Annotated in this window: 58 protein-coding genes (1 of these 58 cut by a window edge); 39 read left to right on the forward strand and 19 right to left on the reverse strand. The window is 71.4% G+C overall.

The genetic code is table 11. The annotated features are described in order from the left end of the window. From KUA19_RS38130 to KUA19_RS38140, 3 genes are all read right to left on the reverse strand, one after another. On the reverse strand, window positions 1-2041 hold a 2041-nt coding region (locus KUA19_RS38130; protein ID WP_217404170.1), incomplete at its 3' end, for a DUF4832 domain-containing protein. A gap of 51 nt (window positions 2042-2092) precedes the next feature. Then, window positions 2093-3457 (reverse strand): DUF4832 domain-containing protein, encoded by a 1365-nt coding sequence (locus tag KUA19_RS38135; RefSeq protein WP_217404172.1) that lies wholly within the window; start codon window positions 3455-3457, stop codon window positions 2093-2095. A 71-nt stretch (window positions 3458-3528) separates the two neighbouring features. Beyond that, window positions 3529-6135 (reverse strand): fibronectin type III domain-containing protein, encoded by a 2607-nt coding sequence (locus KUA19_RS38140; protein WP_217404174.1) that lies wholly within the window; start codon window positions 6133-6135, stop codon window positions 3529-3531. A gap of 259 nt (window positions 6136-6394) precedes the next feature. On the opposite strand from KUA19_RS38140, the gene KUA19_RS38145 reads away from it, so the two are divergent. The 8 genes from KUA19_RS38145 (at window position 6395) to KUA19_RS38180 (ending at window position 15269) form a co-directional block, all read left to right on the forward strand. After that, the gene (locus tag KUA19_RS38145; RefSeq protein ID WP_217404176.1) at window positions 6395-7276 is read left to right on the forward strand and encodes a carbohydrate ABC transporter permease; all 882 of its coding nucleotides are present in this window, start codon (window positions 6395-6397) and stop codon (window positions 7274-7276) included. Window positions 7277-7290: 14 nt separating this feature from the next. Next, a complete protein-coding gene (locus tag KUA19_RS38150; protein WP_254550778.1) occupies window positions 7291-8175 on the forward strand; it encodes a carbohydrate ABC transporter permease in 885 nt (294 codons plus the stop codon). Window positions 8176-8206: 31 nt separating this feature from the next. Next, window positions 8207-9550 carry an ABC transporter substrate-binding protein gene (locus KUA19_RS38155; RefSeq protein ID WP_217404178.1) on the forward strand — a complete coding sequence of 448 codons (1344 nt, stop codon included), beginning with the start codon at window positions 8207-8209 and terminating at the stop codon, window positions 9548-9550. Between the two features lie 89 nt (window positions 9551-9639). Continuing rightward, window positions 9640-11136: a glycoside hydrolase family 36 protein gene (locus KUA19_RS38160; RefSeq protein WP_217404180.1), complete on the forward strand. Its 1497-nt coding sequence runs from the start codon at window positions 9640-9642 to the stop codon at window positions 11134-11136. Window positions 11137-11271: 135 nt separating this feature from the next. Continuing rightward, complete coding sequence (locus KUA19_RS38165; protein WP_217404182.1) at window positions 11272-12441, forward strand: ROK family transcriptional regulator; 1170 nt, start codon at window positions 11272-11274, stop codon at window positions 12439-12441. An 82-nt stretch (window positions 12442-12523) separates the two neighbouring features. Further along, a complete protein-coding gene (locus tag KUA19_RS38170; RefSeq protein ID WP_217404184.1) occupies window positions 12524-13702 on the forward strand; it encodes a Gfo/Idh/MocA family protein in 1179 nt (392 codons plus the stop codon). 296 nt (window positions 13703-13998) lie between these two features. Beyond that, complete coding sequence (locus tag KUA19_RS38175; RefSeq protein ID WP_217404186.1) at window positions 13999-14202, forward strand: cold-shock protein; 204 nt, start codon at window positions 13999-14001, stop codon at window positions 14200-14202. Window positions 14203-14297: 95 nt separating this feature from the next. Continuing rightward, window positions 14298-15269, forward strand: a complete 972-nt coding sequence (locus KUA19_RS38180) for an acyl-CoA desaturase (RefSeq protein WP_217404188.1) — start codon at window positions 14298-14300, stop codon at window positions 15267-15269. 41 nt (window positions 15270-15310) lie between these two features. Here KUA19_RS38180 and KUA19_RS38185 read toward each other — a convergent pair whose 3' ends face one another. Further along, a complete protein-coding gene (locus KUA19_RS38185; protein ID WP_217404190.1) occupies window positions 15311-16699 on the reverse strand; it encodes an FAD-dependent monooxygenase in 1389 nt (462 codons plus the stop codon). A 159-nt stretch (window positions 16700-16858) separates the two neighbouring features. After that, complete coding sequence (locus tag KUA19_RS38190; RefSeq protein ID WP_217404192.1) at window positions 16859-18547, reverse strand: PQQ-dependent sugar dehydrogenase; 1689 nt, start codon at window positions 18545-18547, stop codon at window positions 16859-16861. Between the two features lie 165 nt (window positions 18548-18712). On the opposite strand from KUA19_RS38190, the gene KUA19_RS38195 reads away from it, so the two are divergent. Then, complete coding sequence (locus KUA19_RS38195; RefSeq protein ID WP_217404194.1) at window positions 18713-19339, forward strand: SIMPL domain-containing protein; 627 nt, start codon at window positions 18713-18715, stop codon at window positions 19337-19339. A gap of 6 nt (window positions 19340-19345) precedes the next feature. Here the strand turns inward: KUA19_RS38195 and KUA19_RS38200 are convergent, their stop codons facing one another. Then, window positions 19346-20317 (reverse strand): hypothetical protein, encoded by a 972-nt coding sequence (locus tag KUA19_RS38200; protein ID WP_308167882.1) that lies wholly within the window; start codon window positions 20315-20317, stop codon window positions 19346-19348. A 3-nt stretch (window positions 20318-20320) separates the two neighbouring features. Here KUA19_RS38200 and KUA19_RS38205 point away from each other — a divergent pair, with 3 nt between their 5' ends. Beyond that, window positions 20321-20662, forward strand: coding sequence for a hypothetical protein (locus KUA19_RS38205; protein ID WP_217404196.1), 342 nt, complete (start codon window positions 20321-20323; stop codon window positions 20660-20662). Here the strand turns inward: KUA19_RS38205 and KUA19_RS44310 are convergent. After that, entirely contained in the window at window positions 20646-20774 is a 129-nt protein-coding gene (locus tag KUA19_RS44310) for a hypothetical protein (protein ID WP_302563678.1), read from the reverse strand. The two genes, KUA19_RS38205 and KUA19_RS44310, sit on opposite strands and share 17 nt — an antisense overlap. Window positions 20775-20864: 90 nt before the next feature. Between KUA19_RS44310 and KUA19_RS38210 the strand changes: the two genes are divergently transcribed. The 4 genes from KUA19_RS38210 to KUA19_RS38225 all read left to right on the forward strand — a co-directional run bounded on the left by KUA19_RS38210 (window position 20865) and on the right by KUA19_RS38225 (window position 24743). Next, the gene (locus tag KUA19_RS38210) at window positions 20865-21641 is read left to right on the forward strand and encodes a hypothetical protein (RefSeq protein WP_217404198.1); all 777 of its coding nucleotides are present in this window, start codon (window positions 20865-20867) and stop codon (window positions 21639-21641) included. Window positions 21642-21811: 170 nt separating this feature from the next. Then, entirely contained in the window at window positions 21812-23035 is a 1224-nt protein-coding gene (locus tag KUA19_RS38215) for a hypothetical protein (protein ID WP_217404200.1), read from the forward strand. A gap of 29 nt (window positions 23036-23064) precedes the next feature. Next, the gene (locus tag KUA19_RS38220; protein WP_217404202.1) at window positions 23065-23853 is read left to right on the forward strand and encodes a class I SAM-dependent methyltransferase; all 789 of its coding nucleotides are present in this window, start codon (window positions 23065-23067) and stop codon (window positions 23851-23853) included. Window positions 23854-23996: 143 nt separating this feature from the next. Next, on the forward strand, window positions 23997-24743 hold the full coding sequence (locus KUA19_RS38225) for an SAM-dependent methyltransferase (RefSeq protein ID WP_217404204.1): 747 nt from the start codon (window positions 23997-23999) through the stop codon (window positions 24741-24743). 46 nt (window positions 24744-24789) lie between these two features. Here KUA19_RS38225 and KUA19_RS38230 read toward each other — a convergent pair whose 3' ends face one another. After that, window positions 24790-25893, reverse strand: coding sequence for a GerMN domain-containing protein (locus tag KUA19_RS38230; RefSeq protein ID WP_217404206.1), 1104 nt, complete (start codon window positions 25891-25893; stop codon window positions 24790-24792). Next, on the reverse strand, window positions 25890-26462 hold the full coding sequence (locus tag KUA19_RS38235) for a SigE family RNA polymerase sigma factor (RefSeq protein WP_217404208.1): 573 nt from the start codon (window positions 26460-26462) through the stop codon (window positions 25890-25892). Before KUA19_RS38235 ends, KUA19_RS38230 begins: the two co-directional genes overlap by 4 nt. Before the next feature lie 278 nt (window positions 26463-26740). On the opposite strand from KUA19_RS38235, the gene dnaK reads away from it, so the two are divergent. The 6 genes from dnaK to trxA are packed head-to-tail and all read left to right on the forward strand — an operon-like array spanning window position 26741 to window position 33556. Continuing rightward, a complete protein-coding gene (gene dnaK / locus KUA19_RS38240; protein ID WP_217404210.1) occupies window positions 26741-28666 on the forward strand; it encodes a molecular chaperone DnaK in 1926 nt (641 codons plus the stop codon). A 2-nt stretch (window positions 28667-28668) separates the two neighbouring features. Then, window positions 28669-29190 carry a nucleotide exchange factor GrpE gene (locus KUA19_RS38245; protein WP_217404212.1) on the forward strand — a complete coding sequence of 174 codons (522 nt, stop codon included), beginning with the start codon at window positions 28669-28671 and terminating at the stop codon, window positions 29188-29190. Continuing rightward, the gene (locus KUA19_RS38250; RefSeq protein WP_217404214.1) at window positions 29190-30176 is read left to right on the forward strand and encodes a DnaJ C-terminal domain-containing protein; all 987 of its coding nucleotides are present in this window, start codon (window positions 29190-29192) and stop codon (window positions 30174-30176) included. The genes KUA19_RS38245 and KUA19_RS38250 overlap by 1 nt, the downstream gene beginning before the upstream one ends. Then, a complete protein-coding gene (locus KUA19_RS38255; RefSeq protein ID WP_254550779.1) occupies window positions 30173-30508 on the forward strand; it encodes a chaperone modulator CbpM in 336 nt (111 codons plus the stop codon). Before KUA19_RS38250 ends, KUA19_RS38255 begins: the two co-directional genes overlap by 4 nt. Next, window positions 30462-33107, forward strand: coding sequence for an ATP-dependent chaperone ClpB (gene clpB / locus KUA19_RS38260; protein ID WP_217404216.1), 2646 nt, complete (start codon window positions 30462-30464; stop codon window positions 33105-33107). Before KUA19_RS38255 ends, clpB begins: the two co-directional genes overlap by 47 nt. Next, on the forward strand, window positions 33104-33556 hold the full coding sequence (gene trxA / locus KUA19_RS38265; protein WP_254550780.1) for a thioredoxin: 453 nt from the start codon (window positions 33104-33106) through the stop codon (window positions 33554-33556). The genes clpB and trxA overlap by 4 nt, the downstream gene beginning before the upstream one ends. Before the next feature lie 166 nt (window positions 33557-33722). Here the strand turns inward: trxA and KUA19_RS38270 are convergent, their stop codons facing one another. The 4 genes from KUA19_RS38270 to KUA19_RS38285 all read right to left on the reverse strand — a co-directional run bounded on the left by KUA19_RS38270 (window position 33723) and on the right by KUA19_RS38285 (window position 35989). After that, window positions 33723-33956, reverse strand: a complete 234-nt coding sequence (locus KUA19_RS38270; protein WP_217404218.1) for a hypothetical protein — start codon at window positions 33954-33956, stop codon at window positions 33723-33725. 341 nt (window positions 33957-34297) lie between these two features. Next, entirely contained in the window at window positions 34298-34585 is a 288-nt protein-coding gene (locus tag KUA19_RS38275; RefSeq protein ID WP_217404220.1) for a hypothetical protein, read from the reverse strand. A gap of 26 nt (window positions 34586-34611) precedes the next feature. Beyond that, a complete protein-coding gene (locus KUA19_RS44315; RefSeq protein WP_217404222.1) occupies window positions 34612-35334 on the reverse strand; it encodes a DinB family protein in 723 nt (240 codons plus the stop codon). A gap of 58 nt (window positions 35335-35392) precedes the next feature. After that, the gene (locus tag KUA19_RS38285) at window positions 35393-35989 is read right to left on the reverse strand and encodes a hypothetical protein (RefSeq protein WP_217404224.1); all 597 of its coding nucleotides are present in this window, start codon (window positions 35987-35989) and stop codon (window positions 35393-35395) included. A gap of 138 nt (window positions 35990-36127) precedes the next feature. Here KUA19_RS38285 and KUA19_RS38290 point away from each other — a divergent pair, with 138 nt between their 5' ends. Together KUA19_RS38290 and KUA19_RS38295 are read left to right on the forward strand one after the other, a co-directional pair. After that, window positions 36128-37117, forward strand: coding sequence for a zinc-dependent alcohol dehydrogenase family protein (locus KUA19_RS38290; RefSeq protein WP_254550789.1), 990 nt, complete (start codon window positions 36128-36130; stop codon window positions 37115-37117). 74 nt (window positions 37118-37191) lie between these two features. Next, window positions 37192-37518 carry a hypothetical protein gene (locus KUA19_RS38295; RefSeq protein ID WP_217404228.1) on the forward strand — a complete coding sequence of 109 codons (327 nt, stop codon included), beginning with the start codon at window positions 37192-37194 and terminating at the stop codon, window positions 37516-37518. A 37-nt stretch (window positions 37519-37555) separates the two neighbouring features. On the opposite strand, the gene KUA19_RS38300 is transcribed toward KUA19_RS38295, so the two are convergent. Next, entirely contained in the window at window positions 37556-38077 is a 522-nt protein-coding gene (locus tag KUA19_RS38300; RefSeq protein WP_254550781.1) for a DUF5997 family protein, read from the reverse strand. Window positions 38078-38244: 167 nt separating this feature from the next. On the opposite strand from KUA19_RS38300, the gene KUA19_RS38305 reads away from it, so the two are divergent. Next, window positions 38245-38991: a LysR family substrate-binding domain-containing protein gene (locus KUA19_RS38305; protein WP_308167885.1), complete on the forward strand. Its 747-nt coding sequence runs from the start codon at window positions 38245-38247 to the stop codon at window positions 38989-38991. Here KUA19_RS38305 and KUA19_RS38310 read toward each other — a convergent pair. Together KUA19_RS38310 and KUA19_RS38315 are read right to left on the reverse strand one after the other, a co-directional pair. Further along, complete coding sequence (locus KUA19_RS38310) at window positions 38923-39918, reverse strand: radical SAM protein (RefSeq protein WP_217404229.1); 996 nt, start codon at window positions 39916-39918, stop codon at window positions 38923-38925. The genes KUA19_RS38305 and KUA19_RS38310 overlap by 69 nt on opposite strands. Window positions 39919-40041: 123 nt before the next feature. Further along, entirely contained in the window at window positions 40042-40506 is a 465-nt protein-coding gene (locus KUA19_RS38315) for a MarR family winged helix-turn-helix transcriptional regulator (RefSeq protein ID WP_254550782.1), read from the reverse strand. 102 nt (window positions 40507-40608) lie between these two features. Between KUA19_RS38315 and KUA19_RS38320 the strand changes: the two genes are divergently transcribed. Further along, window positions 40609-41064, forward strand: a complete 456-nt coding sequence (locus tag KUA19_RS38320) for an SgcJ/EcaC family oxidoreductase (protein WP_217404231.1) — start codon at window positions 40609-40611, stop codon at window positions 41062-41064. Window positions 41065-41076: 12 nt separating this feature from the next. On the opposite strand, the gene KUA19_RS44825 is transcribed toward KUA19_RS38320, so the two are convergent. Beyond that, window positions 41077-42333 (reverse strand): vanadium-dependent haloperoxidase, encoded by a 1257-nt coding sequence (locus KUA19_RS44825; protein WP_217404234.1) that lies wholly within the window; start codon window positions 42331-42333, stop codon window positions 41077-41079. Between the two features lie 192 nt (window positions 42334-42525). Here KUA19_RS44825 and KUA19_RS38330 point away from each other — a divergent pair, with 192 nt between their 5' ends. Next, window positions 42526-42978, forward strand: coding sequence for a hypothetical protein (locus KUA19_RS38330; protein ID WP_217404236.1), 453 nt, complete (start codon window positions 42526-42528; stop codon window positions 42976-42978). 11 nt (window positions 42979-42989) lie between these two features. Here the strand turns inward: KUA19_RS38330 and KUA19_RS38335 are convergent, their stop codons facing one another. Beyond that, on the reverse strand, window positions 42990-43934 hold the full coding sequence (locus tag KUA19_RS38335) for an HAAS signaling domain-containing protein (protein ID WP_217404238.1): 945 nt from the start codon (window positions 43932-43934) through the stop codon (window positions 42990-42992). Further along, window positions 43924-44274, reverse strand: coding sequence for a PadR family transcriptional regulator (locus KUA19_RS38340; RefSeq protein WP_217404240.1), 351 nt, complete (start codon window positions 44272-44274; stop codon window positions 43924-43926). The genes KUA19_RS38335 and KUA19_RS38340 overlap by 11 nt, the downstream gene beginning before the upstream one ends. A gap of 448 nt (window positions 44275-44722) precedes the next feature. Between KUA19_RS38340 and urtA the strand changes: the two genes are divergently transcribed. The 14 genes from urtA to KUA19_RS38410 form a co-directional block, all read left to right on the forward strand. After that, window positions 44723-45967 carry an urea ABC transporter substrate-binding protein gene (gene urtA / locus KUA19_RS38345; RefSeq protein WP_217404242.1) on the forward strand — a complete coding sequence of 415 codons (1245 nt, stop codon included), beginning with the start codon at window positions 44723-44725 and terminating at the stop codon, window positions 45965-45967. 76 nt (window positions 45968-46043) lie between these two features. Further along, complete coding sequence (urtB, locus tag KUA19_RS38350; RefSeq protein ID WP_217404244.1) at window positions 46044-46943, forward strand: urea ABC transporter permease subunit UrtB; 900 nt, start codon at window positions 46044-46046, stop codon at window positions 46941-46943. Next, entirely contained in the window at window positions 46940-48067 is a 1128-nt protein-coding gene (urtC, locus tag KUA19_RS38355; RefSeq protein ID WP_217404246.1) for an urea ABC transporter permease subunit UrtC, read from the forward strand. Before urtB ends, urtC begins: the two co-directional genes overlap by 4 nt. Before the next feature lie 37 nt (window positions 48068-48104). Next, complete coding sequence (gene urtD / locus KUA19_RS38360) at window positions 48105-48851, forward strand: urea ABC transporter ATP-binding protein UrtD (RefSeq protein ID WP_217404248.1); 747 nt, start codon at window positions 48105-48107, stop codon at window positions 48849-48851. Beyond that, window positions 48851-49540: an urea ABC transporter ATP-binding subunit UrtE gene (urtE, locus tag KUA19_RS38365; RefSeq protein ID WP_217404250.1), complete on the forward strand. Its 690-nt coding sequence runs from the start codon at window positions 48851-48853 to the stop codon at window positions 49538-49540. The genes urtD and urtE overlap by 1 nt, the downstream gene beginning before the upstream one ends. A 15-nt stretch (window positions 49541-49555) precedes the next feature. Then, window positions 49556-49858, forward strand: coding sequence for an urease subunit gamma (locus KUA19_RS38370; RefSeq protein ID WP_217404252.1), 303 nt, complete (start codon window positions 49556-49558; stop codon window positions 49856-49858). Further along, window positions 49855-50160, forward strand: coding sequence for an urease subunit beta (locus tag KUA19_RS38375; protein WP_217404254.1), 306 nt, complete (start codon window positions 49855-49857; stop codon window positions 50158-50160). Before KUA19_RS38370 ends, KUA19_RS38375 begins: the two co-directional genes overlap by 4 nt. A gap of 52 nt (window positions 50161-50212) precedes the next feature. Next, window positions 50213-51916 (forward strand): urease subunit alpha, encoded by a 1704-nt coding sequence (locus KUA19_RS38380; protein ID WP_217404256.1) that lies wholly within the window; start codon window positions 50213-50215, stop codon window positions 51914-51916. A 2-nt stretch (window positions 51917-51918) separates the two neighbouring features. After that, a complete protein-coding gene (locus tag KUA19_RS38385) occupies window positions 51919-52638 on the forward strand; it encodes an urease accessory protein UreF (RefSeq protein WP_217404258.1) in 720 nt (239 codons plus the stop codon). Continuing rightward, complete coding sequence (gene ureG / locus KUA19_RS38390; protein ID WP_217404260.1) at window positions 52628-53338, forward strand: urease accessory protein UreG; 711 nt, start codon at window positions 52628-52630, stop codon at window positions 53336-53338. The genes KUA19_RS38385 and ureG overlap by 11 nt, the downstream gene beginning before the upstream one ends. Before the next feature lie 12 nt (window positions 53339-53350). Further along, entirely contained in the window at window positions 53351-54070 is a 720-nt protein-coding gene (locus KUA19_RS38395) for an urease accessory protein UreD (protein ID WP_217404262.1), read from the forward strand. Between the two features lie 200 nt (window positions 54071-54270). Continuing rightward, window positions 54271-55410: an AAA family ATPase gene (locus KUA19_RS38400; protein WP_217404264.1), complete on the forward strand. Its 1140-nt coding sequence runs from the start codon at window positions 54271-54273 to the stop codon at window positions 55408-55410. Further along, entirely contained in the window at window positions 55407-55814 is a 408-nt protein-coding gene (locus tag KUA19_RS38405; protein ID WP_217404266.1) for a bpX5 domain-containing protein, read from the forward strand. The genes KUA19_RS38400 and KUA19_RS38405 overlap by 4 nt, the downstream gene beginning before the upstream one ends. Continuing rightward, window positions 55811-55990, forward strand: the beginning of a protein-coding gene (locus tag KUA19_RS38410; protein ID WP_217404268.1) for a hypothetical protein. 1485 nt of this gene lie beyond the right edge of the window; the window shows 180 of its 1665 coding nt (coding positions 1-180); it begins with the start codon at window positions 55811-55813; its stop codon lies beyond the right edge, outside the window. The genes KUA19_RS38405 and KUA19_RS38410 overlap by 4 nt, the downstream gene beginning before the upstream one ends.

Here is a 55990-nt window from a genome sequence, read left to right on the forward strand (position 1 = left end):
CCTCATACCCGGTCACCCCGACGTTGTCCGTCGACGCCGTCCAGGAGAGGCTGACCGTGGTGTCGGACTTGCCGGTCGAGGACAGCACCGGGGCGCTCGGCGCGGTGCAGTCGCCCGAGCAGCCGGTGGTCGTCGCCGACACCGCCGCGGACTGGCCGGACACGTTGCCCGCGGCGTCCAGCGCGCGGACCGTGTACTGGTAGGTGTTGCCCGGACTGCGGCCGGTGTCGGTGAAGGTCGTGCCCGTGGGTGAGCCCGCCACGACGCCATCGCGCAGCACCTGGTAGCCGGTCACGCCGACGTTGTCGGTCGAGGCCGACCAGGACAGCGACACGCTGGTGTCGGTCCGGGCGGTCACCGCCAGGCCGGTCGGCACCGACGGTGCCGCGCAGTCACCGGTGCAGGCGTTGGTGCTGACCCCGCCGAGGTTGACCCAGCCGTCGGTGCCCTGGTTGGTGTTGGCGAACGACAGCGGCAGGCGCGGCCGCCACTGGTCGATGATCCAGTCGGTGAGCCTGCTGGCGGCCGGACGGGCGCGCAGCACGTCGGCGGTGACCGTCTCCAGCGGGTTGCGCACCTTCAGCACCAGGCTGTAGTTGCCCGCGGGCACACCCGCGGTGCTGACCGTGGTGGAGAAGTTCACCGGGCGGCCGAAGTCGAGGTACTTCGGGTCGGCGCCCACGTTCCAGTCGGGGAAGGCCCGGATCTGCAGGGGCTGCACGGTACGCAGGTCCCAGCTGGTGTCCCAGGTCTTGACGACGTTGCCCGCGCTGTCGCGCAGGCCGAGCTGGACCGTCCACGGGTAGTAGAACGGTGCCACGCCGTTGTTCTGCACGGTCACGCCGACCTTGAAGTTGCCCGACGCGACGGCGTTGAAGTTGGCCTGCGGGATGTGCAGGTTGTAGCCCATCTTGCGGACCCCGGCCGACACCTTCGGGTCGGTGGCGCTGTACCCGCCCGCGCCGGTCTGGTTGATCATCCAGCTGATGTGGGTGAGCTCGGTCGCGGCCAGCACGTTGTCGACCTGGCCCGAGCCGTTGGGCCAGTCGGTGTAGAGGCTGCCCTGGATCTCGGGGCGGGCCTCGCCGCCGATGGACTGGGTGATCCACCGGTTCTCGGTGCCGGTGTTGAGCTGCAGCTGCAGGAACGCGTCGTCCCAGCCGTTCATGGACATCGGCAGGGTCATGCCCTTGAGCTGCCCGTTGCGGATCTCCTTGTACGGCCAGGAGTCGTCGTGGAACCCGATGTTGGCCGTGCCCTCGGTGCCCGCCAGCGGGTAGCGGACCTCGACCTGGATGTTGGAGAACGCCGTGTCGGCCGCGCCGATGATGGTGCGGATCGTCGCGTCGGTCGGCATCAGGTTCGGGTAGCCGTCGGCGGTGTCGCGGTCGTAGGGCCAGGTGTGCCACTCGCCCCACAGCCCGACCAGGCCCAGCGTCATGAACCCGATGCGCGGGTCGGCGGTGCCGCCGGGACCGGCGTGGTCGTACTTGGCCGCGAACGCGTTGATGAACGTGGTCAGCGCGGCGATCACGTCGGGGTCGTCGTAGTCGGGGCTGACCGTGCCCCAGAACCCGTTGGTACGCAGCGCCATCTTGCCGTTCAGGCACGGCGGGATGCCGTTGCCCGGGTGGGTGCCGCTGCCGCCGGGGTATTCGAGGTAGAACCGGAACGCGACCTGGCGGCTCCAGACGGCCGCCTCGTCGAGGGCCTTCTCGAACACGCTCCAGTCGATGTTGGCGCAGTTGGCCGGGTCCTTCATCACCTCGTTGAGCGCGAAGTAACTCCAGACCAGGCCGCCGGGGTACTTGGTGGACAGGTTGTCCCCGGGGAACAGGTACGGGGCGAACCCCTTCAGCGGCTGGCCGACAGGGGCGTCGGCGTAGGCGTAGGTGTGGGTGCTGAGGCTGGTGTCCGGGCCGGGTCCGGCCGCCGGGCGTGGCGGCGGGCCCGCCGGTGCCGCCGCCGCCGGGGCGGCGGCGGGCAGCGTGAGCGTCAGCGCTGCCGCGGTGACCGCGAGCAGTCTGCGTAGCTGGGGCATGTGCTGGTGTTCCTTTCGTGGACGGAGTGGCAGGAACAGGTCGCGGGCCGGTCAGCGGGTGGTGACGGTGCCCAGGTGCAGCCAGCCGGAGTGGGTGTCCTGGCTGGTGTTGGCGAAGCGCAGCGGGATGCCCTGGGGCAGCGGGTTGGCCATGCGCAGGACGATGTCGTAGCTGCCGCGCCGCAGGCCGTGGGTGTTGATCACGGTGGACAGCTCGGTGGGGTCCGCGCCGGGCTGAATGCCGGTCACGGTCCAGCCGGTCTGCCAGCGGGCGACGACGCGGCCCTGGTCGTCGAGCGCGGCCAGTTCGGCCGTCCAGGGGTAGTAGAACGGCGCGGTGCCGCGGTTGGCGATGCGTACCGACACGCGCTGGGCGCTGACGGCGGCCTCGGTGACGGTCAGCTCGTAGCCGAGCGACTTGGCGGCCTGCACGGCGCGGAAGTACTCGTCACCGGGGTAGCCGGTCGGCGCGAACGCGGCGTGGTTGATCAGCCAGGAGGCGTGGGTCTGGTCGACCGAGGCGGTGTAGTCCTCGTACTGGCCGCAGCTGACCGGCTCCTCGAACACGCAGGACTGGATCTCCGGGCGCAGCTCGCCGCCGACGGGCTCGGTGCGCCACTTGTCGGTGACACCCTCGTCGATGAGGCGCTGCACGAAGTGCCACGAGGTCGGCGGCAGGGTCTCGAACGCGAACGAGTCGTCGTGGTAGCCGATGGCCAGGTCTTTGTTCTGCGGGCTCGGGTAGCGGGCCAGCAGCCGGGTCCGGTCGAACGCGTCGTCGTACTCGGTCAGGATGCGGGTGAGGATGGCGGTGTCGGGCATCCAGTTCTCGGGGTTGGTCCAGCCGTCGTACGGCCAGGTGTGCCACTCACCCCAGAAGCCGATCAAACCCAGGGTGATGAACCCGATGCGCGGGTCGCCGTCGTAGCGGCGGCCGAACGCGGTGATGAAGTCCTCGAGGGCCGAGACCAGGCGCGGGTCGCTGTAGTCGGGGGCGACGCTGACGCCGTTGTTGCCGAAGTCGTCGTAGGCGTGCGTGGCCAGGCCCTGGTCCAGCAGGTACTGCGGGACCCCGGTGGGCTTGCCCGGGTAGTCGAGGTAGAAGCGGAAGACGGCCTGGTGGCCGCGCGAGGCGATGTCGTTGAGCTGCTTCTCCAGGGCGTTCCAGCGGAACTGGTGCGGGCCGGTCATCACGTCGCGCAGCGGCAGGTAGAACCATTCCATGCTGTACGGGAAGGTCTCGTAACTGCCCGCGTACGGGATGAAGCCCTTGAGGGGGTTGTCGGCGGGGGCGGACGAGTAGGTCAGCGGGGCCCACTGCGGGGTGCTCGGGGCGGGTCCGGCCACGGCGGGTGCCCCGGCGGCGAGGGTGAACGTCACCAGGAGGGCGACGGTGATTCGTACCGTTCGTCTCATTTAAGCCTTCTTCAGGGCAGGGTGGATGACCGGCCGGGCAGTTCGCCCGGCCGGGGTTCAGTGGGGATGGATCAGCCGACCGTGATGCGGTCGAGGTCGGGTGCCCAACCGCTGGGGTTGGTCACCGTGATGGTGTTGGTTCCGGCGGAGAGGTTCAGCGTGAAGCTGGTGGAGCCGACGGTGTCCCAGTTGGCGGTGGCCGGGAAGCTGACGCTCTGCCCGTTGAACAGGGCCGTCCGGGCCACAGCCGAGGCGTAGTACACGGTGATCGTCTTCGCCCCGCCGGTGCCACCGGCGACGCCGGTGAAGGCGAGCGTGCCGCTGTTGTTGCCGACATAGCCGACCTTCGCCCCGCCCGAGCACGCGGCGCAGGACGACACCGCCGCCCCGCCGGACAGCGTGTTGCCGGATGCCTCGGCCTCGTAGCCGGTCGGTCCGGTGCCGCCGCCGGAGGTGGCGACGGTGATGCGGTCGAGGTCCGGCGCCCAGCCGCCGGGGTTGGTGACGTTGATGGTGTTGGTTCCGGCGGCCAGGTTGAGGGTGAAGGAGACGGAACCGAGGGTGTCCCAGTTGGCGGTGGCCGGGAAGCTGACGGACTGCCCGTTGAACAGGGCCGTCCGGGCCACAGCCGAGGCGTAGTACACGGTGATCGTCTTCGCCCCGCCCGTGCCACCGGCGACCGCGGCGATCGCCAGCGTGCCGCTGTTGTTGCCGACATAGCCGACCTTCGCCCCGCCCGAGCACGCGGCGCAGGACGACACCACCGCCCCGCCGGACAGCGTGTTGCCGGATGCCTCGGCCTCGTAGCTGGCGGTCCCACCGCCACCCGCCGAGGTGGAGACGTTGAGCTGCGCCGACGCCGCCGAGTAGTTGCCCGCGGCGTCGTAGGCCTTGACCGTGTACGAGTACGCCGTCGACGCGGTCAGGCCGGTGTCGGTGAACGACGTGCCGGTCGAGGTGCCGACCGGGCTGCCGCCGCGCAGGATCTGGTACCCGGTCACCCCGACGTTGTCGGTGGCGGCGGTCCAGGTCAGCGACACCGACGACGAGGTCTGCCCGGTGGAGGCCAGCCCGGTCGGGGTGCTCGGCGCGGTGGTGTCGCCGCCGCTGGTGCCGACGGTCGCCGCGCCGAGGTGCAGCCAGCCGTCGGCCTGCTGGGTGGCGTTGGCGAAGCGCAGCTTCTTGGCGTTGGCGTTCACGCTCTCCAGCGGGTTCTTCACCCGCAGCACCCACTGGTAGCCGCCCTGCGCCAGCCCGCTGAGGTCGACGGAGGTCTGGAAGTACTGCGCGTAGCCGTAGTCGCGGTAGCTCGGGTCGGCGCCGGTGTTCCAGTCGGGGAAGTTGCGGATCGTCCTCGGTTGCACGGTCCGCAGGTCCCACGGGGTGTCCCAGGTCCGCACCACGTTGCCGGAGCCGTCCTTCAGGCCGAGGGTCATCGTCCACCGGTAGTAGAACGGGGCCACGCCGGTGTTGCTGACCTGCACGCCCACGTTGGTGGTGCCGCTGGCGGTGTTCTTGAAGTACGCGTTGTCGACGGTCAGGTTGTAGCCCATCAGCCGCACCGCGGCGGCGACATTCGCGTCGCCTGCGGCGTAGCCACCGCTCTGCTCGTTGATCATCCAGGTGGCATGGTCGAGTTCGATGCACGCCTTGAGGTTGTCGACCGCGCCGGAGCCGTTCGGCCAGTACTGGAACGCGGTGGACTGGATCTCGGGGCGCAGCTCGCCGCCCATCGAGCTGGTGATCCACTTGTTCTCGGTGCCGACGTTGAGCTTGCGCTGCAGCTGGGCGTATGACGCGCCGCCCATGGAGGCGGGCAGCGTGACGCCCTGCAGCGGCGAGCCCTCGCGGAAGCAGAACGAGTCGTCGTGGTAGCCGATGTCGCGGCCGTTGGCCGCGCCGCCCGCGGCGTCGGGATAGCGGATCTCCACCTTGGTGGTGTTGAACGCGCTGTCGTATGCCGCCACCAGCTGCGCGCCGTTGGCGTCGGTGGGCATGTAGTTGGGGCGACCGTCGGCGGTGTCGGTGTCGTAGGGCCAGGTGTGCCACTCGCCCCACAGCCCGACCAGGCCGAGGTGGATGAACCCGATGCGCGGGTCGCCGTCGTAGCGGGCGCCGAACGCCGCGATGAAGTTCTTCAGCGCGTTGATCAGGAACGGGCTGTCGTAGTCGGGGTGCGTGACGTTCCAGTACGTGTCGGAGCGGTAGGTGACGTTGCCGTTGAAGCAGGCCGGGATGGCGTTGGCCGGGTGGCTGCCGGTGCCGCCGGGGTAGGTCAGGTAGACGCGCAGGGCGGCCTGGTTGCCGTACGTCGCGGTCTCGGCCAGCATGCTGTCGATGATCGACCAGTTGTAGCCGGCGCAGTTCGAGGCATTGGTCATGATCTCGGAGAGGCCGAAGTAACCCCAGGTCAGCGCGTGTGGGTAGCCGGTGTTCTGGTTGCCGCCGGGTGAGTAGAACTTCGCCCAGCCCTTCAGCGGGTTGTCCACCGGCCCGGGTGCCGCGGTCAGCGGATGGACCTGCAGCGCCGGGTCGGGACTGGCCGGTGCGGCGGGACGGGCGGGCGGCCCGGCCGGCGCCGCCTGGGCGCCCGCCGGGACGGTCAGGATCAGGGCGGCGCCGAGCACGGCGGTGCCCAGTGCGGCCAGCAGCGTCCGGCCGCGGTTACGTGAATTCATGTCGCTCTCCGGTGCGGGAGTCGGGCAGATCTCCTGGCGGTGCGCCGCTCGCGCAGCGGTCCGCGCGGCGGTGGTGCGAGTGGTGCGACGTTCGATGCGCTGGTCAAGGCGTGGGTATGGTGCTCCACGCCCTCACCTCCTCGGCCTGCGTTACCGAAGCAATACGAAGAGGTGTTGACAAAATTTCGAAGGTCTACATCATTATTCGAGAGCGGGGCGGCTGGCAAGAGCCGACCGAGAGACGGATCTGAGGACGTGGATGAGCTCGACAAAACAGCGCGATGACCGGCGGGCGGCATGGTGGTTCCTGCTGCCGGTGCTGGTCGGATTCGCCGTCTTCTACGGCTACCCCGCCGCCCGGGGCATCTGGTACTCGGTCACCGACTACACGATGCTCAACACCCCGTCCTACGTCGGCGCGGAGAACTACGCCAAGCTCATGGCCGACGACCAGTTCTGGAACTCACTGCTGGTCACCGCCTGGTACGTGGTGCTCAACATCGGCTCGCAGACGCTGCTGGCGCTGGGCATCGCGACACTGATGCACCGCCTGACCCGCTCGGTCGCGCTGCGGGCGATGCTGCTGCTGCCGTGGCTGGTCCCCAACGTCACCGTCGGCCTGCTGTGGATGTGGCTGCTGGACACCAACCTCGGGTTCGTCAACCACCTGCTCGACACCTTCGGCCTCGGCCCGGTCGGCTTCTTCACCGACGAGACCTGGGCGATGCCATCGGTGGCCGCCGTCAACACCTGGGCCTACACCGGGTACACCGCGCTGCTGCTCTACGCCGGAATGCTGCAGATCCCGCAGTACCTGTACGAGAGCGCGGCGATCGACGGCGCCGCCGAGTGGCGGATGTTCCGCCGGATCACGCTGCCGCTGCTGCGCCCCGTCCTGGCCCTGGTGCTGGTGGTGTCCCTGATCGGCTCGTTCCAGATCTTCGACACCATCGCGGTCACCACCAAGGGCGGCCCGGTCGCGGCCACCCGGGTCATCTACTACTTCATCTACCAGCAGGCATTCAAGTTCTTCCACCTGAGTTACGCCGCGGCCGCGGCCGTCTGCCTGGCCCTGATCCTCGGCGTGCTCACCGCGATACAGATGCGCCTGCTGCGCGCGTCCCGCTCGGACCTGGCGTGAAGGGGCGCACAGACATGAAGCGAAAGACTTTCAGCCCCGGCCGCGCGCTGGCCTGGACGGCGATGGCCCTGGTCATCCTGGTGACCCTGTTCCCCTTCTGGTGGATGGTCCGCACCGCGCTGACCCCGGCCGCCGACCTGTTCGGCGACAACTCCTCCCTGCTCCCCCACCACCCGACCCTGATCAACTTCATCCGGGTGCTGGGGCTGACCACCGAGGCCGAGGCCCGCGCCGCCGGGGGCTCCGGCGCCCAGATCAACTTCGCGGCGTACCTGCTGAACTCGATCATCTACTGCGGACTGATCGCGGCGCTGCAGACCCTGTTCTGCGCGATGGCCGGATACGCCTTCGCCCGGCTGCGCTTCCCCGGCCGCGACCTGGTGTTCGCGATCGTGATCGCGGCGCTGATGGTGCCGCCGATCTTCACGCTGCTGCCCAACTTCATCCTGGTCAAGGACCTCGGCCTGATGAACACGATGGCCGGCATGGTCGCCCCGACCATCCTGATGACGCCGTTCGCGGTGTTCTTCCTGCGCCAGTTCTTCCTGTCGCCGCCACGCGACGTGGAGGAGGCGGCCATCCTCGACGGCAACGGCGCCTGGGGCATCTTCTGGCGCATCGCGCTGCCGATGAGCCGCGGCCCGCTGATCACCATCGGGATGACCACCACCGTGTGGGCCTGGAAGGACTTCCTGTGGCCGCTGCTGGTCGGCCGCGACGAGGACAACCGTCTGGTCACCGTCGCGCTCGGCGTCTTCCTGCAGCAGTCCCCCAACACCCAACCCGACTGGACCGGCCTGATGGCCGCCTCGACGCTGTCGGTCCTGCCCGTCCTGGTGCTGCTGATCCTCATGGGCAAGCGGCTGGTCCAGTCCCTGAACTTCACCGGCAGCAAGTAGCAACACCCAACCCTCGAGAAAGAAGGAACCGATGAACCGCAGATCACGGGCCGGGGCGGCACTGCTGTCCCTGGCTGTGGCGGCGAGCCTGGCCGCGTGCACCAAGGCCGACGACGAGGCCGGCGGCCCCGTCACGCTGAACTACTGGCTGTGGGACGACAACCAGAAGGCGTCGTACCAGCAGTGCGCCGACGCGTTCCACACCGCCAACCCGGACATCACCATCAAGATCAGCCAGTCCGCGTGGAATGAGTACTGGCAGAACCTCACCACCCAGATCGCCGCGGGTGACGCCCCGGACGTGTGGACCAACCAGGGCTCGTACTACCCCCAGTTCGTCAGCTCCGGGCAGATCCTCGACATCCAGCCGTACGTCACCGCCGACAAGATCGACCTGACCCAGTACTCGGGCGGCCTGGCCGACCTGTTCACCAAGGGCGACCAGCGCTTCGGCCTGCCCAAGGACTGGGACACCATGGCGCTGGTCTACAACACCGAGCACTTCACCAAGCAGGGCATCGACCCGGCGAGCCTGCAGAACCTCACCTGGAACCCGACCGACGGCGGCACGTTCGAGCAGGTGATCGCCAAGGCGACCGTCGACGCGAACGGCAAGAACGGCCTCGACCCGGCCTTCGACAAGACCAAGGTCAAGGTCTTCGGCTTTCTGCCGGAGTGGGCCGACGGTTCCCAGGGCCAGAACGGCTGGGGCGACCTGGCCGCCAGCAACGGGTTCACCTACCTGGACAAGAACCCGTGGGGCACCCAGTACAAGTACGACGACCCGAAGCTGGCCGAGACCATCGACTGGTTCAAGCACCTGATCGCCAAGGGCTACAGCCCCGCGCTGGACAAGGCGTCCACGCTCAGCCGAGACGCGCTGCTCAACGCGGGCACCGGTGCCCTGACCGTCTCCGGTTCCTGGATGATCAACAGCTACCTCGGTGAGGGCGCGAAGCTCAAGTTCGCGTTCGCGCCGCTGCCGACCGGGCCGCAGGGCCGCAAGACGGCCATCAACGGCCTGTCCGACGCCATCTGGGCCGGCACCAAGCACAAGGACGAGGCCTGGAAGTGGGTCAAGTACCTGGCCTCGGCCGACTGCCAGAACGTCGTCGGCAGCAACGGCGTGGTCTTCCCGGCCATCAAGTCGGCCAGCGAGAAGGCGCTGGCCGCGCACCAGGGCAAGGGCCGTGACGTGCAGGCCTTCATCTCCGAGGCCACCGCTGCGGGCGGCACGTTCTTCGTGCCGATCACCGAGCACGGCAACGAGGTCAGCCAGATCGTCCAGGACGCCATCCAGGCCGCGGTGCTCGGTGCCGACACCGCGACCACGCTGAAGAAGGCCAACGAGCAGGTCAACGCCCTGTTCAAGTAAGCGTCCGCCACTACCGGATGCGGCGGGTCCGCCACGTGTCGGACCCGCCGCACCCCGCCCTCGCCGCATCGCACCTGTCTAGGAGAACCATGGCACTGCTCATCGAGCTCGCCGGCCACACCCTCGCCCTCGAACACGACGGACCCGGCAGCCCGCTCGCAGCCGACGGGGGCCTGATTCTTCCACCGGGACGCGTCGCTCTGCTGCACGGACTCGGGGACGCGCCGTTCTACCGGCACGGGTACAACTCGTGGAGTCCGTGCGGCTGGCGGCGTCTGTCCGAACCTCCGCTGCGCATCGCCAACCCGCAACGGCGCGTCACCGCCGACGACGACGTGTGGGACGACCCTTCGCGCCACCACTCCTCGGCGGTGGCCGCGCTCGACGCCGAGGACGGCAACGTCCTGCTGCTCGGCGCGCTCGGCCTGGGCGTGGCCCGCCTGTCGGCCGACCGCGACACCCTCTCCGGCTGGTACGAGACCGGGGCGCAGCCCTGGTTCCTCGCCTTCGGCCCCGAGGAGGAGGTGTTCGGGGCCTACACCCGCCAGCTCGCGGCCCGGCTGGGCAGCAGCGGCCGCCGCGCCGGCAACGTCTGGTGCTCCTGGTACGCCTACTACGAGACCATCACCGAGCAGCAGCTCGCCAAGGACGTCGACTCACTGCGCGACCTGCCGTTCGACGTGGTGCAGGTCGACGACGGCTGGGAGCAGCTCGTCGGCGACTGGCAGCCCAACCACAAGTTCCCCTCGGGCATGAAGGCGCTGGCCGAGCGGATCACCGACGCGGGCATGACCGCCGGGCTGTGGCTGGCCCCGTTCATCGCGCTGCCCGACTCGCAGCTCGCCCGGCGACGCCCGGAGTTGCTGCTGCGCGACGCCAGTGGCGAGAAGGTGATCGCCGGACACAACTGGGGCAGCGGCTACCACGCCCTCGACCTGTCCACCGCCGCCGCGCGCGAGTACCTTGCGGAGCTGACGCACCGGGTGGTGCACGAGTGGGGGTTCAAGTACCTCAAGCTCGACTTCGTCAACGCCGGTGCCGCACCGGGCGCACGCGCCGACGGCGCGGAGCGCGAGCAGTCCTACCGCGACGCGCTCGGCATCATCCGCCAGACCGCCGGTGCCGACGTGTACCTGCTGGGCAGCGGTGCCATGATCCTGCCTTCGCTGGGCATCCTCGACGGGCTGCGCAGTGGACCGGACGTCGCGCCGATGTGGCAGAACTACGCCAGCGACGACCCGTCCGACGCGATGGCGCGCAACGCGGTCGTCAACACCCTGCACCGGCTGTGGCAGCAGCCGCTGGCCGAGGTCGATCCCGATGTCATCTACTTCCGCAGCCGCCTCAACCTGCTCACCGAGCAGCAACTGGTGTGGCTGCGGGACCTGGCCGACATCTGCCGGTTCCGGGCGCTGTCGGACCCGCCCAGCTGGCTGACCCCTGCCGAGCTCGAAGCGATGAGCACGTACCTCACGGCGCACCCGGACATCCGGCGCATCGACCGCTACCGGTACACGATCGACGGCAGACTCACCGACTTCACCGCGGCGATCACTCCGGCCGACCAGGCGTACCCGATCTCCTGACTTGCCGACACGCCTGCTGACCGGCGGTATCGCGCCCCGGTCGGCAGGCGTCGACCGACTTGCCATCACCCCACTATTTTGTAAAGATCGTAGCGTATTCATCATGTGTCTCCACGCACTCTCAAGGGATAAATCGTGACAGACCTGGCCACCACCGGAACGGATCTGCCGCGTCTGCGCGAACTCAACTCCCTGAGCATCGTGCGTGCACTGCGTAACCAGCCGCCTTCCACGGTCACCGAGCTGTCGCAGCGCACCGGGCTGTCCCGCCCCGCCGTCGACGTCATCGCCCAGGGCCTGGTCGCCGACGGCTGGGCCGTCGTGTTGGAACCCGGCGCCAACAGCGCCGTGGGTCGGCCCGCCCGCCGCTACCAGTTCCGGGCCACCGCCGGACACGTGCTCGGCATCGACGTCGGCGTACACAAGATCCTCGCGCTGCTGTGCGACCTCGACGGCAACATCGTGCAGACCGTCCGGCAGAGCGTCGCCGCCGACGCCCCGCCAGCCGACCGCCTCGCCGAACTCGACAAGGTCGTCAGCGACTGCCTCGCCGCCGCGGCCATGACGCCCTCCGACATCTGGGCGGTGACCGTCGCGGTCACCGGCGCCGTCGACGCCACCGGTCGGACCAGCTTCTTCACTCCGCTGCCCGGCTGGAAGAGCGTCAACCTGACCGGCCACCTCAGCCACCGGTTCGCCTGCCCGGTCGTGGTGGAGAACGACTGCAAGCTGGCCGCCGTCGCCGAGCAGTGGAAGGGCGCGGCCAGCGACGCCAACGACATCGTCTACCTGCTCGCCGGTATGCGTACCGGCGCGGGCCTCATCCTCGACGGCGTGCTGCGCCGCGGGTTCGGCGGCGCCGCCGGTGAGATCGGCGCGCTCAAGCACGTCCGCTGGCTCAACGCGCCCGAGCACCTGCAGAACTGCCCGGGCGTGCCCGACACCGTCAGCGCCGACGACGCGGCGGCCTGGGTCTTCACGGCCGCCCGCGACGGCGACAAGGCCGCCCGCCTGGCGGTCAGCCGCTACGTCAAGGACCTCGCCGTGGGTGCCGCCGCGCTGGTGCTCACCCTCGACCCGCAGGTCGTCGTCCTGGGCGGCGGCTACTCCCGCTCGGCCGACCTCATCCTCGACCCGCTGCGCCACGAACTCCAGCGCCTGTGTCTGCGGATGCCCGAGGTCCGGGCCTCCACCCTCGGCGCCGACTCCGTCGCCCTCGGCGCGCTGAAACTGTCCCTGAACGAGGTCGACGACCGGCTCTTCAGCGCGGGGCTCTCGGCCCCGGTCGCCCCTCGCCGCAACTGACAGGTCCGCTTCCGCGCAGGCCAGGCCCCCCGCCCGCACGCGGGAACCTGGCCTGCGGCCCATCCTCAGCCCTGGAGCACCCATGCACGACCTCAGACTCGGCGTCATCGGCTACGGCCTGCGCGCCAGCCTCGCCCGCACCGCGCACCGCCCCGGCGACGGCTGCCGGGTCGTGGCCGTCGCCGACACCGACCCGGCGGCACAGACCGAGGCCGCCGCCGACCTGCCCGAGGCCGACATCGTCGACGACTACCGCACGCTGCTCAACCGCGACGACATCGACGCGGTCATCGTGCTGACCCCTGACCACACCCACGAGCGGGTCGCCACCGACACGCTGCGCGCGGGCAAGGCGGCGTACGTGGAGAAGCCGCTGGGGATCAGCACCGAGGAGTGCGACCGCGTGCTGGCCGTCGCGCACGAGACCGGCTCGCGGCTCTACGTCGGCCACAACATGCGGCACATGGGCGTGGTCCGGCTCATGCGCGACATCATCGCCCGCGGTGAGATCGGCCAGGTCCAGACCGTCTGGGTACGGCATTTCGTCGGCCACGGCGGCGACTACTACTTCAAGGACTGGCACGCCCAGCGCCGCCACACCACCTCGCTGCTGCTGCAGAAGGCCGCCCACGACATCGACGTGCTCCACTGGCTGGCGGGCGGGTACACCGAGGTGGTCAGCGCCTTCGGCGACCTGCGGGTCTACGGGCGGGTCACCGACCGGCGCGCACCCGACGAGCCCAAGCGCGACGACTGGTTCGATCCCGCCGGGCACTGGCCGCCGCTGGCCCAGACCGGACTGCACGCCGAGATCGACGTCGAGGACGTGTCCATCGTCAACCTGCGCCTGGACAACGGCGTACTCGCCGCCTACCAGCAGTGCCACTTCACCCCGGACTACTGGCGCAACTACACCGTCATCGGCGACGCGGGCCGGTTGGAGAACTTCGGCGACCAGCCGGGGGCGGTGGTCAGGGTGTGGAACGGGCGGCGCTCGGACTACCGCGCCGACGCCGATGCCGAGTACGTCGTGCCGGTCGCCGAGGGCGGCCACGGCGGGGCCGACGCACTGATCATCGCCGAGTTCCGCCGGTTCGTCGGCGCGGGCGGCCATACCGACACCTCGCCGGTCGCCGCGCGCATGTCCGTGGCGGCCGGGGCCGCCGCGACCAGGTCGCTGCGCTCGGGTGGAGTGCCCCAGGCCGTCCCCGCGCTCACCGAGGAGCTCGCCGCCTACTTCGCCACAGGGCAGCGGCGCTAAAAGGTCGGTTTCGACCGGTTCCGGCCGTCGCCGCCGAACCCGCACCGCGGCCGCGCCCATGGACGGCCAGGTGCCGAGCCGTTTCCGCGAGCGACGAACCCGGTTCGGCGGGAATAGGAGCGGGTGTGGCAGAGTTGACCACCTAGTCGTGATTTTGCGTATCTCAGTAGTTGATCTTTTGACATCCGCGGATCGAGCGCGGGTGGTTTCGTCTTCCTCTTGGGGCGGATGTGGCCGCCAGGGCAAACGGCTCGGACAGCCGCACAGTGCGGCTCCCGCTCCCAAGGAGGAGACACATGGCACAGGGCACCGTGAAGTGGTTCAACGACGAAAAGGGCTTCGGCTTCATCACCGTCGACGACGGCAGCGCCGACGTCTTCGTCCACTTCTCTGAGATTCAGTCGAACGGCTTCCGCAGCCTCGGCGAGAACCAGCGAGTCGAGTTCGACATCGTGCAGGGCCAGAAGGGTCCGCAGGCAGCGGGCGTTCGCGTCCTCTGAGCAATCGTGATCATGGCCGGGAACCCATCGGGCTCCCGGCCATGTCCCTAACCGGGCCAGCACGAACCCACCACCGAATCTCAGACAGGAGTCGCATGGGCGCGACCAGTCCGCCGGCGGTCGTCGACCGCCTCGATGTCCCCCGGACCGTGCACGAACCCAAGCCGCTGCTCGCGGCGCCGCAGAGCAGAGCAGGTGCGATCGCGATCTGGATCTTCGTGGTCACCCCGTTCGTCGCGCTGCTCGCCGCCGTGCCGGTAGCCTGGGGCTGGGGGTTGTCCGGCGTCGATCTGGCCCTTGCGATCACCAGTTATCTGATCAGCGGCTTCGGCATCGCGGCCGGGTATCACCGCCACCTGACCCACGGGTCGTTCAAGGCACGGCGCGGACTGCGCGTGGCACTGGCCGTGGCCGGATCGCTCGCCGTCGAGGGTTCGCCGACCCAGTGGGTCGCCAACCACCGCCGCCACCACGCCTTCTCCGACCGCGAAGGCGACCCGCACTCGCCCTGGCGCTACGGCACCAGCGTCACCGCGGTGCTCAAGGGCCTGTTCCACGCCCACATCGGCTGGATGTTCCGGCGAGAGCTGAGCAACCGGGCCCGCTTCGCCCCCGACCTGGTCGCCGACCGCGACATCCGGGTGGTCGACCGCCTCTTCGGGCCGCTGGTCGCGGTGTCCCTGCTCACACCCGCCCTGATCGGCGGCCTGATCACCGGCACCTGGGCGGGCGCACTGAGCGCCTTCTTCTGGGCCGGGCTGGTTCGCATGGCTGTGCTGCACCACGTCACCTGGTCGGTGAACTCCATCTGCCACGTCGTGGGTGAGCGGCCCTTCGTGAGCAAGGACCGGGCCACCAACTTCTGGCCGCTGGCCCTGCTGTCCTTCGGGGAGAGCTGGCACAACTCCCACCACGCCGATCCGACCGGCGCCCGCCACGGCGTGCTGCGCGGCCAACTCGACCCTGCCGCCCGGCTCATCTGGATCTTCGAGAAGCTCGGGCTGGCCCGCGACGTGCGTTGGCCGGTGCCCGAACGGCTCGACGCGAAACGCGTCCGGCAGGGCTGACCCGCACCGGTCCGGCGGCTGTCCACGCCGGACCGGCACCCTCACCCGAGCGTCGAGGCCGCTGGATCGGCCGCCACGCGTTGCGGGTTCATGACCGGGGTGTAGGGGCGGCCGCCACGCCAGAAGCCGCGCAGCACGCGCAGCATCGTTCCCGGCCGCAGCAGCGCCGTCGGCGGTTCCAGCAGGTTGAGCACGCGCAGGAACGCGGCGCCCAGCACCGGGTCGGCCGTCGCCGCGACGTGCAGCCGGTGCACGTACGCGTTGACGAACCGGACCCGCGGTGACCGGGGCCCCTCGACCGCCGGGAACCGCAGGTCGGTGCCGACCGCGATGGACCACGGCCCGTCGATCAGCCGGGCGCTGCCCCGGAAGAAGCGGCGACTCAGCCCGGACTCCCCCGCCGCCACCAGTCGGCGCAGGAGCAGCGCCTCCAACGCCGCGATGGTGATGCCCTGCGCGTAGATCGGGTTGAAGCTGCACATCGCGTCCGCGACGACCAGGTAGCCCGCCGGGAACCGGCGCAGCCGCTCGTACCGCCTGCGCACACTCGCCGGGAAGCGCATGCGGACCGCCTCGGTCACCGGTGTGGCGGCCTCGACGATCTCGGTGATCCACGGCGTCGCCAGGGTCCGCGCGAAGGCGAGCATCTCCTCGTCACCGGTCGGCGGCTGCTCGCCCATCATGCCGCTGAACCCGACCGCGATCCGGCCGTCCTCCTGCACGATGGCGATGCCCGCGCGCGGCGCGCCCGGCACCGCGTTGGCCAGCGTGCCCAGCAGTCCGTCCAGGTGGTGCGGCTCCCGTTGGTACAGCCGGGTGACATAGGTGACGTCGACCCGCACCCGATCCTCTACCGGTGGCGCGTAACCGAGCTCCTCGAGCCACAGCGGGCTGCGCGAGGCGCGGCCGCTCGCGTCCACGACCAGGTCGGCGGGGACGATCTGCTCGGCACCGTCGCGATGGCGCAGCCGCACCCCGGTGACCCGGCCGCGGTCGGCGGTCGCGGTGAGCGCGAGCACCTCCGTCGCGGTGACGAACTCGATCCCGGGCAGCGCGGCGACCCGGCCGCGGACCGCATGCTCCAGCAGCGGCCGGGTCAGGCCGATCGCGAGCAGCTGCGACGGTCGCCGCGACATCAGGTAGCCGTCGTTGTACCAGGAGACCTGCTCGTGCAGGTCGATCAGCGGCACCGCGAGACCGGCCAGCTCCTCCGACAGCCCGGGGAACAGCTCGTCCAGCGCGTGGCGGCCCCGGGTGAGCATGACATGCAGCTGGCGCCCCTGCGGCACACCCCGGCGGGCAGTGGGTTCGGCGGGCAGGTCGTCGCGGTCCACCAGCAGGATCCTGGCGTAGGAGTCGCTGAGGGCGCGGGCCGCGAGCAGCCCGCCCATACTGGCACCGATCACCACGGCCGTACGGTCGGAGGGCATGCCAAACCCTAGGCGTGCCCGAGCTTCGGCCGCGTCTTCCTGATTGCGCGATCGGCAGCCGCCGGGCAGTGGGCGAGCTGCCCGAACACGCCCTCGCGAGCACCCGAGGTCTGCCTGGTTGACGGGTGATGGGTGATGGCAACGGCGCCCTCCCGCCGGTCAGGCAGCGGGGGGCAGCATGATCCGGAGGATCTGCGTTTCGGTGCCCGTGCGGGTGGTGATCCACAGTGTCCCGTCTCGGCCGGGTTCGGCCGCGATGAGCGGACCGTAGGCGCCGACCAGGAGGGGTTGCATGTCGGTGAGCCCCTCATCGGTGATCGGGACCCGGTAGAGCCGGGCACCGCCCGCGCAGGCGAGGTAGCCGATGTCGCGGACGATCGCCATCCCGCTGCAGAGGCCATCGCTGGGCCCGAACGTGGCGAACGGCGCTTCGAAGCCGTGCGTGTCGCAGCCGGTGCCGGACTTCGACTCGGTGCCCTCGCACAGGGGCCAGCCGTAGTTGCCGCCCTTGGCGATGTAGTTCGTCTCGTCCACTGACTTGTCGCCGGACTCCTGCGACCACAGCCAGCCCCGCGAGTCGAAGGCGAGGCCCTGCGGGTTGCGGTGGCCCAGGCTCCAGATGTAGCCGCCGAACGGGTTGCCCGCCGGGATCTTCCCGTCGGGGTTGAAGCGCAGGACCTTGCCCGCGAGGCTGTTGTTGTCCTGGGCCAGTCGCGGGTTCTGGGCGTCTCCGGTGGCGGCGTACAGCTTGCCGTCGGGTCCGAACCGCAGCCGTCCCCCGTTGTGGGACTTGGCTCGCGGAATCCCGACCAGCAGCGACTGCATCGACCCGGTGTCCAGCGAGGCGCCGCGCAGCCGCAGCCGGGCGATCCGGTTGTCGCTCGCGGTGGTGTAGAAGACGTAGATCCAGTGGTCCTTGGCGAATGTGGGCGCGATGGTGAGACCCAGCACACCGCCGTCGCCGCCGGTGCTCACCGCGCCGGGCACCTGCCCGAGCGAGGTCGCCTGACCGGTACGCGGATCCAGCCGGACGATCTCGCGCTTGTCCCGCCTGGCGTAGAGCACCGAGCCGTCGGGCAGCTCGACCAGCCCCCACACCAGGTCGGTGTCCTTGGCGACCGGGGTGATCGAGCACAGCAGCGTGCACTGCGCGCCCGCGGTGACATCGGCCCCGGCGCTGCGCCCCGACACGTTGCCCTGGCTGTCGCGGGCGCTGACCTGGTAGCGGTGGTTTGTGGCGGCGGGCACCCCGAAGTCGAGGAAGGTGAACTGTTTCGCGTCACCGGTGGCCGCGACCGTGCCGACCCGGTTCCCGTCGCGGAAGACGTCGTACGCGGTGACCCGGACGTCGTCGGTGGCGGCGGCCCAGGCCGTGGTGACGGTGGTCCCGTCGGCGGTCGCCTTGACCCCACCCGGGGCACTGGGCGCCTTGGTGTCCGAACCGCACTGCGGCGGCGTCACCGCGACGGACGCGCTGGCCGGGGACACGTTGCCCGCCTCGTCGCGAGCGGTGACGTGGATGTTCCAGGTCGTGGCGGGCTCACCTGCGATCACCGCGGCGAGCTGGTCGCCGCCCACACCGGTGACGTGCTGACCGTCGTGGTAGACGTCGTAGCCCGTGACATCGGAGTCGTCGGTCGCCTTGCCCCAGCTGAGCGCGATCGACCTGCACGTCGTCTCGCCGACGCCGACCGCGCCGGGCGCCGTCGGTTTCTGCACGTCCGGCGGCGGCTCCGGCCACTGTGTCACCACGACCACCAGACCGACGAGCGCGAGCACCAGCAGGCCGCCGAGCAGCCGCGAGCCGCCGGATGCCGACGCGATCGGCGACGGTGTGACGGGGGTCATGGCGGCGAATCTATCGAGACGGACCGCCGGGCACCAGCCCTTGGCGGGGATCGGCCCTCGAAATGAGGTGAGCTGTCGGTGCGGCGTGCCGCCGACCGGGCTCCCGCCGAGGGGTCCCGGCTCGGGGTCAGTCCATACCGGCCCCTACGTGCTTCAATCCGGTCCATGTTGATTGACAACCCGTGGGGTGTCGGCACGGTCGGTCGGGCCACGGTGCGATCCGCACCGGACATCGCCACCGCTCAAGTGGTGGTGGAGCACACCGAACCGACCTCGGCCGAGGCGATGCGACGCACGACGGCGGTGCTCGACGCGGTCCGGGCCGCACTGACCGGGTTCGGGGTGCCCGATACGGCGGTCACGAACTCGACGTTCGCGATACGGCCCGAGACACATTGGACGGGCGAGAAGGAGATCTTCGTCGGCCATCACTGCTGGGCCTCGTTCACGTTCGCCACCACGGGGCTGGGCCGCCTGGAGGAACTGCTGGGTGCGTTGGTGGCGGCAGGAGCCGCGCGGATCGGCAGCGTCCAGTTCGACGTGTCGACCCGTCAGGAACTGGTCGACCAGGCCCGGCGCGAGGCGGTCGCCGACGCCCGCCGCAAGGCCCGCCTCTACGCCGACGCGGCGGACGTGCGACTGGGGCAGGTGGTGCACGTCGAGGAGCTGAGCCCCCGATCCGCGCCCGACGAGGTCGGCGAGGGCATGAGCGACACCCCGCACAGCCTGGTCCCGGCCCACGTGGAGGTGGGCGCGGTGATCCTGGTGGGCACGAGCATCCTGCCCGGCTGAGCCCGATCAGCGTGGGCGCGATCCGAGCAGATCGCGCCCACCGCCCGCGAACAGCAGGGCGAGCAGGACCGGGAACTCCAGGTACGCGTGGTAGCTGGCGAATGCCTGGTAGAAGGCGCGGCCCTGGAGGTAGTCGGCGACGAACAGCACGCCGAGCACCGCCGCCGCGCTCAGGCCGAGCGCCCACGGCCGCCAGCCGCGCAGCCACGGCACCCGCGCCTCGAACACGGCCACCGCCTCCGGCGCCTGCCACGGCAGGAACCCCAGCCATACCACGTAGTGCATGGCCTGCAGAAACGCGAACACGGCCAGGAACCGCAGCCCGGTCTGCGCACCGGGCGGCACCACCGGCGCCGCCAGGGCCGCCGGGGTGCCCGCGAACGCGGTCACGGCGGCGCTACCGCGCACCAGCAGGCCGTCGAGCAGCCCGGACAGCAGCAGCGCGGGCACGGCCAGCACCCAGCCGAGCTGCACCGCCCGGAACACCAGACGGGACCGTTCGGGCAGCCGCCGCGACCACTCCCACAGGAAGAACAGCGGCACGACGTTGTGCAGATGGGCCAGGACCACGAAGTGATACGCGGGCCAGCGCAGCGACACCGCCGCCGCGACCCCCAACCCGCCGAGGGCGGGCAGCAGCCACCGGCGCGGCACCGCGTACACGACGCCGACCGCGAGCACCCCGTAGCCGAGCAGGATCTCCGGCGTACGCAGGGTCAGCAGGCGGCAGGCGGCGATGCCGGTGACCACGGCCGCCGACCAGAGCAGTAGCGGGCCGCGCAGCACGTCGGCGAAGCGCCCGGCGACGTAGCGCAGCTCCAGCACGTTGTGCAGCACCCCGAACGCCATCAGCCCGAGCACCATCGCGGCCAGCGGGGCGCGCAGCGCGGCGACCAGGGCGACGGCCGCGCAGCAGGCCAGGGCGGTGCTGGCGGTGAGCGCGCGGTCGCGGGTCGGGGCGGTGGCGGCTACCGTCACCGGATGTCCCCGTATCCGGCCGCGTTGGCGCTGACCCTGGCGGTGGAGGTGCCGCTGTATGCCGTGGCGCTGCATGCGGGCTGGCGGGTGCCGTGGGTGCGGGCCGGTGCCATCGGCGTCGGGGTCAACCTGGTGACCCATCCGGTGCTGTGGAGTGCGCTGTGGCAGGTCCGGGGCGTCGGGGCGTACCCGGTGCTGCTGGTGGCGGCCGAGGCGGCGGTGTGCGCGACCGAGGCGGCGTTGCTGGCGTGGTGGCTGCGGCGGCCGGATCGGCTGCTGGTGGTGCTGGCGGTCGGGGTCAACGCCCTGTCGGTGCTGGCGGGACTCATCAGCGCGAGCGTCTGACCAGGACGACCACCACCACGATCACGGCGACGACAGCCAGGCACGCCAACCCGATGAAGACGAAGGGGGCGGCGACCTCGGTGGGGTCCGGTGCGACATCGGCGAGCGGCATCGATCCAGTATGGGCATCGCCGCGCGGGGCCACCAGACTCGCGGACGGGCGGCTGATGCGTACCGGACCGTAATTTGTGATCATAGGGCCGTGGCCGACACTCCCTGGCGACCCGTGGCCCTGTCCGAGGCCGACTGGCTCGCCGAACTCGACCCCGACGGCGCCGATCGGGGCTACGACCCCGGCGCCCGGCCCGATGCGGTCTGGATCCTGCACGCCATGTACGAATGGGAATCCGGCCCGACCCGCACCACCCATCAGGACCTGCGGCGCAGCCTGCTCGAAGCGGGCATGGTCGAGCCCAACGTGGTCGGCGGCATCGACGTCGACGCCTGGGGTGTGATCGAGACCGGTGGCCAGGTCGGCCGCTCGCAGCATCCGGGGCAGGGCTGGCGGCGGCTGCGCTGGCACGAGCTGGCGGAGCGGCTGGGCGAGCCGGTCGTGGCCGAGGGCGAGCAGCCCTGCTTCCGCAGCCTGGCCGGGGCGCACCCGGACGGCAGCTGGCCGGCCAGCGTCGAGCCGCCCGCCGAGGGCTCGCTGGACCGGGAGAGCTGGTCGCGACTGGTGGAACTGTTGCTGCGAAACTCGCCGATGGGCGCGGCGACGCCGTGTCTGGCGTACCTGAGCCCAGGGCACTCCCCCGACGATCAGGCGCGGATGCTGACGGGGCCACTGGGTGCTGCGGTCGCACTGTACGACCACGACTTCGGTGACGGTTCGCCGGCGAACCTGTGGCCGGTGGACCGGACCTGGGTGACCTGGTCCGACTGGGACCTGTGGGGCACGAAGGTCAGCGGCCCACCGGAGCTGGTCGAGGCGATACTCGCCGACGGCGGGCTGGAGGCGGTGCGGCTGCCCTGGTGCTGAACGGGCGGACCCCGACCGCCGACCCGACACGGGTGGCGACCGGGTGTCCGCCGGAGGAAGGATGTCGCTCCGAAACGCGCTCCGCCGAAGGCGTGGAGCGCTACCACCGATCGTGTGAGTTCTATTCATGGGACGAGCCTGTGCGCAATACGTTGGGTAGCCTCGCAACAATGCGTGATCTCTGGCTGCGCGGACTGGCCGCCAACCCGGCGGCGCCTGCCGATGTCCTCGTGCGGCTGCTGTACCCGTCGGCGGCAGCGGCCTGGCCGGTGCTGTGCGCGCAGCGGCCCCTGCCGCAGCCGGTCGTCGACGCGATCATGCGCCACCCCGAGGGACAGCCCCGCAGCCTGCTGGCGGACAACCCGCACGTGCCCGCGTCGCAGTGGGCCCACGCGGCGGTCGACGAGCGGGGGCTGAAGCGGCTGGCCCGCAATCCGCGTGAGCTGCTGCGCGGACGGCTGCTGCCCGACGCCGCGCTGCGCTACCTGCTCGACCGGGACCGGTCGGAGATCTTCGAGGAGCTGGTCTACTCGGCGCACGCCCGGCGCGCATACGAGCTCGCCGCCACCCACCCGAAGCCGAGCGCGCGGACCTGGGCGTGCCGGTTCTGGACCGCGCTGAGCCAACCGGCGCGGGCCGCGCTGCGCGAGGACCCCGAGGCGGGGGTACGGGCCGCCGCGCTGGCCGCCCACGCCCGCCACACCACCGCGGTGGAGGTGGACGACCTGCCCGACCGACACGACCCCGCCTACCACGACGCGATCATGAACCGGCGGCTCTCGGCGGCGGTCGTCGCCCGCACCATGGCCGGCGGCGACCCGTCCGACCTGCACATGCTCGCCTACAACCCGAGCACCCCGCCCGAGGCGGTGGCCCGGCTCGCCCGGCATCCGTCGTCGTCCATCCGGGCCCAGCTGGCGGCCCGGACCGACCTCGGCCCGGACCTGATCGACCTGCTCGCCGCCGACCCGGACATCGAGGTGCGAATGGTGCTCAGTCACCACCACCCCGAAACCCCCGCCGAGGCGCTGCTACGCACGTTCCTGGAGGACCCCGGCCCGCACCGGTGGCCGCTGACCGCGCACCCGAACTTCCCGGTCATCGGATTGGCCCGGTTCGGCCAGCACGGTGACCCGCAGGTGCGGCGGCTGGCCACCCTCGATCCGCGGGCCGATCCGCTGCTGATCGAGCGGTTGACCTTCGACAACGACCCGGACGTGCGCGACGCGGCGGCCTCCTGTCCGAGGCTGCCCGCCGACCGGCTGGCGTTCCTGCTCGAGGACGAGGACCTGGCCCAGGCGGCGGCGGCCAACCCGGCGCTGAGCCCGGCGCGGATGCACGAACTGCTCGACCAGGCGGGTGTCCCGTCGACCCGCTCCCCGGCGGTGCGCTGACGCATCGGCGGTCGTCGTACCGTGTCGGCATGACACCACCGACCTTCGCCGATCCGGCGGCCTATGAGGCGTACGTCGGACGCTGGAGCCGCCTGGTCGCACCCCGGTTCCTGGCCTGGCTGGACCTGCCCGCGCACCAGCGCTGGCTGGACGTCGGCTGCGGCACCGGCGCGCTGTCCGAGGCGGTGCTCGCCCTGTCCGAACCGGCGGCGGTCACCGGCGTCGACCCCTCCGCCTCGTTCGTCGCCGACGCGACCGCACGGATCACCGACCCGCGTGCCGCGTTCCGGGTCGGCGACGCGCGGGCCCTGCCACTGCCCGACGGCGCCGTCGAGGCCGTGGTCAGCGCGCTGGTGCTCAACTTCGTGCCGGAGCCGGCCGTGGCGGTGGCGGAGTTCGCGAGGGTGACCCGGCCCGGCGGCGTGGCCGCCGCGTACGTCTGGGACTACGCCGCGGGCATGGGCCTCATGCGGCACTTCTGGGACGCCGCGGCACTGCTGGACACGGCCGCGGCCGAACTCGACGAGGGCCGCCGCGCGTCGATCTGCGCGCCCGACCCGCTGCGGACGCTCTGGACCGATGCCGGGTTCACCGAAGTGCGGCTCGAGGAGCTGGTGGTGCCGACTCCGTTCGTGGACTTCGCGGACTACTGGAACCCGTTCCTCGGCGGGCAGGGTCCGGCGCCGGGATACGTCCGGTCGCTGGCCGACGAGCACCGGTCTCGGCTGCGTGACCTGCTCGCCTCGCGGCTGCCGGTGGCCCCGGACGGGACGATCCGCCTGACCGCCAAAGCCTGGGCGGTGCGCGGGCGCCGGTAATCCGGTTGCGGCGGCCGAAGGCGGTGGTTACTGTGCGGCGATCATTTTCTCCGGTATGGAAGCAGGTGTTTTGATGCGTGTCGTTGTGGCTCGTCAGCTCCCCTTTTCGACGACCCGACAAACACACGTGAGGAAGCACGACATTGGATCTGCCTCGTAGTTACTCCATCCGGGAAGACAGCCACCGGGTCCTCAACCCGATCGACTCCGCCAAGCTCGCCCTGCTGGGCGAGGTCATCGGCCTGAAGGCCGGCCAGTCCATGCTCGACCTGTGCTGCGGCAAGGGCGAGGCGCTGGCCACCTGGGCCCGCGACCACGGCATCGGCGGGGTCGGCGTGGACATCAGCACCGTCTCGCTGGCCGTGGCCCGCGAGCGCGTCGCCGAGTTCGGCGTCGCGGACCGGGTGTCGTTCGTGCACGGCGACGCGAGCACGTACGTGTCCGCCGAGCCCGTGGACGTGGTCGCGTGCATCGGCGCGACCTGGATCGGCGGCGGTGTCACCGGCACCGTGGCGCTGCTGCGGCAGAGCCTGAAGCCGGGCGGCCTGATGCTGATCGGCGAGCCGTTCTGGCGCGGCGAGACGCCCGATCTGGAGACGGCGAAAGCGTGCCGCGTGCGAACGACCGAGGAGTACGACACCCTGCCGCGCCTGGTGGCCCGGTTCGGCGAGTTGGGCTTCGACCTGGTCGAGATGGTGTTGGCCAGTGAGGACAGCTGGGACCGGTACCGGGCCGCGCAGTGGCTCAACGTACGCCGGTTCCTGGACGCCAACCCCGACGACGAGTTGGCGGCCGAGTTCCGGGCGGAGCTCGACCGGGCCCCGCTGGACTACGTCCGCTACGAAAGGGCCCTGGTGGGCTGGGGTGTGTTCGCGCTGATGCAGCGCTGACCGGACCGCGGCCGACCGGGTGGTGACCCGGTCGGCCGCGGCGCCGTCAGCCGACGGTGAAGACGTGCTCGTCCATCGCCTGGATCGAACTGTCGGCGGGCGAGTAGAAGAACCCCTCCACCGAGTACCTCCCGGCCGGTAGCACGGGCGTGCGCACGGTCGCGGCACCCTGGCTGGGCGGCCCCGCGTCCAGGTTCACGGACTTGTCGAACACGACCTTTCCGGCGGCGTCGCGTACGCGGACGTGCATGGTCGCCTCGAACACGATCCCGGCCACCTTGATCTCGACGGGCCCCTTCGCGACGACCGCGTTCTGCTGCGGGTCGATGACCCAGACCGGGGCGAGCACGTCGACGGCCGGGCCGCGGCGCAGCCGTCCACGCACCGGGAACTGGTTCCACAGCTTGTCGACCTGCTTGCCGTCCAGCAGCAGCACCATCGCGTCGGTGTCGCTGGCGGCGGTGGCGGTCCAGATGAGCTGCTGCAGCGCGGCCTTGTTCGACGGCGGGTCGTAGCCGTTGATTGCGGCGCCGCTCAGGTCCACCGTCACCGTGGCCCCTTCGACCGTGGCGCTGCGCAGTTTGGCGCTTGCGGGCCAGCTGCTGATGTAGTCGGGGTCGTAGGCCGTACGCCCGTCGAGCATCGCGGTGACCGCGGCCACGGTCCTGGCGGCCTTGCTGCCGCCGGCAACTCGGAGCTTGTGGTATTCGCGGTAGAGCTTGGGCACGCCCTTGAGGTCGCCCTGGTAGTAGATCGGCACGTTGGCGGTGACGGCGTTCGGCGAGCCGCCCGGCGGGCCACCCTGCGTCGGCGAGGCGGCCGGGTCGGGCGCCGGGCTGCCGGGGGTGCTGCTGCCGGGTGCGGCGGACGAGCTGCCGGGGTCGGGTGTGCCCGGCGGGGCGCAGCTGCCGACGCTGAAGACGACGGCGGCCACGGTGGCGGCGACCGCGGACGCGGTGCCGGTGGTGAACGCGAGCGGCATGTTTCCTCCTCGGAGACGGTGCCACCAGGTGCGTTCCCGCACCCGGGTCCTGATGGCCGACAGCGCTCCGGCGTCGGCTCCCACGGTCGCCGCGTACGCCTCCAGGGTCTGGCGCAGCAACTGCTCGGTCGCCTCGTCGCCGTTGGCTCGGCCGAGGTGCGTGGTCATGACTCCTCCCGGGAGGCCCACTGCTCGGACTGGCGCAGCGCGGCCAGGCCCCGTGAGGTGTGGCTCTTGACCGCGCCGCGGCTGACGCCCATGGCGTCGGCGACGTCGGCCTCGGACAGGTCCAGGTAGTAGCGCAGCACCAGGGCCTCGCGCTGACGGGCGGGCAGGGTGCGCAGGTCTGCCAGCATGCGTGCCTGGGCGAGGGAGTCCAGGGCGAGGTGCTCGGCGGAGGCGATGGTCGGCGGGGGCGGTTGGGCGGCCAGGTAGCGGTCGGCGACCAGCCTGCGGCGCAGCGTGGAGCGGGACCGGTTGACCACGCTCTGGCGCAGGTAGGCCAGGGCCTTGTCGGTATCGCGCAGGCGGCCCCAGCGGGCGTGCAACTGGACGTACGCGTCCTGGGCCAGTTCCTCGGCGCGCGCCGGGTCCCCGCAGAGCATCGCGCCCAGCCGCACCAGGATGCGGTAGTGGGCCCGGAACAGGTGGGTGACCGCCGCGTCGGCGTCCCACTCGGCGGGCTCGCCCGAGTCGGCGCCGACCAGGGTGAGGTGGCGCGCTGGGCCAGGGCGCACAGGGCCGCCCGCGGCGGGTGTGGGTGGGTCGGCGGCGGGGCGCGGGGTCACGCCGCTTCGACGCTTCGACCATGGAATCGGTTTACCGCCCTGAGCTGCCTGTTTCCCGACACCACGCCCCGGGCGTGGGCCGCGGGGACTGGTGGAAGCGGCCACGGGCGCCGACGGGCGGCGATACAGTTCCGGTAAGTGCGTTATGCGACGAAATAACGGACATCTGTAGCATGCCCGGTGGTGCGAGCCTGCGCGCCCGCCGCCGGGCGGGGCGGGAGCAGATCATGGCAAAGGCAGTCGGTATCGACCTCGGCACCACCAACTCGGTGATCGCGGTGTTCGAAGGCGGTCAGGCGAGCGTCATCCCCAACGCCGAGGGCGCCCGCACCACCCCGTCGGTGGTGGGGTTCACCGACGCCGGGGAGCGCCTGGTCGGGCAGCTCGCTCGGCGGCAGGCGATCCTGAACCCCAAGGGCACGATCTATTCCGCGAAGCGGTTCATCGGCCGTCACTTCGACGAGATCAGCTCCGAGGCCAAAGCCGTCGCGTTCGACGTGGTCGCCGGGCCGGACGACCTGGTGCGCTTCGACGTCAAGGGCAAGCTCTACTCCCCCGAGGAGATCAGCGCGCTGGTGCTGCGCAAGCTGGTCGAGGACGCGGGCAAGTTCCTGGGCGAGAAGGTCACCCAGGCGGTGATCACCGTACCGGCGTACTTCAACGACGCGCAGCGGCAGGCGACCAAGGACGCCGGGCGCATCGCCGGGCTGGAGGTGCTGCGCATCATCAACGAGCCCACGGCGGCCGCGCTGGCGTACGGCCTGGACAAGAAGGGCCACGAGACCGTCCTCGTCTTCGACCTGGGCGGCGGCACCTTCGACGTGAGCATCCTCGACGTCGGCGACGGCGTGGTCGAGGTACGCGCCACCGCCGGCGACTCGCACCTGGGGGGCGACGACTTCGACAAACGCCTGGTCGACTACCTGGCCGACGAGTTCCGCAACGAGCAGCGCATCGACCTGCGCGCCGACCCGCAGGCGCTGCAGCGGCTGTTCGAGGCCGCCGAGAAGGCGAAGGTCGAGCTGAGCTCGGTCACCCAGACCCAGGTCAGCCTGCCGTTCATCACCGCCGACGCGGCCGGGCCCAAGCACCTGACCATGACGCTGACCCGGTCGAAGTTCGAGGACCTGACCAAGGACCTGGTCCAGCGCTGCCTCGGCCCGGTCGAGCAGGCGATGAGCGACGCGAAGACCACCGCCAACGACCTCGACGAGGTGATCCTGGTCGGTGGCTCCACCCGCATCCCGGCGGTGCAGGCCCTGGTGCGGCGCCTGACCGGCGGCAAGGACCCGAACATGAGCGTCAACCCCGACGAGGTCGTGGCGATGGGCGCCGCGATCCAGGCCGGGGTGCTCACCGGTGAGGGCCCGGACGTGCTGCTGCTGGACGTCACGCCGCTGTCGCTGGGCCTGGAGACCCTGGGTGGCCGGATGACCAAGGTGATCGAGCGCAACACCACCATCCCGGCCCGCCGCGCCGAGACGTTCACCACCGCCGAGGACAACCAGCCCGCCGTCGACATCGCGGTGCTGCAGGGCGAACGGGAGCTGGCCGCCGACAACCGGGTGCTGGGCCGCTTCCGGCTGGAGAACATCCGGCCCGCGCCGCGCGGCGTGCCGCAGATCGACGTCACCTTCGACGTCGACGCCAACGGCATCCTCAACGTCTCCGCCAAGGACAAGGAGACCAGCGCCGAGCAGACCATCACCATCTCCGACAGCGGCAACCTGGACCGCTCCGAGGTGGACCGGATGGTGGCCGACGCCGACACCCACCGCGAGGAGGACGCCCGCGCGCGGCAGGCCATCGACACCCGCAACGAGCTGGAGTCGCTGACCTACCAGGTGGAGCACCGGTTGCAGGAGCTGGGCGAGGCGGCACCGGAGCACGAGAAGGCGCGGGCGGAGCTGCTGGTCGGCGACGCCCGGCAGGCGATCAAGGAGAACGCGCCGCTGGACCGGCTGCGTTCGCTCATCGGCGACCTGCAGCAGGTCGCGCAGGGCCTGATGGCCCGGCCGTCCGGACCGCCGACCGGCGGCGAGCAGCCCGGCGGACCGTCCGGCCCGAGCGCGGGTGCGGGGGCCGGGGCTGCCGGGGCGCGCACCGGACAGGGCGACGACGACGTCATCGACGCCGAGTTCTCGCCGAGCTGACCATGACCGAGCCGCACGCTCACCCCGCGCACCAGGCCGACGTCGAGGTGGAGGAGACTGCCGAGCCGAGCGCCCCGCAGGCACCGACGGCCGAGACCGGCAGGGTGGCCGAGCTGGAGAACCGGCTGCGCCGGGCCCTGGCCGACCAGGAGAACCTGCGCAAGCGGTACGAGCGGCAGCTGGCCACCGAGCGCGAGTCCGAGCGGGCCCGTACCGCCGCGGTGTTCCTGCCGGTCATCGACAACCTGGACCTTGCCCTGCAGCACGCCGACGCCGACCCGGCCGCCCTGGCCGACGGCGTGCGCGCGGTACGCGACCAGGCCGTGGCCACGCTCGCCACGCTCGGGTTCCCGCGCCGGGAGGAGACCGGGGTGCCGTTCGATCCGATGTGGCATGAGGCGGTCAGCGTGCTGCCCGCCGGGGACGCCGCGCCGGGCACCGTGCTGGCGGTGGTGCGGCCCGGCTACGGGGAGGCCGACCGGACGCTGCGCCCGGCGTCGGTCGTGGTCGCGGGCAACGACTGATGGCCCGCGACTTCTACGAGGTGCTCGGCGTCGCCCGTGACGCCTCGGCCGACGACATCCAGCGGGCCTTTCGCACCCTGGCCCGCAAGTTCCATCCGGACGTGAACAAGTCGCCCGAGGCCGAGGAGCGTTTCAAGGAGATCAACGAGGCGTACCACGTGCTGCACGACCCGCAGCAGCGCGCCCGCTACGACCGTTTCGGCGCGGACTTCCGCAAGATCCCCGAAGGGTACGAGGACATGGCGGGCGCGGGCGGGTTCCGCCCCGGCGCCGGTCGCGGCGGCTTCCCCGGCGGGGGTTTCCCGGGCGCGGGCGGGCAGGGCGAGCCGTTCAGCTGGTCGTACGACGGCGGCGACGTCGACCTCGACGACCTGCTCGGTGGGCTGTTCGCCGGGCGCGGCGCGGGCCGGGCGCGCGGGCCGACGGGCCCGATCCCGGGTGCCGACCAGGAGGCCGAGCTGGAACTCAGCGTCGAGGAGGCGTACCGGGGCGGCAAGCGGTCCATCACCCTGTCCGGTCCGGAGGGTCCGCGCGGCTACGACGTGACCATCCCGGCCGGGGTGACCGACGGCCAGCGCATCCGGCTGGCCGGGCAGGGCGGCCGGGCCCGGGGCAGCGCCAAGCACGGCGACCTGTACCTGGTGGTGCGGCTGCGCCCCGATCCGCGCTTCCGGGTCGAGGGCCGCGACATCCACGTGCGGCTGCCGGTGACCCCGGCCGAGGCCGTGCTGGGCGCGACCGTGCCGGTGGCCACCCCTGGCGGCGAGGCGTCGGTGCAGGTCCCGGCCGGGACGAGCAGCGGACGTCGGCTGCGGCTGCGTGGGCAGGGCATGCCGTCGCGGCGCGGCGAGCCGGGCGACCTATACGCCGAGGTCCGCGTCATGGTGCCCGACCACCTGAGCGACCGCGAGAAGGAGCTGTACGAGGAGCTGGCCCGGGTGTCGACGTTCGACCCGAGGCGTGAGCGGGAGAGGGCCGGACGATGAGGACATACGCGATCGCCGTGCCGGTGCGGCTCGACCTGGACCGCTTCGCCCGTCAGGCCGGGCTGCACCCGGTGCTGGTGCAGCGGTTCGTGGCCCTGGGCCTGGTCGACGCCGACCGCGACACCTACGGGCGGCTGTGGTTCCGCCCGGCCGCGCTGCACCAGGTCGCGCGGGTGCAGCGGCTGCGCGCGGACCTGTGCCTGAACTACACCGCGATCGGGCTGGTCGTCGACCTGCTCGACCGCATCGAAGACCTGCAGGCGGCGCTACGAAGGAGTGAGCACGGTGGACCTGAACCGGCTGACGCAGAAGTCCCAGGAAGCGCTGCATGACGCACAGACGATCGCACTGCGGCTGGGTCAGACCGAGGTCGACGGCGAGCACCTGCTGCTCGCTCTGCTGGACCAGCCCGACGGCATCGTCCCCCGGCTGATCGAGCAGCTGGGCGCGAACCCGTCGGTGCTGCGCGCCGAGGTCGAGCAGGACCTGGCCAAGCGGCCCAGGGTCAGCGGGCCGGGGGCACAGCCCGGCCAGGTGTACGTCACCCAGCGCCTGTCCCGCCTGCTCGACACCGCCGAACGCGAGGCCAAGCGGCTCAAGGACGAGTACGTCTCCGTCGAGCACCTGCTGCTGGCCCTGGCCGACGAGGGTTCGGCCACGGCCGCCGGGCGGCGACTGAAGGAGAACGGCGTCACCCGCGAGGCGTTCCTCAACGCGCTGACCCAGGTGCGCGGCAACCAGCGCGTCACCTCCGCCATGCCCGAGGTGACCTACGAGGCGCTGGAGAAGTACGGCCGCGACCTGGTCGCCGACGCTCGCAACAACAAGCTCGACCCGGTGATCGGCCGCGACGGCGAGATCCGGCGCGTGATCCAGATCCTGTCCCGCAAGACCAAGAACAACCCGGTGCTGATCGGCGACCCCGGCGTCGGCAAGACCGCGATCGTGGAGGGCCTGGCCCAACGGATCGTGCGCGGCGACGTGCCCGAGGGGCTGCGCGACAAGACCGTGTTCGCCCTGGACATGGGCTCACTGGTGGCCGGAGCCAAGTACCGGGGCGAGTTCGAGGAGCGGCTCAAGGCCGTGCTCAACGAGGTCCGGGCGGCCGAGGGGCGCATCCTGCTGTTCGTCGACGAGCTGCACACCGTCGTGGGCGCGGGCGGCGGCTCCGAGGGCGCCATGGACGCGGGCAACATGCTCAAGCCCATGCTGGCCCGCGGCGAGCTGCACATGATCGGTGCGACCACGGTGGACGAGTTCCGCAAGCACATCGAGAAGGACGCGGCGCTGGCCCGGCGCTTCCAGCAGGTGCTGGTCGACGAGCCGACGGTGGAGGACACCATCTCGATCCTGCGCGGCATCCGCGAACGCCTGGAGGTGTTCCACGGCGTGCGGATCCAGGACTCCGCCCTGGTCGCGGCCGCGACGTTGAGCCACCGGTACATCACCGACCGGTTCCTGCCGGACAAGGCGATCGACCTGGTGGACGAGGCGTGCGCGCGGCTGCGTACCGAGATCGACTCGATGCCCGCCGAGCTGGACGAGGTCACCCGGCGGGTGATGCGGCTGGAGATCGAGGAGGCGGCACTGGCCAAGGAGGACGATCCGGCCAGCCTCGCCCGGCTGGACCAGCTCCGCCGGGAACTTGCCGACCTGCGCGCCGAGGCCGACGCCAAGCGCGCCCAATGGGAGAGCGAGCGGCAGGCCATCCGCCGGGTCCAGGACCTGCGCGGAGAGCTGGAGCAGGCCCGGCGCCAGGCCGAGGACGCCGAGCGGGCGTACGACCTCAACCGCGCCGCCGAGCTGCGCTACGGCCAGATCGCCGAGCTGGAGCGGCGGCTGCAGAACGAGCAGGACAAGCTCGCCGACCGGCAGGGCGGGCGCGGCCTGCTGCGCGAGGTGGTCACCGACGACGAGATCGCCGACATCGTGTCGGCGTGGACCGGCATCCCCGTCGCCCGCCTACAGGAGGGCGAGCGGCAGAAGCTGCTGCGCCTGGACGAGATCCTGCACGAACGCGTCGTCGGCCAGGACGAGGCGGTGCAGGTCGTCGCCGACGCGATCATCCGGGCCCGCTCCGGCATCAAGGACCCGCGCCGCCCGATCGGGTCGTTCATCTTCCTGGGGCCGACCGGTGTCGGCAAGACCGAGCTGGCCAAGGCCCTGGCGGCGGCGCTGTTCGACTCGGAGGACGCGATCGTGCGCCTGGACATGAGCGAGTACCAGGAGCGGCACACCGTCAGCCGCCTGGTCGGGGCGCCACCCGGCTATGTCGGGTACGAGGAGGGCGGGCAGTTGACCGAGGCGGTGCGGCGCAAGCCGTACTCGGTGGTGCTGTTCGACGAGATCGAGAAGGCGCACCCGGACGTGTTCAACACGCTGCTGCAGGTGCTCGACGACGGCCGCATCACCGACTCGCAGGGCCGCACCGTCGACTTCCGCAACACCGTCATCATCATGACCTCGAACATCGGCGCCGAGCACCTGCTGGAAGGGACCGGCAACGAGATCAGCCAGTCCGCCCGCGACCAGGTCCAGGCCGCGCTGCGGGCGCACTTCCGGCCGGAGTTCCTGAACCGGATCGACGACATCGTGCTGTTCCACCGCCTGTCGCTGGACCAGATCGAGCTGATCGTGGACCTGCAGTTCGCCGACCTGCGCGCCCGCCTGGCCGAGCGGCGCATCGAGCTGGAGGTCACCGAACCGGCGCGCAAGCTGATCGCCGAGCGCGGCTACGACCCGGTCTACGGCGCCCGACCGCTGCGCCGCTACATCTCCCACGAGGTCGAGACCCGCATCGGGCGCGCCATCATCGCCGGTGACCTGCGCGAAGACGCCGTGATCCGGGTCGATGCGCAGAATGGTGAGCTGGCGGTATCCTTCGAAGCCACCGCCGCCGACCGGATGGCGCACGCCGGAACGGGAGCATGATGGCCGACCACGCCGAGGGCATCACCACCTGCCCGCACTGCGGCACGCGCAACCGCGTGCCCGCCGCCGCCACGGGGCTGCCCCGGTGCGGCAAGTGCAAGGAGTTGCTGCCTTGGCAGGCCGACGCGACCGACGCGGACTTCGCCGAGGTGGTCGAGCAGTCGGCCCTGCCGGTGCTGGCCGACCTGTGGGCGCCGTGGTGCGGCCCGTGCCGGGTGGTGGCACCGGGCGTGGCCAAGGCCGCCGAGGTGTTCGCGGGCAAGCTGAAAGTCGTGAAGGTCAACGTGGACATCGCACAGAACGTCGCGGTCCGCTACCAGGCCCAGTCGATCCCGCTGCTGCTGCTGCTCGACAAGGGCGCGGTCCGGGCCCGCCAGGTCGGCGCCGTCCCACCGGACGCCCTCCTGCGCTGGGTCGACCAGTCCCTAGCCCTCCCACCCGCCGCCTGACCCACCCCTACCGCGTCGATCATGAACTTATGGACGTGTTCGACGGTGTGTCCGCACCCTGGCACCGTGATCGCCTGAGCGCGCGTGGCGGCGGGAGTTCAGCTCCATTGGTGACGGCGATGGGCTCGGCAGTCGGAGAAGCCCAGACATCGGCCACGGCTGCTGGTCAGGTCCGTGTCGCGCGGGCTTCGGCCTCCATCTCCTCGGCCTCCGGCCAGGCTACAGCGACGTCGACACCCAGATCAGGAAAGATGTCGTCGAGGTCAGCCGAATAGTCGTCGCCCTCGCGTGGCATGCGGATGCTCGCTGCGGCCCCCAGTACTATCTTCACGGGCACAAGCGACGTGCTGAGCACCTCCCCGTCGGGGCCGACCTCGACGCAGACGGTCTTCGCGTACACCGCGGTGAGTTGACCGACCTCGTGGCACCGACCGGTTCCGCTCCCAAAGATCGGACGCTGCACACCACCGGCAACCGCATGGGCGACGTCTTCTCACGGAAGTCGACCTCCATCAGCTTGCGGACCATCACGTCGGCCTCAGCCGACAGCCGGTCGCCGGTCTTCAGCGGCATGGCGTCGACCTCCACTCCACAACCCACCGCCAAGGTCAACAGCAGTGCCGCAACCACCGCCGCAGGCGCTGGCCCGTCGCGCGGGGTAGTCGCGCCGTGGCGAGATCTCGCCAGCTGCCACTCCCCCGCCCGGCGGCCAGGAGCCGGTGGCGACGATCGTCAACCGGTCTACGAGTCTTTCCCACGCTTCGCGTCAGCGGCCATGCGGAGATCACGGAAGTCGAGAACGGCCCCGAGCGAGAGCCTGACCAGGCTTGCAAGATCGCCCCGTGCGAGCAGCAAGATGTCGTCCAGGACGGGCGAAGGGACTTCCAGTTCGCGGGGGCCGTAGCAGTCGTGCCACGCCAGGTCCGTCAGGTGCAGCAGATCGAGCGCTGCCTCCACGTCACGCGCCGCGAACTGTTTCTCGATCCGGGGCTTACGCTCGTCGCGGCGCTGGGCGCTACCGATCGCCATGCAGCACTGTATCCCCGGCCGACGACTCACGCGTCGTACGTCGCCTCGATCGCGTCGAGGTCGCGTGCGGCGAAGCGGTGGTGCTCCCACTCCTCGTGGAGGATCACGTGCAGGCAGGAGAGTGTCGTCTCCCGATATTCGGGAGCCCACGGGTTCTTCCGTGCCTCGGCCAGCACGTCCGCTGTGACGGTGGCGAGGAAGTCGCGCACCATCGCGACGTGGCCCGCCCGGATCTCGAGCACCTCGGCGTACGAGGGAGCGACCGGCGCGAAGACCGACATGTCGAGGCCGTCGGTCTCGTACTCGGCGTTCGGTTGACCGATGGGGTGGAACGGCTTTTCGATCCCCAGGATCGCTCCGCGCAGCCACGTGTCCGTAGCCATGACCAGGTGCCGCAGCGTCTGCGCGAACGACCACTCGCCGCCCACCGACACGTCGACCGTGCCCGGCGGCATCGCCGCGACGCGTTCGAGCGTGGCCGCCCAGGTGCGCTCGAGCGCGGCCCAGGCCGCGCGCAGGCCGTCCGGATCCCCGGCGCGACGGTCGGCCCGGCCGGGAAAGCGGCGGTCGAGTTCGGCCTCGACGAGCGGGACCACATCAACCCCGTTGACGTGCAGAGAGCTCCCGCCTTCGGCGAGCCACGGTGCGTCGATGTCCGCATCCGACACATGGACGGCGCGCATCACCGCGCCGGACAGGTCGGCCCGGATGAACCGGGCACCACGCAGGTCCGCATCGACGAACTCCACGCCGTGCTCGTCGTCGGACCGGGCGAAGGTTGCCATGACTTCTCCAAGTCGAGTGCTCTCAGCAGGGCTCGCGATGGGCACACCCTAGTACGGCATCAGCTGCTACTCCCGCTGACTCGGCTCGAGCAGGTGCCCGGCGAGGCCGGGCAGGACCGGGGGCTCGGTCCAGTCCAGGCGGGCCGGGATGTCGAGCAGGGGTACGGAGGCGATGAGCCGCCACAGGTAGAACCGCTCGATGGTCCACAGTGGCGGCGGGTCGGGTGACAGGGCGATCGTGAGCGCGACGACGGCTTGGATGCTCGACAGGAATGCCCGCGCCCGAGGTGATGAGCGCGATCAGGAGCAGACGCCGCTGACTCGGGTCGGCCAGCGAGACGATCACGTTGCGGGTGACCACAGCCAGCATGATCAAGGCCACGGTGCCGATGAAGGCGGCGACCACCCATCGCCCGACCGGGCCGAACCCGTCGGCCGCGGCGAGCAGCAGCCGGAGCAGTCCGACGAACGCGGCCGTGAGGGTGAACGCCACCAGGATGGGCGCGATCCACGCGCGCAACGGTCTACCCGCGGTGTCGTCGATCCAGTCCTGGGCCTTGTCGCGCCGGCGGTCGTACCCGTCGAACATCGGCGTCAGGACACGGTCCAACCGATCCACACCGGCTCCTGCCTCGCGTGCGGGATGATGCTCCACCGCAGTTCGGCGCTCGTCAACGTCGATGGTCCGAACAGGGGCGGATTTCGGGAGCCCCGCCCAGGCCGGGCCGTGGGCGGCGATGATGGCGGTGTGCCCACGATGCGCGCCTGGCAGGTGACCCGCCCCGGCCCGATGTCCACCCGGCCGCTGCGGCAGGTGGACCTGCCCGTGCCCGAGCCGGGCCCCGACGAACTGCTGGTCCGCGTCCGTGCCTGCGGGGTCTGCCGCACCGACCTGCACGTCGCCGAGGGCGACCTGCAGGTGCACCGCCCGGACGTCGTCCCCGGTCACGAGATCGTCGGCGAGGTCGTCACCGGCGCGGGCGGGTTCTCGCCCGGCGAGCGCGTCGGCATCGCCTGGCTGCGCCACACCGACGGCACCTGTGGCTACTGCCGCCGCGGCCGGGAGAACCTGTGCCCGGACTCGCGCTACACCGGCTGGGACGCCGACGGCGGCTACGGCGAGTACGCCGTCGCCCCGGCCGCCTACGCCTACCGCCTGCCCGACAGCTACCCCGACGAGCAGGTCGCGCCGCTGCTGTGCGCCGGGATCATCGGCTACCGCGCGCTCAAACTGGCCTCGCTGCCGCCGTCCGGCCGACTGGGCATCTACGGCTTCGGCGCCTCGGCACACCTGACCGCTCAGCTGGCCGCCGCGCAGGGCGCACAGGTGTACGTGATGACCCGCTCCCCCGCCGCCCAGCGGCTCGGCCTGGACCTGGGCGCGGTCTGGGCGGGCGGCGCCGACGAACCACCGCCGGTCGCGCTGGACTCGGCGATCCTGTTCGCGCCGGTGGGCACCCTGGTGCCGACCGCGCTGCGGGCGCTGGATCGCGGCGGCACCCTGGCCGTGGCGGGCATCCACCTCAGCGACATCCCGCCGCTGAACTACCAGGCCGACCTGTTCCAGGAGCGGATCCTGCGCAGCGTCACCGCCAACACCCGCGCGGACGGCCGCGAGTTCCTGGACCTGGCCGATCTGCACCACCTGGCGGTCACGACCACGCCGTATCCGCTGGCCGCGGCCGAGGCGGCGCTGACGGACCTGGCCGCCGACCGCGTCAACGGGGCGGCCGTGCTGATCCCGTGACGGCGGCCCAGATCAAAACGATATTTAAAGTCACCTGAATGAATATTTAAGACTTCGATGGCTATCGTTGTCCGGTGATCTCGATAGCCACTCCCCTACTCCGCCTGCACAGCCGGGTACGCGAACGCATCTACCGGACCCTGCTGGCCGACCCGGAGCGGGCGTGGACGGTGCGGGAACTGACCACGGCCCTGCCCGGCGTCACCGTCGACGGCGTACGCAGCACCCTCTACCTGCTGCACGGCGAGCGCCTGATGGAGTCGGTCCCCTACCAGCGCGCCGCGACGTTCCGGCTGGTGCCGGGCGCCGACCGGGCGCTGGCCCGCACCCTGAGCCGCTGGCACCAGCCGCCTTCGCACCACCGCAAGACGGCGGTCTCGGGGAAGACCCGCGAATCCTGATCCGGATCACCGCGATTTCCCCGAAACCGTGCCCTGGTCAGCCCCTCGAAGACGGCTTTCGCGACGATCCCGAGCCGGTACGGCGGGGCCCGCTGGACACCCGTACGTTGAAGATCGATTTGGTGGCCTTGGGCGTCGCGGCGCTCTTGCGCGCGGCGGGCTTGGCGGGTTCGGGCGCCTTGTCGGCCTCCGCCTTCCGCTCCTGCAGCCGCCGCTGCTCGCGCAGCGTCTCGGCGTGCTTCTCCCGCTCACGTACCAGCCACTCCGGCGGGTCGGCGGCCAGCGCGGTGATCTGCTCGGTGGTCAGCGCCTCGGTGATTCCGGCGCGGGCCAGCCCGCTGTTGGACACCCGCAGGCGCGCGGCCACGACGTTGCGCGGGTGCGGACCGTCCCGGCGCAGGTCGGCGAGCCACTGCGGGGGGTTGCGCTGGAGCTCGTCGAGGTCCTCGCGCGAGATCAAGCCCTCCTGGAACTCCCGTGGTGTGGCCGGCAGGTAGACATCGAGCTTCAGCGCCGCCGTTGCGGGCTTCATCACCTGGGACTTCTTGGGCTTGCTCATTGTGTCAGGGTACCGGCCCGGCCACCGCCCGAACCGGTCGCCCTGCACCGGGGTGCCCGCCGCCACCGGCCGCGCACCGGCGCCCCGGGTACCCTGAGCAGGTTGCGTGTGCTCACCGCAGCACCCGTTCGCCGGTACCTGGCCGGTCGACCCCGCCGGAGGCAACCGTGTCCGACACCGAGGATCGCCCGACGTTCCGCCTGCTCGTGGTACCCGGCGTCACCGTGGACAAGTGGGCACGCATGTGGTCCGAGCGCCTGCCCGACGTCGAACTGGAACAGGTGCCCGTCGAGGCGGCCGAGGCGGCCGCGCGGCTCACCCAGGCCGACGCCGGGCTCGTCCGGCTGCCTGTCGACCAGGACGCCTTCCACGCGATCCCGCTGTACACCGAGACCACGGTCGTGGTGTTCCCGATCGAGCACCTGCTCGCCGCGGCCGAAGAGGTCACGTTGGCCGACCTCGCCGACGAGACCCTGACCCAGCCCCTGGACGACGTCCTGACCTGGACGGATCCGTCGGCCGTGACGGTCACCACCGAGCGGCCCGACACCACGGCCGAGGCCGTGGAACTGGTGGCCGCGAGCGTGGGCGTCCTGGTCGTCCCGCAGTCACTGGCCCGCGCCTACCATCGCCGCGACCTGACCTACCGGGTCGTCACCGACGCCCCGACCTCGTCGGTCGGGCTCGCCTGGCGGCGTGACGCCGACAACGCGCTGGTCGAGGAGATGATCGGCATCGTGCGCGGCCGGACCGCCAACAGCACCCGCGGCCGCGCGCAGACGCCGCCCGCCGAGCCCCGCGCGAGGGTGCAGGCCGAGGACGGCGCAGGCCGCCGTACGCCCAAGTCAGGGCAGTCGACCGCCCGCCGGAACGGACCGAAGCAGCAGCCCCCGGCCAAGCGGCGCACCCGCTGACGTCACCGCGGTCGGGTCACCGCCGGTCAGCGCGGCGCGTACGGCGTCGCACTTGCGGGCCAGGCTGACGCCCCTGACGTCGACCACGGCCGCACCCCGGCACGTCCCGAGTTCGCCGTACGGTCCCAGCCGCAGTCCGTGGTGGTCGCGGCACGGGTGGGGACGGGCCGGTGCGGCGACGAGCCCGAACCGGACGGGACTGCCCGGCAGCCGGTAGTAGGTGCACTCGCGGTCGCCGATGACGTCGGCCCCGGCCTCGGGCAGGGGCTGCCCGAACTCGGCCGCCAGCACCGCCAGCGCCTGCTCGGCCGACACGGCCCGCGTCCGCGCCGCCTCGGCGTCGAACCCGGGCAGGTCGGTCGACAGCTCGACGAACCGTGGCGTCAGCCTGCCGCCGAAGCCCGCCGCCCAGGCGACCACGTCGGCGATCTCGTCCAGGTTCTCCCGCAGCAGCAGCGTGTTGACCTCGACGGCGCCGAACGCCTCGACCGAGTCCCGCACCGCGCGCAGGACCGTGTCGAGAACGTCCTGGCCGGTCAGGTCGATGGTGCGCTCACGCTGCAGCGAGTCCAGGTCGATGTCGACCCGCGTCAGTCCCGCGTCGACCAGGCGTGGCAGCAGCACCGGCAGGCGTAGTCCGTTGGTGGTCAGGGCCTGCTCGACGTAGCCGAGCTCGCGAGCGTGGGCCAGGTAGCGGAGCAGCCCCGGGCGCAGGGTCGGCTCGCCGCCGCGATAGTGGACGCGCTCCACCCCGTACCGGTGCGCGGCCGCGAGGGTCTCCAGGATGTCGGCGTCGCCGAGCGGAGCACGCGGTGGATGCCCGTACGGGTCGGCGTACCCGCCGCGCAGGTTGCCGACCGGGGCCAGTTGGACCCGTAGCTGAAATTCTTTGCCCAGGCTCTCGTCGCCCGTCGGTAGTGGGGACATCGCGCCTTCACCATCCCTGTGCGCGGTGACGTGCCGATCGTCCGGCGCTGGACGACGCGTCGTGATGCGGTAAGCATCCATGATCACATCGAAGATTCGCAATGGGGCTCGTTGCTCGACGACTCAGCCCTGGCGGCGCCGCGCGGTCTCGGCACGCACTTCGCGGGTGGCGGTCATGAGCGCGTCGGCGGCGCGGCCGAAGTAGTCGAACAGCACTTCGAGCTGGTCGGGCCCATAGCCGGCGAAGATCTCGCCAAGGTGTTGGCGGGCCGGTCCGACGATGGTGCCCGCGTCCAGTTTGGGCAGCGGTTCGACGACGACCCGGCGTCGGTCGGCGGGATCGGCGACGCGGCGTACGTGTCCGGCGCGCTCCAGCCGGTCGATGAGTCGAGTGGTGGCCCCCGTCGTCAGGCCGGTGCGTTCGGCCAGCTCGCCGGAGGTGAGGCTGCCCGCGAGGTTGAGCACGCTGAGCGCGGCCCAGTCGGTGGGGTGCAGGTCGGCGGCGTCGGCGGCGGCCTGGGCGTGCGCGGTCATGGCGTCGAGGTAGCGGCGGAAGGTCTCGTGGGCGTGCGCGGGCAACCGGGACATGGCGACGCGGACTCCGATCCGCTAGTATCTGCATACGCGCAGATATTGCATTCGTGCAACATCTGCATTGACGTAGCCATACTAGTGTGCCCGGGAGAGAACGTGACCAGCACCGATCGCACCACCGACCGAGCCGCCATCACCGGCGTCCTCGACATGATCAGTCGAGCCTGGGACGCCGCCGACGCCGACGCGTTCGGTCGCGCGTTCACCGAGGACGCCTCGTACGTCACCTTCGTCGGCACCGAGTACCACGGCCGCGCCGACATCACCGAGAGCCACCGGGCGCTGTTCCGCGCGTTCACCAAGGGCACCCGGCTCACCGGCGAGATCACCAGCCTGCGGTTCCTCGGGCCGGACACCGCGGTCGTCGTCGGCCGCGGCGACACCTACAAGGGGCGCCCGCCGTCGAAACCCACGAAGATCCAGACCTTCGTCCTGGTACGGCAACCCGACGGCTGGCGGGTCGCCGCCTTCCACAACACCCGCCGCCGCGGGCTGATGGAGGCGATGCAGTTCCGCTTCGCCCCCGCCACCCGCCCGCTGGCGGCCCGCTGACCAGCTCCGTCGTCAGTCCACGGGCTGGAACCAGTGGTGCCTGGCGTACTTGGCGACCTTGGCTCCGATGTTGGCGCCCGCGACGTCGGCGGTGCGGAAATGGATGCCACCCCAGACGCGGGCCCCGACGAGCTCCTTGCGGGCCTGCGTGAAGGTGCTGAAGCTGCGGGTCGTCCCGGTCACCGGGCTCTGCCCGGAGAACGCCACCTTGTCGGTGCCGAAGAAGTCGTGCAGCGAGTGCGTCCAGGCCGAGATGTTGCAGGAGTGACCCGACGAGTGCTCGTACCACGGCGGGGTGTCCAGCAGCGGGGTCCAGTTCGGATCGGCGGCCGTGTCGGGGTTGCCGTCGGTGTCGGCCTCGCGGACGGCGGTGATCGGCCGCCAGGACGTCCAGTGCGCCTTGTCGCTGTGGCAGGCGATCACCGCGTCGGCGGTGGCCAGCGCGACCTTGGCGAACAGGCGCGCGCTGTCGTCGGCGGACAGGCCGTGACCGGTGGCCAGTGAGCGCAGCATCGCCTCCTGCGGCACCGCGGCCCACCACTTCGCGGCGTCGGTCTGGTCGGCGGTGCGAGTCGTGCTGGTCCGCGAGCCGACCGACTTGACCTCGTCGAAGTCCTCCGTGTAGTCGTCGCTGGTGAGCGGGTTCGGCCCGGCGGAGCGCAGCGCCGTCACGTCGGGCACCAGGAACGGCTTGACCTTCGCGGCCCAGGGTGCGGGATCCAGCAGGAAGCTGGGCGGCGTCGGCCGCCACTGACCCGGCGCGGTGCCGATCACGACCTGCGTCGGCGCGCCGCGTCCGTCCCCGGTACGAGCCGCGATCATCGCCGCGGCGGCCTGCTCCCCGTCGGCGATCCCGCCCAGCTCGGCGGGCCCGTCCGGGATCGCGGCCAGCGCCGCGTCGTACTTGGGCTGCAGGACGCCCACCTGCCCCGGGAACAGGTGCGCCAACATCCGGTACGCTGCCGTCGCCGCCGCCGCGGCGATCGAGTCGCCCGAACTGGAGTCGACCTGCAGCAGGTACGGCTGATGGGTGCGGGTGATGCCGTTGACGGCGTCGTAGACCGCCCCGTGCACCATCGCCCGGTTGATCAGCGCCACGTGCGGCACGAACGGCCCGGAGGCGAGGATCGTCTGTTCGGTGACGAGGTTCCAGTCGATCACGGCGTTGCCCGCGGCGGCGCGCTGCGGCGGCTCGGCTGCCACGGCCGGGTCCGCACCCCGGCCGACCGGGACCACCAGCAGGGATGCCAGGGCGGCAGCCGCCGTCACACAAGGCCATCGCGACATCTCGGTCCTCCGGACCACTCAGAGGTAACGCCGCTCGACAGCCGCGCACACGGAGAGTAACCACTCGGCCAGGCGCTCACCATCAGCCGCGCCGAAGAGCTGCGTCGATCAGCGAGCCGGTGCCGGTGGCAACGGGACTGCGGCTCATCGGCTGGTGCCATACGATCGGCGGCCATGGACCGCATCGTGATCAAGCCGCGCATTCAGATCACTTGCCTGGTGATCGTTTTCGGGGTGTTCGGTGTACTGGGCATCGGCTACTTCACCAACCTGCACGTGGTGGCCGAGCGCAACTGGTTCGGCCTGGCCCTGGGGTGCGTCTGCACGGTCGGCGGCCTGCTCGGGATCTGGAGGTCGCTATGGCTCGGGGTGGTGATCGACGCCAAGGGAGTGTGCGTGCGCAACCTCGACAGCCGCGACGACATCACTCCATGGCAGGACGTCCTGTCGATCGAGTGCGCACAGATGGACGCGCGCGCCGGACTGCCGATCTACGGTCCGGTCCTGCTCGTGGGTGACCCGGCGACGGCTCTTCCCATCAGGCCGCTTGGCACGTACTCACGGCAGGACGCGGAGCGCAGGACCGCCCAACTGCGCAGCCTCAAGGATGGCGCCGCGCCGAACTGACGGCACGACGTTCAGCCCGCGACGGCGGAGACGGATCCGCGGGGCCTACGCAGCCGGCGGAGCTGCCGGAACACCTCGATCAGCGACCACAGGGCCGACACCACCAGCGCGAGCTTCATGAACTCGTCGGTCGGCCGGGCCACGAAGATCGGCCCGGCGAGCACACACCACGCCATGACCACAGCGGACAGTGCCGTCAGCCCCAATGAGATCCGCCGGGTCACCGACTCCCAGCGCCCACGCACCGCCAGAACGACCAGCAGCGCGATCTGGGCCAGCATGAGCGCGAGCAGGATCGGGCCGCGCACGCGCAGGAAGTCGGCGTCGTAGACGAAAGCGTCGAGGGCGGACTGCGCCGCGCGGCCGCCGGACAGTTGGTCAAGCACGCGCGGGAACCAGATCAGCAGCGCGGTGCCGACCAGTGCGAAGAACCCCCCGGTGAGGTTCGCGGCGCGGTTGACCCGGTCACTCGACGGCGGTCGGGGCTGCCAGGTGAGCCGCCGGGCCCAGTGGCGGCGCGCCCAGGCGGTGCCCGCGAAGGCGACGCCGACCGCGCCGGGCCACCACAGCGCCGCCAGCCCCGCGCCCAGCCACCAGTCGCGGATCGCGAGCAGCGCGTCGTCGTAGGGCACCGGCGGCCACAGCACTTCGATCAGGCCCGCCACCCAGATGACGGCGACGCCGATGACGGAGGTCTTCACCACCCGCCGGGTGTCGACCGGATCGATGAGCGGTCGCGCGGGCCGGTAGCGCAGCGCGACCTCGTTGGGGTGGCCGAACGCGTTGAGCAGCTCGCGGGCCAGCCCGTCGCGGTCGGCGCCGGGTCCGGCGGCGCGCTCGGCCAACTCGTCGCGCAGCAGGGTGCGCAGTTCGGCGGCGACGTCGTCGCGCTGGCGGCGCGGCAGCTGCACGACGACGTCGGACACGTAGCTGTCGATCAGTTCGTCAGCGTTCATCGGTCTTCGAGCCCTTCAGCAGATCGGCCATGGTGTCGTTGAGGGTGCGATAGGTCTCGGTCAGGCGCTGGTAGAGCTTGCGGCCTTCGGGGCTGAGCGCGTAGTAGCGGCGGGGCGGGCCCTCGCTGGTGCGCCACTGGCTGGTCAGCAGGCCCTGGGTCTCCAGACGGCGCAGCAGGGGGTAGAGGGTGCCCTCCTCGATCTGCATGCCGGCCACGGCCAGGGACTGACGCAGCTCGTAGCCGTAACGGAAGTCGTCGAGCTGGGACAGGACGGCGAGCACCACCACCCCGCGGCGCAGCTCCAGTTCGAGCTTCTCGTACACGTCACCCAAAGCCATGTGCCACACAGTACTGTGCGGCGTACAGTAAGGCAACGTCTTGACAGCGCGGACCCGCGGCAAGATACTTCATGCGTGAAGGATTCGGCCCGATAGGGGCCGGGCCCCGCTATTTCGCCAGCGTTCTCGCATCCATCATCCGGACCGCGATTGAGCGCTGGCTATTGCTGTTTTTGCAGCTCAATGACCATGCACATTGGTCAGTACACAGCGTATTAAGAATGCCGAAACAGTCGTGTAACGACACTCGCGGACGCTATGCGTGCCCGGCATTCAAGTGGCCGCCCGGCAGCCGACACAACCGGCTGGGGCCGCCGCTGCGCGCTGCCGTCGCACCGCAACGCCTCTACCACCGCGGGAACGGCCCAAGCCGACGACGTCTCCCCCACCGCGGTTTCGTCCTTGCCTCAACGACTCGTGTTCCGCTGACGCTGGGAGATTTCCGAAGATGTTCAGGTTCCATGGCCGCCGCCTGGCGGCGTGCAGTGCCATCCTGGCCGCCGCGCTGGCGTTCAGCGCCTGCGGCAGCAAGACCGGCGAGACCGGCACCACCAGCGGCGTCACCGCCGACACCTCGGGCGACACCGTCAAGGTCGGCCTGCTCAACTCGCTGTCGGGCACCATGGCCATCAGCGAGGTAACCGTCCGCGACTCGATCAACCTCGCCATCGAGGAGATCAACGCCGCCGGCGGCGTGCTCGGCAAGAAGCTGCAGCCCATCAGCGAGGACGGCGCCTCCGACTGGCCGACCTTCGCCGAGAAGGCCAAGAAGCTCATCAAGGAGGACCGGGTCGCCGCGGTCTTCGGCTGCTGGACCTCGGCCAGCCGCAAGGCGGTCAAGCCCGTCTTCGAGGAGAACAAGGCGCTGCTGTTCTACCCGGTGCAGTACGAGGGCCTGGAGCAGTCGCCGTACATCTTCTACACCGGCGCCACCACCAACCAGCAGATCGTGCCCGGCCTGGACTACCTCAAGGCGCAGGGCAAGAAGTCGGTCTACCTGGTCGGCAGCGACTACGTCTTCCCGCGTACCGCCAACAAGATCATCAAGGCGTACGCGGCGGCCAACGGCATGACCGTGCTCGGCGAGGACTACGCCCCGCTCGGCTCCACCGAGTTCGGCACCATCGTCAACAAGGTCAAGTCGGCCAAGGCCGACGCGGTGTTCAACACCCTCAACGGCGACAGCAACGTGGCCTTCTTCAAGGAGTACAAGTCCGCGGGCCTGACCGCCGCGACCATGCCGGTCGTCTCGGTGTCCATCGCCGAGGAGGAGGTCAAGAGCATCGGCACGCAGTACCTCGCGGGCCAGCTCACGGCGTGGAACTACTACCAGACCACCACCGGCGCCGCCAACGACAAGTTCGTCAAGGCGTACAAGGCCAAGTACGGCGCGGACAAGCCCACCTCCGACCCGATGGAGGCCGCATACGTCTCGGTCTACCTGTGGAAGGCGATGGTCGAGAAGGCCCAGTCCTTCGACGTGGAGAAGGTCAAGGCCGCCTCCGACGGCATCACCTTCGACGCCCCTGAGGGCACGGTCACCATCGACGGCGCCACGCAGCACATCTCCAAGACCGCCCGCATCGGCAAGATCGGCGACGACGGCCTGATCACCGAGGTGTGGAACTCCGGCTCGCCGGTCAAGCCCGACCCGTACCTCAAGGGATACCCCTGGGCCAGCGGCCTGTCCTGACCCTCACCACCCCGGCCGGTGGAGCGGAGCCCCAGCCGCTCCACCGGCCCTCACCCACGACGAGGGGCGAACCCCGATGACCGTGATCCTCGGCCAGCTGTTCACCGGCATCAGCATCGGCGCGGTGCTGCTGCTCATCGCGCTCGGCCTGGCCCTGACGTTCGGGCAGATGAACGTCATCAACATGGCGCACGGCGAGTTCATCATGGCCGGCGCCTACACCACGTACGTGCTCCAGCAGGTGCTCACCGACGCCGGGATGTCACTGCTGGTGGCGATCCCGGTCGCGTTCGTGGTCGCGGGCCTGCTCGGCGTGCTGCTGGAGGTGCTGCTGATCCGGCGGCTCTACCTGCGGCCGCTGGACACCCTGCTGGTCACCTGGGGCGTGTCACTGATGCTGCAGCAGCTGGCCCGGGACATCTTCGGCGCGCCCAACGTGCAGACCCGCGCGCCGGACCTGCTCACCGGCAGCACCACGCTGCTGCGTACCGCCGACGGCGACGTGTCGATCGCCAACAGCCGCCTGTTCATCCTGACCCTGGCCGTGCTGGCGGTCGCCGCGCTCACCGCCGTGCTCAAGTGGACGCCGCTGGGCCGTCGCATCCGGGCCGTGGTGCAGAACCGCGACCTGGCCGCCGTCTCCGGCATCGCCAACGGCCGTATCGACCGGCTCACCTTCTTCATCGGCTCCGGCCTGGCCGGGGTGGCCGGGGTGGCACTGACGCTGCTCGGCCCGATCGGCCCGACCATGGGCACCAACATCATCATCGACGCGTTCCTGGTGGTCGTCGTCGGCGGCATCGGGCAGATCAAGGGGAGCGTGATCGTGGCCTTCGTCCTCGGCATGCTGCAGTCCACCGTGGAATACCTGACCACCCTCTCGGTCGCCAAGGTGATCGTGTTCGTGGCGATCGTGGCGTTCCTGCAGTGGCGCCCGCAGGGCATGTTCACGCTGCGGACCCGGAGCCTGGCATGAGCGCCCTCGAGAGCGCGCGCTGGTCGCCGAGCGGCCGGACCCGCGCGATCGCCGGATTCGCCGCGGGGGCGGTGCTGCTGTTCGCGCTGGCCCCGGCCGTGCTGACCGACTTCCGGCTCAGCCTGCTGGCCAAGTACCTGTGCTTCGCCATCGTCGCCGTCGGCGTCGGCCTGGCCTGGGGGCGCGGCGGCCTGCTCACCCTCGGCCAGGGCGTCTTCTTCGGCCTGGGCGGCTACGCGATGGCGATGCACCTCAAGCTCGCCGACGCGGGTCCAGGCAACATGCCCGACTTCATGCAGCTGTACGGCCAGCTCGACGAACTGCCCGCCTGGTGGCGCCCGTTCGAGAACCCCGTCTTCGCGCTGGCCGCCACGATGCTGCTGCCGATGCTGGTCGCCTTCGGCCTCGGCTCGCTGGTGTTCCGGCGCCGGGTGCGCGGCGCCTACTTCGCCATCCTGAGCCAGGCCCTGGCCGCCGCGATGGTCATCCTGCTGATCGGTCAGCAGGGCACCACCGGCGGCACCAACGGCCTCACCGACATCAAGGGCTTCTTCGGGTACGCCCTCGACGACCCGGTCAACCAGCGCACCGTGTACTTCATCATCGCGGCCGTGCTGCTGGCGCTGCTGTGGCTGGCCCGGCAACTGATGCACAGCCGCTACGGCGAACTGCTGGTCGCCGTGCGCGACGCCGAGGAGCGGGTGCGTTTCCTCGGCTACAACCCCGCCAACGTCAAGCTCGTCGCGTACGTCGTCGCCGCTGGGATGGCGGGCCTGGCCGGGGCGCTGTTCGTGCCCGCGGTCGGCATCATCTCCCCCGCGCTGATCGGCATCGTGCCCTCGATCGAGCTGGTCATCGGGGTGGCCGTCGGCGGTCGGGCCACCCTGCTCGGGCCGGTCGTCGGCGCGGTCGCGGTGGCGTGGGCGAAGACCGCGCTTTCAGAGCGGTTCCCCGGCACCTGGACGTACGCGCAGGGCCTGATGTTCGTGCTGGTCGTGGCGTTCCTGCCGGGCGGCCTGGCGGCCCTGTGGGGACTGGTCCGCCGCCGTGGCGAGCAGCCGCCCGCCGCACCGTCACCGGTCGCGGCCCAGCCGCAGCCGACTCCGAGCGAGGTGGCCGCATGAGCCGCAGTCAGCGCGACTTTCAGCGAGAGGTGGCGGCATGAGCACCGGGGGCGGGCTGCGGATCCGCGATCTGCGGGTGGTGTTCGACGGGTTCGTCGCCGTCGACGGCGTCGACCTGGACGTGGCGCCGGGCGACCTGCGCTTCCTGATCGGACCGAACGGGGCGGGCAAGACCACCCTGGTCGACGCGGTGACCGGGCTGGTCAAGTCGTCCGGGTCGGCCCGGTTCGGCGAGCACGAACTGCTCGGGCGCGACGTGCACCGCATCGTACGGCTCGGGGTCGGGCGCACGTTCCAGACCGCGGCGGTGTTCGAGGAGCTGACCGTACTGCAGAACCTCGACATCGCGGCGGGCGCCGGGCGGGGGCCGTGGACGATGCTGCGGCGGCGCCGAGGCATACCCGATGATGTCGCGAAAGCGCTGGAGACCATCGGATTGGCCGACCGGCGCGACGCGCTGGCGGGCACCCTGGCGCACGGGCAGAAGCAGTGGCTGGAGATCGGGATGCTGCTGGTGCAGGACGCCAAGCTGCTACTGCTCGACGAGCCGGTCGCGGGCATGAGCCACGAGGAGCGGGAGGCCACCGGCGCGCTGCTGGAGGCGGTCAGCGGCGAGCGGACCGTGGTCGTGATCGAACACGACATGGACTTCCTGCGCCGCTGGGCCCGCACCGTCACCGTGCTGCACGCCGGGAAGGTGCTCAGCGAGGGCACGGTCGCGCAGGTGCAGGCGGACCCGCGCGTGCAGGAGGTCTATCTCGGACACGCGGCGAAGGAGGCCTGATGCTGCGCATCGAAGCGATCACTGCCGGGTACGGCCGCAGCATCGTGCTGCGCGACGTCGACGTGACCGTCGCCGACAGCACCGTGACGGCCGTGCTCGGCCACAACGGGGCGGGCAAGAGCACGCTGCTGCGGGCCGCGATCGGGCTGATCAAGCCGCGTTCGGGCATGGTGCTGCTGGCCGGGGAGGACGTCACCAGGCTCGCCCCGCACCAGCGGGTCGACCGGGGCATGGCGTACGTCCCGCAGGGTCAGCAGTGCTTCCCGCACCTGACGGCGGCGGAGAACCTGCAGTTGGTCGCCGACGGCAGGCGCGGCGGCAAGGAGGCGCTGGCCGAGTCGCTGGACCTGTTTCCGGCACTGACCGGGCTGCTGCGGCGCCGGGCGGGACTGCTGTCGGGCGGGCAGCGGCAGCAGCTGGCGATCGCGCGAGCGCTGATCACGCGACCGAAGCTGCTGCTGCTGGACGAGCCGACCGAGGGCATCCAGCCCAACGTGGTGGCCGAGATCGAGCAGGCGATCCTGGCGCTGGCGGCGGGCGGGTTGTCGGTGCTGCTGGTCGAGCAGCATCTGGGGTTCGCGCTGCGCGCGGCGCACCGCTACCACGTACTCGAATCGGGCAGAGTGACCTCAACGGGTGGGGGTGGCAGCGGCGCCGAACCCGCCGTCCGTGCCGCCCTGTCCGTGTGAACCGAAGGACGGTCCATGTTCCTCACCCAGCATGAGCAGGAACGGCTGCTCATCCACGTGGCCGCCGACGTCGCCGAGCGGCGTCGCGCCCGTGGGCTGCTGCTCAACTACCCGGAGTCCGTCGCGATCATCACCCGCTTCCTGCTGGAGGGCGCCCGCGACGGGTGCACGGTGGTCGAGCTGATGGAGACGGGCGCGCAGGTGCTCACCCGAGACGACGTCCTGCCGGGCGTCCCCGAGATGCTGAAGGAGGTGCAGGTGGAGGCGACGTTCCCGGACGGCACCAAGTTGGTGACGGTGCACCACCCGATCCGGTGATCCCCGGCGAGGTGCTGCACGGGCAGGGCGGGGTCGAGCTCAACGCCGACCGCCCGGTGACCGTGCTGCTGGTGACCAACACGGCCGACCGGCCGGTGCAGGTCGGCTCGCACTACCACTTCGCCGAGGCCAACCCGGGCCTGTCGTTCGACCGGCAGGCGGCGTGGGGCCAGCGGTTGGCCGTGCCCGCCGGGACCGCGGTGCGGTTCGAGCCGGGGGTATCGCGAGAGGTCGAGCTGGTGCCGCTGGCCGGCGCCCGGATCGTGCCCGGCCTGCGCGGCGAGTGCGGAGGAGAGCTGTGAACGGCGACATGCGACCCGGTGAGCACCGCGGTCACCGACGGATGGGAGCGCTGTGAGCGTCGTCAGTCGCGAGCGCTACGCCGCGCTCTACGGCCCCACCACCGGCGACCGGATCCGGCTGGCCGACACCAACCTCCTGATCGAGGTCGAGGCCGACCACTGCGCGGGCGGCGATGAGGTCGTCTTCGGCGGCGGCAAGGTGATCCGCGAGTCGATGGGCCAGTCCCGGGCCACCCGCGCCCAGGGCGCCCTGGACACCGTCATCACCGGCGCGGTGGTGCTGGACCACTGGGGCATCGTCAAGGCCGACATCGGCATCCGTGACGGCCGGATCGTCGCCATCGGCAAGGCGGGCAACCCCGACACCATGCCAGGCGTGCACCCGGAGCTGGTCATCGGCCCGGCCACCGAGGTCATCGCGGGCAACGGGAAGATCCTCACCGCGGGCGCGGTCGACACGCACGTGCACTTCATCTGCCCACAACTGGTGGCCGAGGCCCTGGCGGGCGGGGTGACCACACTGGTCGGCGGGGGCACCGGACCGGCCGAGGGCACCAAGGCCACCACCGTCACCGCCAACGCCTGGCACCTGGCCCGCATGCACGAGGCCCTGGACACGTTCCCGGTGAACGTGCTGCTGCTGGGCAAGGGCAACACCGTCTCCGAGGAGGCGATGTGGGAGCAGTTGCGGGCCGGGGCGGGCGGGTTCAAGCTGCACGAGGACTGGGGCACCACCCCGGCGGCGATCGACGCGTGCCTACGGGTGGCCGACGCGTCCGGGGTGCAGGTGTCGATCCACACCGACACGCTGAACGAGGCCGGGTTCGTGCAGGACACCCTGGCGGCGATCAACGGGCGGGCGATCCACTCGTACCACACCGAGGGGGCCGGGGGCGGGCACGCGCCCGACATCATCACGGTGGCGAGCCTGCCCCATGTGCTGCCGTCGTCGACCAACCCGACCCGGCCGTACACTCGCAACACCCTGGCCGAGCACCTGGACATGCTGATGGTGTGCCACCACCTGAACGCGGCGGTGCCCGAGGATCTGGCGTTCGCGGAGAGCCGGATCCGGCCGTCCACGATGGCCGCCGAGGACCTGCTGCACGACCTCGGCGCGATCTCGATCATCGGGTCGGACTCGCAGGCGATGGGCCGCATCGGCGAGGTCGTCATGCGGACCTGGCAGACCGCGCACGTGATGAAGGCCCGGGTCGGGGCGCTGCCCGGCGACGGCGCCGCCGACAATGCCCGCGCCAAGCGGTACGTCGCGAAGTACACCATCTGCGCGGCGATGGCCAACGGGCTGGAGGCCGAGATCGGGTCGGTGGAGCCGGGCAAGCTGGCCGACCTGGTGCTGTGGGACCCGGCGTTCTTCGGCGTACGGCCGCACGCCGTCATCAAGGGCGGCCTGATCGCGTGGGCGCAGATGGGCGACGCCAACGCGTCCATCCCCACCCCGCAGCCGATCCTGCCCCGCCCCATGTTCGGCGCGTACGGCGTGGCCGCCGCCAAGACCAGCGTCGCGTTCGTCGCCCCGGCGGCGATCGAGGCCGGGCTGGAGCTGGACATCCGGCGCCGCATGGTGCCGGTTGGGGACGTGCGCTCACGTACCAAGGCCGACCTGCCGCACAACGGCGCCATGCCGCACATCACCGTCGACGCGGACACGTTCACCGTCCGGGTCGACGGGCAGGTGGTCGAGCCCGACCCGCCCACCGAACTGCCCATGGCCCAGCGGTACTTCCTGTTCTGACCATGGACACCGCGTACCTGCTGCTGTCCGACGGGCGGTTCCCGAGCGGCGGTCACGCCCACTCCAGCGGGCTGGAGGCGGCGGTGGCCGCCGGTCGGGTGACCGACCTGGCCGGGGTGACCGCGTTCCTGCGCGGCCGCCTGCACACGGCCGGGCCGGTCACCGCCGCCTTCGCCGCCGCCGCCCACCACGCCGCCCGCTCGCCCTCCGGGAGGTTGGGAAGGGGCCCTTCCACATCAGATAACGATAAGAAGGTGCCCTTCCTTACTCAGTTGGATGGGGAGTTGGAGGCGCGGACGGTGTCGCCGGCGCTGCGGCTGGCGAGCCGACGGCAGGGCCGGGCGCTGCTGCGCGCCGGTCGGGCGACGTGGCCGTCGGAGCTCTACGCCGCCCTGCCGTCGCATCCGGACGGACCGCATCAGGCGATCATGCTGGGCGTGGTGGCGGCCGCGGCGGGGCTCAGCGCCGAGCAGGCGGCGCAGATCGCGGTGTTCCAGGTGGTCACCGGCCCGGCCAGCGCGGCGGTGCGGCTGCTGGGGCTCGACCCGTACCAGGTGCAGCGGCAGTTGGCGCTGCTCGCACCCGACTGCGACGCCGTCGCGACGGCCGCCGCCGCGCTGGCGCACAAACCGCCCGCCGAACTTCCGTCGCACAGCGCCCCGCTGGCCGACATCTCCGCCGAACTGCACGCCACCTGGGAGGTGCGTCTCTTTGCGAGTTGACCACGACGAGACCGTTCCGCACACCCACCCCGAACCCGGGGTCGACCCGCACCCGCCGCTGCCCGTGCTCGACCGCGCGGTGCGCGTCGGCATCGGCGGGCCGGTCGGGTCGGGCAAGACAGCGCTGGTCGCGGCGCTGTGCCGGGCGCTGTCGACCGAGCTGCGGCTGGCGGTCGTCACCAACGACATCTACACCACCGAGGACGCCGACTTCCTCAAGCGGGCCGGGGTGCTCGACCCGGAGCGGATCATGGCGGTGGAGACCGGCTGCTGCCCGCACACCGCCATCCGGGACGACATCTCCGCCAACCTCGACGCGGTCGAGGAACTGGAGCAGCGGCTGGGCCCGCTGGACCTGGTGCTGGTCGAGAGCGGCGGCGACAACCTCACCGCCACCTTCAGCAAGGGCCTGATCGACCAGCAGATCTTCGTGGTGGACGTGGCCGGGGGCGACAAGGTGCCGCGCAAGGGCGGGCCCGGGGTGACCACCTCCGACCTGCTGGTCATCAACAAGACGGACCTGGCGCCGCTGGTCGGGGCCGATCTGTCGGTGATGGACCGCGACGCCCGTGCCCGTCGCGGCGACCTGCCGACGATCTTCCTGTCGATCTCGCAGGACAAGCTGGCCACACCGGTCGCCGACTGGGTACGCCACCTGGTCGCGCACAGCCGTGGCCACGACCACGCCCTGGCGCACTGAGGTGGTGCGCTGATGCGGGCACTGGCCCGGGTGACCGCTGTGGCCGACAGCCGCGGCGGCACCCGGCTCGCGCAGGTACGCGGTGAGCCGCCGCTGATCCTGCGGCACACCCCCGCCCCGACCGGCCCCGCCGTGGTGCACCTGGTCGGGGCGGCGGCCGGACCGCTGGCCGGTGACGACCTGCGGCTGGAGGTCGAGGTCGGCCCGGGGGCCGCGCTGCGGCTGCACAGCGTGGCCGCATCGGTCGCGCTGCCGTCACGCGTCACCGCCGCGTCCCGGTTGACGGTCACGGTGACCGTCGCCGCCGGGGGCAGCCTCGACTGGCTGCCCGAGCAGCTCGTGGCGGCACGTGGCTGCAACCACGTGTCGGCGTCGACGGTCGAGCTGGCCGAGGGCGCGCGCCTGGTGTGGCGGGAGGAACTCGTCTGCGGGCGGCACGACGAGGCACCCGGCGACGCGGTGATCGAGACGTCGGTGACGTACGCGGGGCGGCCGCTGCTGCGCCAGTCCATGGCCATCGGTCCCGCCTCGATCGGCTGGGACGGACCGGCGGTGCTCGGCGGCGCCAAGGCCACCGGCTCGCTGCTGCGGGTGGCGCCGGACGAGCCGATGCCCGCGGCCCGGACCGTCGGCCCGACCGCGGTGCTGGTGCCGCTGGCGACCGGACCGGCGAGCCTGGTCACCGCAACCGCACCCGACGCACACACGCTGCGCGCCTACCTCGGCGGCTAGCCGGCCGTCCCGCGCCGACCCTGACCGCGGCGGCATCGGGCCGGACGGTCCGGTGTGGTCGACCGGACCGCCCAGCGACCAGTGGCTCGACCGGAGGTGGTGGTCGTGCCGGGCGGGAGGCCGCCGCCCGTCGGCTCCGGTCGGTGCCGGTGCCGCATCGCGCAGCGGAGATCCGATGATCGATTCCCTATACTCCCCCGGTGACCCTCACCCCCGCTGAGCAGGTTTCCGACGACGCGCAGGCAGTCCGGGCCGCCATCACGGCCGCCCGGTCGTCGCTGGTGGAGCGCGAGCTGATCGCCGAGGTCGTGGCGCTGTGCGCGGTCGCCGGTGAACACCTGCTCGTCGTCGGCCCGCCCGGCACCGCCAAGTCGGCCGCCGTCCGCGCCGCCGCGACCCAATTGGGCGGGGCGTACTTCGAGTACCTGATCGGCCGGTTCACCGAACCGAACGAGATCTTTGGCCCGGTCGACCTGCGGCGACTGCGCGACGGCGTGATGGCGTACGAGACCGCGGGCATGCTGCCCACGGCCGAGATCGCGTTCCTCGACGAGGTGTTCACGGGCTCCACCGCGATCCTCAACACGCTGCTGGGCCTGCTGAACGAGCGGGTGTTCCGCCGGGGCGCGACCGAGGTGGCCAGCCCGTTGCGGGTGTGCGTGGGCGCCGCCAACACCCTGCCCGACGACCCGGCACTGCTCGCCTTCGCCGACCGGTTCCTGGCCCGCCTGTACGTACGCCCGGTCTCCGACGCCGGGTTGGAGGAGCTGCTCGAACGCGGCTGGGGCGGCTCCGACGCACCGCTCGGCCCCGGGGTGATGGCCGCGGTCGACCGGCTCGCCTCGGCAGCGCGCCGGTGCGAGCTCGGCCCGGTGCGGCCGCTGCTGGCCACCGCGCTGCGCCGCCTGCGTGAGGCGGGCATCGGGTTGAGCGACCGGCGCGCGGTGCGCGTCCAGCGCCTGGTCGCGGCCGCGGCGGTGCTCGATGGGCGGCAGGCGGCCGGTCCGGCCGAGCTGTGGGTGCTGCCGCTGGCCGCGCCGACCGAGCAGGATCAGGAGCGGGCCCGGCAGGTGCTCGCCGACCTGCTGGCGTCCTCGGTCAGCGGCACGCTCGGGCACGCGGCGGAGGAGTACTCGCGCGGCCCGCTGGCCCGCGCAGAGCGGCTGGCCGCCGCCGGACGGCGCCTGCTGGTGCAGCTGGACGGGGCCGCGCCGACGCGCGACGACCGGCTGCGGTTGGAGGCGACGCTACGCGAGATCGACGCCGGGTTTGCCGCCGACGACCTGCCTGAGCAGCTGCGAGACGTACGCGGACGGCTCGTCGACCTGGTCGCGCCGTGACCGTCGGCCTGGCCGTGACGGCGTGGCTGCCCCGGGAGCCGCCGCTGGTGCCGGCGGCCGTGCTGGCCACCGGGTCGGCGGTCGCGGGGTTGGCCGCGCGGGTGCAAGAGCATCCGGCCGCGGCGAGGCTGCGTGCCGGTGCCGGTGCCGGTTGGCTGCTGGTCCTCGGCGATCAGGGCGACCTGCCGTGGGCACCGCAGGTGCGCTACCTGGGCTGGGAGTCAGGGGTGCTGCTGCCGACGATGCTGCGGCCCGACGTGCCGCCCGAGCTGGCGGCCCGGGAGGCGCGCCGCCGCTGCCGCGAGGATCTGGTGGTGCTGCTGCCCGAAGCGCTGCTGGCCGGACCACTGCCGCGCGGGCCGGTGGACCTGGCGCGGCTGCGCGCGCTGGAGACGGCCCGGTGACCGGCCTGCCCGCCGCGCTGGCACCGTGGTCGGAGCAGCTGTCGGTGCTGTATGCGGACGTGGCGGTGGCGCTGGGCCCATGGGTCCGCCGGATCACCGGGCTGATCGCCGCTGACGATCTCGCCGGGGCTGACAGTGGCGAGCCCGACGGGTACGACGGCCTGTCCACGCGCGGG

The organism is Catellatospora tritici (assembly GCF_019083965.1).
Lineage (GTDB): Bacteria > Actinomycetota > Actinomycetes > Mycobacteriales > Micromonosporaceae > Catellatospora > Catellatospora tritici.

Coding starts and splice junctions, on each gene's coding strand:
- urtC (WP_217404246.1), top strand. CDS start 46,940: ATGAGCGCCCTCGAGAGCGCGCGCTGGTCGCCGAGCGGCCGGACCCGC.
- KUA19_RS38330 (WP_217404236.1), top strand. CDS start 42,526: ATGGACCGCATCGTGATCAAGCCGCGCATTCAGATCACTTGCCTGGTG.
- KUA19_RS38220 (WP_217404202.1), top strand. CDS start 23,065: ATGACACCACCGACCTTCGCCGATCCGGCGGCCTATGAGGCGTACGTC.
- KUA19_RS38155 (WP_217404178.1), top strand. CDS start 8,207: ATGAACCGCAGATCACGGGCCGGGGCGGCACTGCTGTCCCTGGCTGTG.
- urtE (WP_217404250.1), top strand. CDS start 48,851: ATGCTGCGCATCGAAGCGATCACTGCCGGGTACGGCCGCAGCATCGTG.
- KUA19_RS38170 (WP_217404184.1), top strand. CDS start 12,524: ATGCACGACCTCAGACTCGGCGTCATCGGCTACGGCCTGCGCGCCAGC.
- urtB (WP_217404244.1), top strand. CDS start 46,044: ATGACCGTGATCCTCGGCCAGCTGTTCACCGGCATCAGCATCGGCGCG.
- KUA19_RS38255 (WP_254550779.1), top strand. CDS start 30,173: ATGAGGACATACGCGATCGCCGTGCCGGTGCGGCTCGACCTGGACCGC.
- KUA19_RS38215 (WP_217404200.1), top strand. CDS start 21,812: ATGCGTGATCTCTGGCTGCGCGGACTGGCCGCCAACCCGGCGGCGCCT.
- KUA19_RS38140 (WP_217404174.1), bottom strand. CDS start 6,135: ATGAATTCACGTAACCGCGGCCGGACGCTGCTGGCCGCACTGGGCACC.
- KUA19_RS38180 (WP_217404188.1), top strand. CDS start 14,298: ATGGGCGCGACCAGTCCGCCGGCGGTCGTCGACCGCCTCGATGTCCCC.
- KUA19_RS38150 (WP_254550778.1), top strand. CDS start 7,291: ATGAAGCGAAAGACTTTCAGCCCCGGCCGCGCGCTGGCCTGGACGGCG.
- KUA19_RS38275 (WP_217404220.1), bottom strand. CDS start 34,585: ATGGCGATCGGTAGCGCCCAGCGCCGCGACGAGCGTAAGCCCCGGATC.
- KUA19_RS38185 (WP_217404190.1), bottom strand. CDS start 16,699: ATGCCCTCCGACCGTACGGCCGTGGTGATCGGTGCCAGTATGGGCGGG.
- KUA19_RS38205 (WP_217404196.1), top strand. CDS start 20,321: ATGTCCCCGTATCCGGCCGCGTTGGCGCTGACCCTGGCGGTGGAGGTG.
- KUA19_RS38335 (WP_217404238.1), bottom strand. CDS start 43,934: ATGAACGCTGACGAACTGATCGACAGCTACGTGTCCGACGTCGTCGTG.
- KUA19_RS38245 (WP_217404212.1), top strand. CDS start 28,669: ATGACCGAGCCGCACGCTCACCCCGCGCACCAGGCCGACGTCGAGGTG.
- dnaK (WP_217404210.1), top strand. CDS start 26,741: ATGGCAAAGGCAGTCGGTATCGACCTCGGCACCACCAACTCGGTGATC.
- KUA19_RS38310 (WP_217404229.1), bottom strand. CDS start 39,918: ATGTCCCCACTACCGACGGGCGACGAGAGCCTGGGCAAAGAATTTCAG.
- KUA19_RS38195 (WP_217404194.1), top strand. CDS start 18,713: ATGTTGATTGACAACCCGTGGGGTGTCGGCACGGTCGGTCGGGCCACG.
- KUA19_RS38190 (WP_217404192.1), bottom strand. CDS start 18,547: ATGACCCCCGTCACACCGTCGCCGATCGCGTCGGCATCCGGCGGCTCG.
- KUA19_RS44310 (WP_302563678.1), bottom strand. CDS start 20,774: ATGCCGCTCGCCGATGTCGCACCGGACCCCACCGAGGTCGCCGCCCCC.
- KUA19_RS38395 (WP_217404262.1), top strand. CDS start 53,351: ATGCGGGCACTGGCCCGGGTGACCGCTGTGGCCGACAGCCGCGGCGGC.
- KUA19_RS38340 (WP_217404240.1), bottom strand. CDS start 44,274: ATGGCTTTGGGTGACGTGTACGAGAAGCTCGAACTGGAGCTGCGCCGC.
- trxA (WP_254550780.1), top strand. CDS start 33,104: ATGATGGCCGACCACGCCGAGGGCATCACCACCTGCCCGCACTGCGGC.
- urtA (WP_217404242.1), top strand. CDS start 44,723: ATGTTCAGGTTCCATGGCCGCCGCCTGGCGGCGTGCAGTGCCATCCTG.
- KUA19_RS38370 (WP_217404252.1), top strand. CDS start 49,556: ATGTTCCTCACCCAGCATGAGCAGGAACGGCTGCTCATCCACGTGGCC.
- KUA19_RS38290 (WP_254550789.1), top strand. CDS start 36,128: ATGCGCGCCTGGCAGGTGACCCGCCCCGGCCCGATGTCCACCCGGCCG.
- KUA19_RS38145 (WP_217404176.1), top strand. CDS start 6,395: ATGAGCTCGACAAAACAGCGCGATGACCGGCGGGCGGCATGGTGGTTC.
- KUA19_RS38135 (WP_217404172.1), bottom strand. CDS start 3,457: ATGAGACGAACGGTACGAATCACCGTCGCCCTCCTGGTGACGTTCACC.
- KUA19_RS38250 (WP_217404214.1), top strand. CDS start 29,190: ATGGCCCGCGACTTCTACGAGGTGCTCGGCGTCGCCCGTGACGCCTCG.
- KUA19_RS38315 (WP_254550782.1), bottom strand. CDS start 40,506: ATGTCCCGGTTGCCCGCGCACGCCCACGAGACCTTCCGCCGCTACCTC.
- KUA19_RS38385 (WP_217404258.1), top strand. CDS start 51,919: ATGGACACCGCGTACCTGCTGCTGTCCGACGGGCGGTTCCCGAGCGGC.
- urtD (WP_217404248.1), top strand. CDS start 48,105: ATGAGCACCGGGGGCGGGCTGCGGATCCGCGATCTGCGGGTGGTGTTC.
- KUA19_RS38160 (WP_217404180.1), top strand. CDS start 9,640: ATGGCACTGCTCATCGAGCTCGCCGGCCACACCCTCGCCCTCGAACAC.
- KUA19_RS38300 (WP_254550781.1), bottom strand. CDS start 38,077: ATGAGCAAGCCCAAGAAGTCCCAGGTGATGAAGCCCGCAACGGCGGCG.
- KUA19_RS38175 (WP_217404186.1), top strand. CDS start 13,999: ATGGCACAGGGCACCGTGAAGTGGTTCAACGACGAAAAGGGCTTCGGC.
- KUA19_RS38230 (WP_217404206.1), bottom strand. CDS start 25,893: ATGACCACGCACCTCGGCCGAGCCAACGGCGACGAGGCGACCGAGCAG.